56 protein-coding genes (2 of these 56 only partly in view) are annotated in these 55,570 nt (G+C 69.4%); 32 read left to right on the forward strand and 24 right to left on the reverse strand.

What is annotated here, in order from left to right; genetic code table 11:
• Together AB0I03_RS20190 and AB0I03_RS20195 are read left to right on the forward strand one after the other, a co-directional pair.
• Positions 1–163: the 3' end of an alpha-galactosidase gene (locus AB0I03_RS20190; RefSeq protein ID WP_360415020.1), read on the forward strand. Its footprint begins 1,958 nt before the window's first position; 163 of the gene's 2,121 nt are visible here — the last part of the coding sequence; its start codon lies beyond the left edge, outside the window; it ends in the stop codon at positions 161–163.
• Positions 164–350: 187 nt separating this feature from the next.
• Positions 351–779 (forward strand): hypothetical protein, encoded by a 429-nt coding sequence (locus tag AB0I03_RS20195; protein WP_360415022.1) that lies wholly within the window; start codon positions 351–353, stop codon positions 777–779.
• A gap of 55 nt (positions 780–834) precedes the next feature.
• Here AB0I03_RS20195 and nucS read toward each other — a convergent pair whose 3' ends face one another.
• Positions 835–1,500: an endonuclease NucS gene (nucS, locus tag AB0I03_RS20200; protein ID WP_360415024.1), complete on the reverse strand. Its 666-nt coding sequence runs from the start codon at positions 1,498–1,500 to the stop codon at positions 835–837.
• Positions 1,501–1,866: 366 nt separating this feature from the next.
• Here nucS and AB0I03_RS20205 point away from each other — a divergent pair, with 366 nt between their 5' ends.
• The 4 genes from AB0I03_RS20205 to AB0I03_RS20220 all read left to right on the forward strand — a co-directional run bounded on the left by AB0I03_RS20205 (position 1,867) and on the right by AB0I03_RS20220 (position 4,796).
• Positions 1,867–3,168 carry a hypothetical protein gene (locus AB0I03_RS20205; RefSeq protein ID WP_360415026.1) on the forward strand — a complete coding sequence of 434 codons (1,302 nt, stop codon included), beginning with the start codon at positions 1,867–1,869 and terminating at the stop codon, positions 3,166–3,168.
• 171 nt (positions 3,169–3,339) lie between these two features.
• Positions 3,340–3,852 (forward strand): hypothetical protein, encoded by a 513-nt coding sequence (locus AB0I03_RS20210; RefSeq protein ID WP_360415028.1) that lies wholly within the window; start codon positions 3,340–3,342, stop codon positions 3,850–3,852.
• Positions 3,853–4,009: 157 nt separating this feature from the next.
• Positions 4,010–4,294, forward strand: a complete 285-nt coding sequence (locus tag AB0I03_RS20215; RefSeq protein WP_360415030.1) for a hypothetical protein — start codon at positions 4,010–4,012, stop codon at positions 4,292–4,294.
• Positions 4,295–4,361: 67 nt separating this feature from the next.
• A complete protein-coding gene (locus tag AB0I03_RS20220) occupies positions 4,362–4,796 on the forward strand; it encodes a hypothetical protein (protein WP_360415032.1) in 435 nt (144 codons plus the stop codon).
• Between the two features lie 43 nt (positions 4,797–4,839).
• On the opposite strand, the gene AB0I03_RS20225 is transcribed toward AB0I03_RS20220, so the two are convergent.
• The gene (locus AB0I03_RS20225) at positions 4,840–5,604 is read right to left on the reverse strand and encodes an NAD(P)H-dependent oxidoreductase (protein WP_360415034.1); all 765 of its coding nucleotides are present in this window, start codon (positions 5,602–5,604) and stop codon (positions 4,840–4,842) included.
• Between the two features lie 164 nt (positions 5,605–5,768).
• Here AB0I03_RS20225 and AB0I03_RS20230 point away from each other — a divergent pair, with 164 nt between their 5' ends.
• Positions 5,769–7,316 carry an Hsp70 family protein gene (locus AB0I03_RS20230; RefSeq protein WP_360415036.1) on the forward strand — a complete coding sequence of 516 codons (1,548 nt, stop codon included), beginning with the start codon at positions 5,769–5,771 and terminating at the stop codon, positions 7,314–7,316.
• Between the two features lie 48 nt (positions 7,317–7,364).
• Here the strand turns inward: AB0I03_RS20230 and AB0I03_RS20235 are convergent, their stop codons facing one another.
• A complete protein-coding gene (locus tag AB0I03_RS20235) occupies positions 7,365–8,207 on the reverse strand; it encodes an alpha/beta hydrolase (protein ID WP_360415038.1) in 843 nt (280 codons plus the stop codon).
• Between the two features lie 91 nt (positions 8,208–8,298).
• On the opposite strand from AB0I03_RS20235, the gene AB0I03_RS20240 reads away from it, so the two are divergent.
• On the forward strand, positions 8,299–8,859 hold the full coding sequence (locus tag AB0I03_RS20240; protein ID WP_360415040.1) for a TetR/AcrR family transcriptional regulator: 561 nt from the start codon (positions 8,299–8,301) through the stop codon (positions 8,857–8,859).
• Between the two features lie 41 nt (positions 8,860–8,900).
• A complete protein-coding gene (locus AB0I03_RS20245; RefSeq protein WP_360415042.1) occupies positions 8,901–12,164 on the forward strand; it encodes a DUF4132 domain-containing protein in 3,264 nt (1,087 codons plus the stop codon).
• A 157-nt stretch (positions 12,165–12,321) separates the two neighbouring features.
• Here AB0I03_RS20245 and AB0I03_RS20250 read toward each other — a convergent pair whose 3' ends face one another.
• Together AB0I03_RS20250 and AB0I03_RS20255 are read right to left on the reverse strand one after the other, a co-directional pair.
• Positions 12,322–13,251, reverse strand: coding sequence for an aldo/keto reductase (locus AB0I03_RS20250; protein WP_360415044.1), 930 nt, complete (start codon positions 13,249–13,251; stop codon positions 12,322–12,324).
• 2 nt (positions 13,252–13,253) lie between these two features.
• Positions 13,254–14,474, reverse strand: coding sequence for an ROK family transcriptional regulator (locus AB0I03_RS20255; protein ID WP_360415046.1), 1,221 nt, complete (start codon positions 14,472–14,474; stop codon positions 13,254–13,256).
• A 106-nt stretch (positions 14,475–14,580) separates the two neighbouring features.
• Here AB0I03_RS20255 and AB0I03_RS20260 point away from each other — a divergent pair, with 106 nt between their 5' ends.
• The 7 genes from AB0I03_RS20260 to AB0I03_RS20290 are packed head-to-tail and all read left to right on the forward strand — an operon-like array spanning position 14,581 to position 22,258.
• Positions 14,581–15,690, forward strand: a complete 1,110-nt coding sequence (locus AB0I03_RS20260) for a Gfo/Idh/MocA family oxidoreductase (protein ID WP_360415048.1) — start codon at positions 14,581–14,583, stop codon at positions 15,688–15,690.
• Positions 15,687–17,213 (forward strand): sugar ABC transporter ATP-binding protein, encoded by a 1,527-nt coding sequence (locus AB0I03_RS20265; protein WP_360415050.1) that lies wholly within the window; start codon positions 15,687–15,689, stop codon positions 17,211–17,213. Before AB0I03_RS20260 ends, AB0I03_RS20265 begins: the two co-directional genes overlap by 4 nt.
• Positions 17,210–18,211 (forward strand): ABC transporter permease, encoded by a 1,002-nt coding sequence (locus tag AB0I03_RS20270; protein WP_360415052.1) that lies wholly within the window; start codon positions 17,210–17,212, stop codon positions 18,209–18,211. The genes AB0I03_RS20265 and AB0I03_RS20270 overlap by 4 nt, the downstream gene beginning before the upstream one ends.
• Positions 18,208–19,203 (forward strand): ABC transporter permease, encoded by a 996-nt coding sequence (locus tag AB0I03_RS20275; protein ID WP_360415054.1) that lies wholly within the window; start codon positions 18,208–18,210, stop codon positions 19,201–19,203. The genes AB0I03_RS20270 and AB0I03_RS20275 overlap by 4 nt, the downstream gene beginning before the upstream one ends.
• Before the next feature lie 16 nt (positions 19,204–19,219).
• Entirely contained in the window at positions 19,220–20,422 is a 1,203-nt protein-coding gene (locus AB0I03_RS20280; RefSeq protein ID WP_360415056.1) for a substrate-binding domain-containing protein, read from the forward strand.
• A complete protein-coding gene (locus tag AB0I03_RS20285; protein ID WP_360415058.1) occupies positions 20,419–21,264 on the forward strand; it encodes a sugar phosphate isomerase/epimerase family protein in 846 nt (281 codons plus the stop codon). Before AB0I03_RS20280 ends, AB0I03_RS20285 begins: the two co-directional genes overlap by 4 nt.
• Positions 21,257–22,258 (forward strand): sugar phosphate isomerase/epimerase family protein, encoded by a 1,002-nt coding sequence (locus tag AB0I03_RS20290; protein WP_360415060.1) that lies wholly within the window; start codon positions 21,257–21,259, stop codon positions 22,256–22,258. Before AB0I03_RS20285 ends, AB0I03_RS20290 begins: the two co-directional genes overlap by 8 nt.
• On the opposite strand, the gene AB0I03_RS20295 is transcribed toward AB0I03_RS20290, so the two are convergent.
• From AB0I03_RS20295 to AB0I03_RS20305, 3 genes are all read right to left on the reverse strand, one after another.
• Complete coding sequence (locus tag AB0I03_RS20295; protein WP_360415062.1) at positions 22,255–22,509, reverse strand: hypothetical protein; 255 nt, start codon at positions 22,507–22,509, stop codon at positions 22,255–22,257. The two genes, AB0I03_RS20290 and AB0I03_RS20295, sit on opposite strands and share 4 nt — an antisense overlap.
• A 65-nt stretch (positions 22,510–22,574) precedes the next feature.
• Entirely contained in the window at positions 22,575–23,936 is a 1,362-nt protein-coding gene (locus AB0I03_RS20300) for a permease prefix domain 1-containing protein (RefSeq protein WP_360415064.1), read from the reverse strand.
• A 1-nt stretch (position 23,937) separates the two neighbouring features.
• Positions 23,938–24,306: a helix-turn-helix transcriptional regulator gene (locus AB0I03_RS20305; RefSeq protein ID WP_360415066.1), complete on the reverse strand. Its 369-nt coding sequence runs from the start codon at positions 24,304–24,306 to the stop codon at positions 23,938–23,940.
• A gap of 248 nt (positions 24,307–24,554) precedes the next feature.
• Between AB0I03_RS20305 and AB0I03_RS20310 the strand changes: the two genes are divergently transcribed.
• Positions 24,555–25,214, forward strand: a complete 660-nt coding sequence (locus AB0I03_RS20310) for a nucleoside/nucleotide kinase family protein (RefSeq protein ID WP_360415068.1) — start codon at positions 24,555–24,557, stop codon at positions 25,212–25,214.
• 287 nt (positions 25,215–25,501) lie between these two features.
• On the opposite strand, the gene AB0I03_RS20315 is transcribed toward AB0I03_RS20310, so the two are convergent.
• Positions 25,502–26,344 (reverse strand): MBL fold metallo-hydrolase, encoded by an 843-nt coding sequence (locus tag AB0I03_RS20315; RefSeq protein ID WP_360415359.1) that lies wholly within the window; start codon positions 26,342–26,344, stop codon positions 25,502–25,504.
• A 218-nt stretch (positions 26,345–26,562) separates the two neighbouring features.
• Between AB0I03_RS20315 and AB0I03_RS20320 the strand changes: the two genes are divergently transcribed.
• Positions 26,563–27,417, forward strand: coding sequence for an NAD(P)-dependent oxidoreductase (locus tag AB0I03_RS20320; protein ID WP_360415070.1), 855 nt, complete (start codon positions 26,563–26,565; stop codon positions 27,415–27,417).
• A gap of 192 nt (positions 27,418–27,609) precedes the next feature.
• Here AB0I03_RS20320 and AB0I03_RS20325 read toward each other — a convergent pair whose 3' ends face one another.
• The gene (locus AB0I03_RS20325) at positions 27,610–28,524 is read right to left on the reverse strand and encodes a hypothetical protein (protein WP_360415072.1); all 915 of its coding nucleotides are present in this window, start codon (positions 28,522–28,524) and stop codon (positions 27,610–27,612) included.
• A 162-nt stretch (positions 28,525–28,686) separates the two neighbouring features.
• Between AB0I03_RS20325 and AB0I03_RS20330 the strand changes: the two genes are divergently transcribed.
• Both AB0I03_RS20330 and AB0I03_RS20335 read left to right on the forward strand, forming a co-directional pair.
• Complete coding sequence (locus AB0I03_RS20330) at positions 28,687–29,817, forward strand: hypothetical protein (protein ID WP_360415074.1); 1,131 nt, start codon at positions 28,687–28,689, stop codon at positions 29,815–29,817.
• A 75-nt stretch (positions 29,818–29,892) separates the two neighbouring features.
• Positions 29,893–30,684 carry a class I SAM-dependent methyltransferase gene (locus AB0I03_RS20335; RefSeq protein ID WP_360415076.1) on the forward strand — a complete coding sequence of 264 codons (792 nt, stop codon included), beginning with the start codon at positions 29,893–29,895 and terminating at the stop codon, positions 30,682–30,684.
• A 104-nt stretch (positions 30,685–30,788) separates the two neighbouring features.
• Here AB0I03_RS20335 and AB0I03_RS20340 read toward each other — a convergent pair whose 3' ends face one another.
• The 4 genes from AB0I03_RS20340 to AB0I03_RS20355 form a co-directional block, all read right to left on the reverse strand.
• A complete protein-coding gene (locus AB0I03_RS20340) occupies positions 30,789–31,979 on the reverse strand; it encodes a hypothetical protein (protein WP_360415078.1) in 1,191 nt (396 codons plus the stop codon).
• A 243-nt stretch (positions 31,980–32,222) separates the two neighbouring features.
• Positions 32,223–32,681 carry a hypothetical protein gene (locus AB0I03_RS20345; protein ID WP_360415080.1) on the reverse strand — a complete coding sequence of 153 codons (459 nt, stop codon included), beginning with the start codon at positions 32,679–32,681 and terminating at the stop codon, positions 32,223–32,225.
• Complete coding sequence (locus AB0I03_RS20350; RefSeq protein WP_360415082.1) at positions 32,681–33,460, reverse strand: hypothetical protein; 780 nt, start codon at positions 33,458–33,460, stop codon at positions 32,681–32,683. Before AB0I03_RS20350 ends, AB0I03_RS20345 begins: the two co-directional genes overlap by 1 nt.
• A gap of 187 nt (positions 33,461–33,647) precedes the next feature.
• Positions 33,648–33,950, reverse strand: a complete 303-nt coding sequence (locus AB0I03_RS20355; protein ID WP_360415084.1) for a hypothetical protein — start codon at positions 33,948–33,950, stop codon at positions 33,648–33,650.
• A 288-nt stretch (positions 33,951–34,238) separates the two neighbouring features.
• Between AB0I03_RS20355 and AB0I03_RS20360 the strand changes: the two genes are divergently transcribed.
• Complete coding sequence (locus AB0I03_RS20360; protein WP_360415086.1) at positions 34,239–35,048, forward strand: Scr1 family TA system antitoxin-like transcriptional regulator; 810 nt, start codon at positions 34,239–34,241, stop codon at positions 35,046–35,048.
• Positions 35,041–35,292: a DUF397 domain-containing protein gene (locus AB0I03_RS20365; protein ID WP_360415088.1), complete on the forward strand. Its 252-nt coding sequence runs from the start codon at positions 35,041–35,043 to the stop codon at positions 35,290–35,292. Before AB0I03_RS20360 ends, AB0I03_RS20365 begins: the two co-directional genes overlap by 8 nt.
• Positions 35,293–35,437: 145 nt before the next feature.
• On the opposite strand, the gene AB0I03_RS20370 is transcribed toward AB0I03_RS20365, so the two are convergent.
• Both AB0I03_RS20370 and AB0I03_RS20375 read right to left on the reverse strand, forming a co-directional pair.
• Positions 35,438–35,902 (reverse strand): HIT family protein, encoded by a 465-nt coding sequence (locus tag AB0I03_RS20370; protein WP_360415090.1) that lies wholly within the window; start codon positions 35,900–35,902, stop codon positions 35,438–35,440.
• Between the two features lie 115 nt (positions 35,903–36,017).
• Positions 36,018–36,938 carry an alpha/beta hydrolase gene (locus tag AB0I03_RS20375; protein ID WP_360415092.1) on the reverse strand — a complete coding sequence of 307 codons (921 nt, stop codon included), beginning with the start codon at positions 36,936–36,938 and terminating at the stop codon, positions 36,018–36,020.
• Between the two features lie 89 nt (positions 36,939–37,027).
• Here AB0I03_RS20375 and AB0I03_RS20380 point away from each other — a divergent pair, with 89 nt between their 5' ends.
• A complete protein-coding gene (locus AB0I03_RS20380; RefSeq protein WP_360415094.1) occupies positions 37,028–37,501 on the forward strand; it encodes an ATP-binding protein in 474 nt (157 codons plus the stop codon).
• Between the two features lie 16 nt (positions 37,502–37,517).
• Here AB0I03_RS20380 and AB0I03_RS20385 read toward each other — a convergent pair whose 3' ends face one another.
• From AB0I03_RS20385 to AB0I03_RS20410, 6 genes are all read right to left on the reverse strand, one after another.
• Complete coding sequence (locus tag AB0I03_RS20385) at positions 37,518–37,991, reverse strand: diadenosine tetraphosphate hydrolase (protein WP_360415096.1); 474 nt, start codon at positions 37,989–37,991, stop codon at positions 37,518–37,520.
• Between the two features lie 112 nt (positions 37,992–38,103).
• A complete protein-coding gene (locus AB0I03_RS20390) occupies positions 38,104–38,889 on the reverse strand; it encodes an ABC transporter permease (protein WP_360415098.1) in 786 nt (261 codons plus the stop codon).
• 46 nt (positions 38,890–38,935) lie between these two features.
• Complete coding sequence (locus AB0I03_RS20395; protein WP_360415100.1) at positions 38,936–39,892, reverse strand: ATP-binding cassette domain-containing protein; 957 nt, start codon at positions 39,890–39,892, stop codon at positions 38,936–38,938.
• 401 nt (positions 39,893–40,293) lie between these two features.
• On the reverse strand, positions 40,294–40,812 hold the full coding sequence (locus tag AB0I03_RS20400; RefSeq protein ID WP_360415102.1) for an EXLDI protein: 519 nt from the start codon (positions 40,810–40,812) through the stop codon (positions 40,294–40,296).
• 164 nt (positions 40,813–40,976) lie between these two features.
• Positions 40,977–41,753: a sporulation protein gene (locus AB0I03_RS20405; protein WP_270115172.1), complete on the reverse strand. Its 777-nt coding sequence runs from the start codon at positions 41,751–41,753 to the stop codon at positions 40,977–40,979.
• A 99-nt stretch (positions 41,754–41,852) separates the two neighbouring features.
• Positions 41,853–43,148: a nicotinate phosphoribosyltransferase gene (locus tag AB0I03_RS20410; protein WP_360415104.1), complete on the reverse strand. Its 1,296-nt coding sequence runs from the start codon at positions 43,146–43,148 to the stop codon at positions 41,853–41,855.
• Positions 43,149–43,305: 157 nt separating this feature from the next.
• On the opposite strand from AB0I03_RS20410, the gene AB0I03_RS20415 reads away from it, so the two are divergent.
• The 8 genes from AB0I03_RS20415 (at position 43,306) to AB0I03_RS20450 (ending at position 50,895) form a co-directional block, all read left to right on the forward strand.
• Positions 43,306–43,788: a M67 family metallopeptidase gene (locus AB0I03_RS20415; protein ID WP_360415106.1), complete on the forward strand. Its 483-nt coding sequence runs from the start codon at positions 43,306–43,308 to the stop codon at positions 43,786–43,788.
• A gap of 106 nt (positions 43,789–43,894) precedes the next feature.
• Positions 43,895–44,173 carry a MoaD/ThiS family protein gene (locus AB0I03_RS20420; protein ID WP_360415108.1) on the forward strand — a complete coding sequence of 93 codons (279 nt, stop codon included), beginning with the start codon at positions 43,895–43,897 and terminating at the stop codon, positions 44,171–44,173.
• A gap of 19 nt (positions 44,174–44,192) precedes the next feature.
• Positions 44,193–45,143, forward strand: coding sequence for a cysteine synthase (locus AB0I03_RS20425; protein WP_360415110.1), 951 nt, complete (start codon positions 44,193–44,195; stop codon positions 45,141–45,143).
• 415 nt (positions 45,144–45,558) lie between these two features.
• The gene (locus AB0I03_RS20430; RefSeq protein WP_360415112.1) at positions 45,559–46,035 is read left to right on the forward strand and encodes a hypothetical protein; all 477 of its coding nucleotides are present in this window, start codon (positions 45,559–45,561) and stop codon (positions 46,033–46,035) included.
• Positions 46,036–46,170: 135 nt separating this feature from the next.
• Complete coding sequence (gene murI, locus AB0I03_RS20435) at positions 46,171–46,974, forward strand: glutamate racemase (RefSeq protein WP_270121045.1); 804 nt, start codon at positions 46,171–46,173, stop codon at positions 46,972–46,974.
• Positions 46,975–46,980: 6 nt separating this feature from the next.
• Positions 46,981–47,739 (forward strand): MBL fold metallo-hydrolase, encoded by a 759-nt coding sequence (locus AB0I03_RS20440; RefSeq protein ID WP_360415114.1) that lies wholly within the window; start codon positions 46,981–46,983, stop codon positions 47,737–47,739.
• Positions 47,740–47,808: 69 nt separating this feature from the next.
• Positions 47,809–49,614 (forward strand): hypothetical protein, encoded by a 1,806-nt coding sequence (locus AB0I03_RS20445; RefSeq protein WP_360415116.1) that lies wholly within the window; start codon positions 47,809–47,811, stop codon positions 49,612–49,614.
• Between the two features lie 93 nt (positions 49,615–49,707).
• Positions 49,708–50,895 carry a deoxyguanosinetriphosphate triphosphohydrolase gene (locus AB0I03_RS20450; protein WP_360415361.1) on the forward strand — a complete coding sequence of 396 codons (1,188 nt, stop codon included), beginning with the start codon at positions 49,708–49,710 and terminating at the stop codon, positions 50,893–50,895.
• Between the two features lie 103 nt (positions 50,896–50,998).
• Here AB0I03_RS20450 and trmB read toward each other — a convergent pair whose 3' ends face one another.
• Positions 50,999–51,688 (reverse strand): tRNA (guanosine(46)-N7)-methyltransferase TrmB, encoded by a 690-nt coding sequence (gene trmB / locus AB0I03_RS20455; RefSeq protein ID WP_360415118.1) that lies wholly within the window; start codon positions 51,686–51,688, stop codon positions 50,999–51,001.
• A gap of 56 nt (positions 51,689–51,744) precedes the next feature.
• Positions 51,745–52,572, reverse strand: a complete 828-nt coding sequence (locus AB0I03_RS20460; protein WP_360415119.1) for a hypothetical protein — start codon at positions 52,570–52,572, stop codon at positions 51,745–51,747.
• Between the two features lie 379 nt (positions 52,573–52,951).
• On the opposite strand from AB0I03_RS20460, the gene AB0I03_RS20465 reads away from it, so the two are divergent.
• A protein-coding gene (locus AB0I03_RS20465) for a sigma-70 family RNA polymerase sigma factor (RefSeq protein ID WP_360415121.1) crosses the window boundary here: on the forward strand, positions 52,952–55,570 show its 5' portion. It continues 141 nt past the right edge of the window; only the first 2,619 of its 2,760 coding nucleotides appear in the window; the start codon lies at positions 52,952–52,954; its stop codon lies off the right edge, out of view.

Here is a 55,570-nt window from a genome sequence, read left to right on the forward strand (position 1 = left end):
GCCGCCGCTGCGGCCCGAGGGGGTCGCGTCCGACTCGCGCTGGCTCGACGAGGACACCGGCGAAGTCCACTGGGGAGCGACACTGAACGTGCTCGGCCTGCCACTGCAATGGGGCGGCGTCGATTGGGACTCCGCCACTCTGCGACTGCGCAGAGTCGAGTAGCGGCTCCACGGTGTAATTGCTATTCGGACACACACGTTCGGTGATTGTCCTGTTCTGATCGGGCGCAGTGAGCGGAATCTCGGGAATGGGCGAGCTGTGCGCCCGGTGCCGATTTGCACCATTGCCTTAGACTGCATGCTGTTCCGCCCGAGCAACCCGATCGATCGACATCAATAGGAGTTATCCCGTGGCTTATCAGCCCGCCCCGGCGCCCATGCAGCAGCAGCCCGTCCCCGTCAAGCAGGGCAACGGCTTCGGCGTGACCGCGCTTGTGCTCGGCATCGTCGCGATCGCCGGCTTCTGGATCCCGCTGCTCAACATCGGCAGCATCATCATCGGCGTCATCGCGTTGATCTTCGCCATCATCGCCCTCGCCAAAGCGGGCTCGCGCGGCGGCAAGGGCAAAGGCACCGGCGGCACCGGCCTGGTCCTCGCCGTGCTCGCGATCGCCGGCTCGATCGTCTGGAACATCATCGTCGTCGACCTGCTCGAGGACGCGGGCGACACGATCAAGGAGGACTCGATCCAGGAGTGCGTCGAGGCAGGCGAAGGCCTCCTGACCGAAGCGGACTGCGAGGCCGAGTGGGATCGCCTCCAGGCCGAGCTCTCTGAGTAGTCCCTGAAACAGTAAGGGCCGCAACGCGAATGCGTTGCGGCCCTTACTCGTCGTCTCAGAACAACCTGGGCTGGCTCTCGTCGACCGCCCCGCGCAGGTCGTCGTAGTCCAGGACCACGCAGCGGATGCCGCGGTCCTCGGCGAGGACCCGGGCCTGGGGCTTGATGGCCTGGGCGGCGAAGACGCCGTCGACCGGGGCGAGGAGCGGGTCGCGGTTGAGCAGCTCGAGGTACCGGGTCAACTGCTCGACCCCGTCGATGCCGCCCTGCCGCTTGATCTCCACGGCGACGTGCTTCCCGTCGGAGTCGCGGCACATGAGGTCCACGGGCCCGATCGCGGTCGGGTACTCGCGGCGCACCAGCGACCAGCCCTTCCCGAGCGGCCCGGTGTCGGCGGCGAGCAGCTCCTGAAGGTGCGCCTCGACGCCGTCCTTCTGCAGCCCGGGATCGACGCCGAGCTCGTGGCTCGAGTCGTGGAAGACCTCCTCGATGGTGATCTTCAGTTGGTCGCCGGTCTTCTTCGAGGTCACCGTCCACTCCGCGGCGCCCTCGACCACGGTGCACGGCGGCGTCATCCAGTTGAGCGGCTTGTACGACCCCCCGTCGGCGTGCACCAGCACGCTCCCGTCCGCCTTCCAAATCAGCAGACGGGTGGCCATGGGCAAATGGGCAGAAAGCCGCCCCGTGTAATCAACCTGGCACCGTGCCACCAACAAACGCATGCCGAAAACCCTACCTGTGATGCCCCGACCCACGGGAACGACGGGGTTGGACCAGTGGACTGCTGGTTTGCTACCGCCCGGGTCGCTTCGGGTGCGATGAAAGTCCGGGTGTCGGACCACTGCGCTAGCTTTCTCGCACCTGCCCGACGCGGTTGTGAGACTACTGCCCTAATCTTCTAGCCCGCGCACCACCGACGAGTTGACGACGTACCGCATGACGTTCCTGTTTGGGCTAGTGTTCTGGGCGCCGGACTGTGCAGTTGGATCGACAACCCGATAACCCCCAAGCCGATGGCGTATCACCCCGAAGCGAGCGGATCTCCGTCGTGAGGCGCCGTTGGAATGAACTGGATAGTGAGCACTTCCATGAGACGCGTCTTCTTGAGCGCAAGCCTCCCGTTGTTGCTGGTGGCAGCCTGCCAATCGGGCTCCGAAACCGATGGTGGGGCCTCGGACGGCAGTTCTGTGATCGAGGCCGGCGAAGATCTCGATGTGTCGACGGTGGGGACGACGACCGAGCTGGCCTGGTCGGCCACGACCCTAGCGGGGATGGCGGCCGTCGTGGAGGACGTGGTCGTGTTCTACGAGCTGGACGAAAACAGTGACCTGGTCTTGACAGGAGCCGCTGTCGACAGCGGTGAGCTCCTCTGGCAGCTCGGGCAAGGGGAAGACGGGATCGACGGCACCGAGCTTCGTCGCTGGCTGGCGCCGAAGCCGACGAAGGTGGAAGTCGTCGACGTCGACGGGGTGCCCGCGGTGCTCGCTCGGGCGCTCGATGGCGATGTCAGTGACGCGTCACCGGAATGCGGCGAAGTGACAGCGCAGCACGCGATCGTAGCCGTCGAAGCCGCGACCGGCGAGATTCTCTGGACCGGCCACCCTGCGCCACCGCAGCCGGAGAACACTTGTGACCCGTATTTTGAGCATGACCTGGTCACCACCGCCGACATTGCGGTGGTGAACGGCTCAGGCAATGGGTCGAGAGGGGCGTACGGCAGCGTCGCTCTCGACTTGGACTCCGGAGAGGTCTTGTGGCAGCGCGACGGTATCGAAATGACCCGCTCGACCAGCAACGCGATCATCGGCGTTCGCAACGTCACCGACGAGGCAGATTGCGGCTTCGACCACGAGTACCTCTATGCCGGGATCGACCCCGGCAGCGGAGAGGCGTTGTGGGAACTCGACCCCTGCGAGAATCCCTCGATTCTCGGTTTGCTTGCAGAGCAGGTGCTGTTCGAGGTCGGCGAGGGCGACACCGCTGCGTTGCGTGCACTCGACGCAGTCACCGGTGAGGTCCTGGCTTCCTCTACTGGAGGGACACTGCCTGAGATCTGTCCGACTGACGGCCACAGCCTGATCGTGTGCTCCGTTGCGGCAGGCGGGGAAGAGGCTCTGCTGCTGTATGACGCGGCGGTTTCGGCGTTCACGGTGCTCGATTTCCAGACCGAACCGGATGCCGGGTTCACGTATCTGCTCTGGCGGGGACAGATGGCCTGCTACTCGATCGACGCGAACGTCACCACGCTCTACGACTTGGAGAACGGCGGAAAGACTGCCCAGTTCCCCGGCTGGTGGTCGGGCGGATCTGATTCGTACCGAATGTCAACGCCTCCCGAATACATGGCTGTAGCCGATTCACCACTCGAGGTCTACACCGTCTCTGACTGACCGAAGCTCGGAAGTGTCATGTTTATAGATGTTCGATCTGACGATGCGGCGCTCGGCCGGCTGACTCCGAGCGCGCGCAGCTTCGTCTACTCACATGGCGTCCGGACGGAGCCCCGGCTGCTGGACCAATATCGGGAAGACTGGATCGGTCACGGTATTCCGGTAGATGTAGTGGACCGTGCCGTTGCGATCCAGAGGCTCTGGGGCGGCCTCGTTTTGCCTCCGGGTCCGTTCTACGACGGCGGCGCCAGGTACTTCGATGTCGGCGGTTTCGAGCGCTCCGAGAGTGGTGAGTGGCTGTTCGAGATCGGGCCCTCGAGGACCGCCGTTCCGTACGGATTCATGATCGGGCCCGAGGGTGCGTTCGGGATCGCCACGACCCGGTGGGTGCCGTTGCACGGCACGATTGAGGGATGGATTGAATCGGTCTCCTTGGCGCACGACGCCTTCGTCTACGCCGAGCGGGTCACTCGCTATACCGGCACCCGTGTGGAGACCATCGACTTCACCGAACTCGAACCCATCGAGGTCATCGCGGGCATCACCGACAGATGGTGGCGGGGCGACGATGTGCTCGTCGCCCGCTCCTCGGGTGAGGCCGAGGCTTTCGATGCCCCACAGTCGCGCGTGGCACTGAGGTTCACGGGTGATCTCAATTGGCTGGCGAACCGTGGAGTGTCGTAAGCCGGCGACTCGTCTCAGGCGCTCGTGTGCGGCCTGACTCGGCTGGGCTGCCGTGGCTAGCCTGAGACCTGGGCATGAGCAGCGCCGGATTCGCGTGCGTGGCAGGTATATCGGCAGGCACGGGTCTGTCGGTTCGTTGAATGGGGAAACTGAGACCGTGGTGACGCTCCAAGAGGCGAGACAGGCGCTCGAGCGTCACTTCGCCGAGCATCCGCCGGCGATCATGGGCGACCTCTACATCGCTGAATGGTATGAGGACGAGCAGGATTTTCTTCCCGTCTGGGGTTCGCGGCAGTTCCTCGTCGAAGGGCGCGAGGCGTTCGGGCGATGGGACAATCTGGTGATCTTCATCGACAAGCGATCCGGCGACGTGCGTGAAGAGATCCACACGCTGAACTTTGAGAAGGTCCGCAAGATGACGCCGATTTCGGTCCCGGCGTGATTGCCGCCGGAGTGGCTGGATCGATGCCTCTTTCGTGGTCCCGCCGAGGCCGTGATACTGCTGCTGCATGACCGAGTTTCGCGATTTCAACTTCAAACTGATCGTCATCGACGAACTCATGTACCGGCAGCAGGTCCTCACCCCCGCCTTCGATCTCGATAAGAGCATGCTGGCGCGGGGTATCGACAACCCGGCGGTGTACGTGCTCGAGAACGAGTTGGACGATGTCGTCCTTGACGAGTCACGCACCTACTTCGAGGGGCTGGAGATCGGCGACGAGCTTCTGGCCTGCGTCGAGGAGCTGTGCTTCGACGCCGGCTTGGACATCTACTGGCACTGCGCGCCGGCCTGGGACGGTGAGGACGACCTCTTCGACGTCCGCTCGCTGGACGATCTCGTCCTGCTTCCCAACCTCAGGCGAGTAACTGCGGTGAACAGCGGCACCCTGACCGCACCTGACAAGAGGGAACTTCTCGCTGCCCGCGGCATTGCGGCGAGCTGAGCAGCGCCAGTTGAGCGGCGCATCCATGAGCTCATGGGTCGGGTCAGCGGGCGAGGTGGAGGTTGAAGCCGGTGGTGCCGGGGGTTTCGCGGCCCGGGGCGAGTTCTGCGGCGTCGGGGTGGGTGAGGGCGGTGTAGTCGCCGCCGGTTTCGGGGCGGTACGGGAGGGGCGCGGTGGTGAACGCGGTCGTGAGGCGCTGGCGGAAGCGTCCGGTGATGTCGTTGTAGGCGTCTTCGGTGAGGTGGACGGCGCTGTGGGCGACGAAGGGCGGGAGGACGTCGAAGCCGGTGAAGTAGAGGAGGCCGTGGTTGAGGGGGAAGAGCAGGTCCTCGATGGGGCCGTTGACGCCTCGCGGGGTGTAGTGGCCGGCGCGGCCGCCGGTGAGGGTGGCGAGCATGGCGCGCTTGCCGGCGAGGGGGCCGTCGCCGTAGCGGGGGATCGAGGCGCCGTAGGCGAAGTTGTAGGTGAACACGCGGTCGATCCATCCTTTGAGGATCGCCGGGACGGTGAACCACCAGAGCGGGAAGAGCAGGACGACGAGGTCGGCGTCGAGCAGCTTCTGCTGCTCGGCCTGGATGTCGGGGGCGAGGCGGCCGGTCTCGTAGGCGGTGCCGGAGGCGTGCATGAAGTCGGGGCCGGTGATGCCGTCGAAGTCCGTGAAGTCGGCCGCGGACTGCCATTTCATAGCGTACAGGTCGGAGACCGCGACCTCGTGACCGCCGGCCTCCAGTGTGCTCACGGCGAGGTCTTTCAGTGAGGCGGTCAGGGAGTTCGGGTCGGGGTGCGCGGAGACGATGAGTGCTTTCATGCCGGCAAGCCTCGCCCGGAACGCCGGGGCGCACCAGAGTCCACTTTTCCTGGGACCGGCAGGGCCACCTTCGCTGCGGAAATCGCAGGGCCGCAAGAGGATGCGAAACTGTGACCGACCCCACCCATTGAATCGGTTCGATTCCACCCAATAGACTCAGGCGCATGCAACCCTCACCCCGAGCCGTCGCCGTGGGGGTCGACCTCGGGTCTTCGACCACGACCGTGTCGACCCGTCGCCTCGATCATCGGGCCGAGTCCGAGGAGGCCGAGCCCGCCGAGGCGGCATCCGGTACGTCCCGTTTCGTGGCGGCGCCTGCCGATGGCGCGGCCCTGCCGGGTCTGCCCGGCGACGAATCCGCGCTCGTCGTCCTCGCCGTGCCCGCCACCTGGACCTCGACCCGCCGCCGGGCGCACGCCGAGGCGGCCGCGAACGCCGGGTTCGAACCGTCCTTCCTCGTGTCCGAACCCGAGGCCGCCGCCCGCCAGTACGCCGAAGTCCAAGGGGACGAAGCGGAGTCGCACCCGCCGCTCGTGGTCTGCAACATCGGCGCGGGCTCGTGCCACATCGGCGTCGTGAGCCGCGAGAGCGACCACTACACGGTCGAGGCGGCCAAGAGCGCCGACGACATCGGCGGACGCGAGTTCGACCGGCTCCTGCTCGAGTACCTGGCCGGCCGGCACCGCCAAGCCGACCCCGAGTTCTGGGCCCGCGCAGGCGATCCGGCCGAGACCGCGCTGCGCGCCGAGGTGCTCGACGAGGTCAGGCGCGCCCGCGAGCACCTGAGCGACCACCCTTCCGTGGCCGTCTCGCTGCCGGGCCTCGCCCGCGACCTGCGACTGACCCGCGAAGACGCCGACCAGTGCCTGACCCCTGCGATCCTGCGCACCGTCGGCCTCGTCGAGGAGGCGCTGCGGGACTCAGGCGTTGAAGCCGACCAGCTCGCGGGCGTGCTGCTGGTGGGCGGGGTGAGCCGGATGCCGCTGGTCGCCACGGTCCTCGGCCATCATCTCGGCCTCGAGCCGGTCCGCCCGGACCTGCCCGACCTGGCGATCGCGGAGGGCGCGGCGCTGGCCGGGCTCGCCCGGATCCGAAGCGACAGCGGCGAACCGGTCGATGCGCCCGCGGGGTTCGCCCGGCTGCGCACCAGCCCTGACGTGCTCGTGACCGTGATGGTGATCGTCTTCGCGGTCGCCTCGTTCGCGGGCGTCGCGCTCCTCGCTCGCAGCGAGCTCTCCGACGAGATCGACGGCGACCTCGGCCTCGCGCCCACGCCAGGGGTCATCGACGAGACCACGGTCGAAGCCACCGAGCCCGCCCCGTCGGATGCCGCCTCCTCCGCCGAGCCGACCGCGACCGAGCAGGCCCAGTCCACAGAGGAGGTCGCCGTGTCGGAGGCCGGGTCGTCGCCCACGCCATCCGATGCTGCACCTGCCTCGAGCGCGACGCCGTTCGCCCCGTCCGCCTCGGAGCAGGGGGAGGACACCGCCGAAGTGCCCAATGTGGTGGGATCGAGCCTCGCCGAGGCGAAGCGGACGCTCGCCGAGGCCGGGTTCACGGTCGTTGCGGCCCAGGGCGAGCGTCGCGGTTCCGGGAGCCCTTCCCAAGACGACTGCGAAGTCACCGCGCAGACGCCGAGCGGCGGTTCGGACGCCGAGCAGGACGCGATGGTCACCCTGCAGTACGTGTACGTCGGCAACGACTCCTGTTGAACGGCGAAGCGCCCTTCCCGGTCGGGAGGGGCGCTTCGTCTGCGCCGCTTAGGAGCGGGCGAACTTCAGCAGGGCCTCGTTCACCTCTTCAGCGTGCGTCCACAGCAGACCGTGCGGTGCGCCCGCGATCTCGACGTACTCGGCCTCGGGGAACGCGGTGTGGAAGCGGCGGGCCGTGGCGTCGATCGGCAGGATGTTGTCCTTGTCGCCGTGGAGGATCAGCGAGGGCTTGCCCGCGGCGCGGACGGCGGCCACGTCCTCGCGGAAGTCCTCGATCCAGGCGGAGACCACGGCGTAGGCGGCGACGGGCGCCGAGGTCGTGGCGGTGTGCCAGTTGGCGGTGACGACTTCTTGGCTGATGCGGCTGCCGAGGTTCTCGTCCAGGTTGTAGAAGTCCTGGTAGAACTGGGTGAACCAGGCGTACCGGTCGCTCTTTGCGGTGGCGGCGATGCCGTCGAAGACCTCCTGCGGGACGCCCTCGGGGTTGTCGTCGCGCTGGACCAGGAACGGCTCGAGCGAGGCGAGGAAGGCGAGCTTGGCGACCCGCTCGTGGCCATGGTTCTTGACGTAGCGGGCGAGTTCGCCGGTGCCCATGGAGAAGCCGACGAGGATGACCTCGCGCAGGTCGAGGGTCTCGAGGACCTGGTTCAGGTCCGCGGCGAAGGTGTCGTAGTCGTATCCGGCGCCGACCTTGCTCGACTGGCCGAAGCCGCGGCGGTCGTAGGTGATGACGCGGTACCCGGCGGCGAGGAGCTCGCGGGTCTGGCGCTCCCAGCTGTGGCCGTTGAGCGGGTAGCCGTGGATGAGGACGACCGGCTGGCCGGAGCCCTGGTCCTCGTAGTAGAGCTCGACGGGGGTGCTGTTCTCGGTGCCGACGGTGATGGTGCCCATTGCAGCGGTCCTTTCATGTTGGAGAACGATCGTTCTCCGCTGATGTAGACTACGATAGAGAACGATCGTTCTCATGGCAAGGGGAGTTTCTATGATCGACGACACACTGGCCCGCGAACGGGTGGTGGAAGCCGCTGACCAGCTGTTCTACGCGCAAGGCGTGCAAGCGGTGGGCATGGACGCGGTCCGCGCCGCCGCCGGCGTCTCCCTCAAGCGCATCTACGCGCTCTTCCCGTCGAAGGACGCCCTCGTCGCGGCCGTGCTCGAGCAACGCCGCGCCCAGTGGAACGCCGGGATCGCCGCAGGCACCGCCGGTGCCGACACCGCGCGCGGCAAGATCCTCGCCGTCTTCGACTTCCTCGACGCCTGGTTCCGCGAGCCCGACTTCAACGGCTGCGCCTTCATCAACGCCTACGGCGAACTGCACGGCGGCAACCCCGCCGTGACCCGCACCGTGCGCGAGCAGAAGGCGTCCTTCCAGCGGTACATCGCCGACCTCGTGCGCGAGGCGGGCGGGCCCGAAACGCTCGCCGCGCAGATAGCGATCCTCGCCGAAGGCGCCCAGACGACCGCCGCGATCGCCGGCACCCCCGAGGCCGCCGCGCAGGCCCGCGCCGCCGCCGAGGTGCTGCTCGACGCCGCCCTCGCCTGAGCGCGTAGCCGGTGTCGTACCGGGTTCCTATGCTCTTCAACGTGAATGCAACTGATCCCTCATCCCCGGCGCTCCTCGACGAGGACCGCGTGGACTTCCCCGACGAGTGGCGTGAACACTGCCTCGACCGGCGCGGGCGCGGCACGCCCCGCTCTGTCGCCGTCGATCCCGATGCGCCGCAACGGGTCAAGGCGCTCTTCGCGGAGCAGGCCGGACTGCTCGACCCGCTCATCGACGCCCTCGACGTGCCCGCCTACGCGCCGACGATCCGGGCCGGGATCGCCGGCGAGGCCGATCCGCTCGGCGCCGCGCTCGCTCTCGCCGTGCTCGCCCGGGTGTCACCGGGCTCGTACCTCGACATCGAGGACCTCGGCCGGGACGCCTGGATCGGTGCGCACGGCCTCGCCTTCGCGTCCTGCGCCCTGGTCGAGATGCTCGGATACGAGGTCTACCACTGGGCCCGCAGCGGCAGCAGGTACGGGCGTGTGAGCATCGCGGAGCCCGACGGGCACCGGGTCGCGCTCATCAACGACCACGTGCGCCGGATCGCGCGGCTGCGGTCCCTCCTCGCGTCCCTTCCGGACGACGAGTACGCGGCCGTGCGCGACGCGGTCGCCGCGCACCGCACCTCCGACGCGAAGCGCTTCGGAGCGGCGCTGCTCATGCCCGACCAGGAGGACTGGGTCCGCGACGCCCTCGACCTCCACAATGGAGCACGCCTCCGCAGGTCCGGCTACGACCTCGTCTGGGCGATCGCCTCCACCCGCGAGGACGCCGAGCGCGCGGGCACCACCGGGCTCAGCATCTACGGCGACGTCCCCGAGCGGATCGCCCTGCTCCTCGACGCCCTCGGTGTCGACGCGTTCCCCGTGCTCGTGAACACCATCGAAGGCGAGGACCGGTCGAGCGTCGAAGTGCGCGGACTCCTCTACGACGCCATCGGCCGCCTGCCCTCCGAAGCGGCGCTCACCTACCTGCTCGTCGACCTCACGAACCCGCACGCCGCGGCCGCCGCCAAGCAGGCGGCCGCCCGCTTCCCGGTCCGCACCCTGCGGGCGGTCCTCGCGATCGCGCCGGGCGCACACGCCGCCACCAAGGTCCGCCTCGCCGGATTCGCCCGCGCGAACGGCCTGCTCGACGCGGCCGCAGCCCTGAGCGACGCCGAACGGGACCGCCTCGCGGAGCTGGTGTCCCGCCGCCACCCCGTCGCCGAGACCGTCCCCGAGGCCTTCACCACGCCGCCCTGGACCCCCTACGCGAAGCCCGCCTCCAAGCGGGCCGCCCTCGCGCTCACGCCCCCGGACCTCGACGAACTCCGGTGGACCCCAGGGCAGCAGGAGGACTGGCGCAAACTCTCGGGTTACGCCGTCACCTACTGGTCCGACCCCGCCCGCTGGGACCGCAGGGACGCCGAGCACCCGGACAACTGGGCGTTCAACCACCTCATCGCCTACGCCCCCGACGAACGCACCCGGCCGCTGCTCCCGAAGTGGGACGGCACCTCGGAATCGCTCACCATCGCCACCCTCAAGCCGATCCTCGCCCGCTACGGCGACGAGGTCAAAGCGCACACGATGACGGTGCTCAAGCGCAAGTCCTCGTTCCGGGAGGCCCTGGAGCCCTTCGTGAGCCTCGACGCCGCGCGCCTGGCCGCGGGCTGGCTCTCCCGCTCCCGCAACGAGCGCGCCACCGCCCGGTCCTGGTTCGACACGTACCCGGCCGACGCCGCCGCGTTCCTCATCCCGGACGCCGTGGGCAAGGACGCCAAGCTCCGCAAGGCCGCCATGGACGCACTCCGGTACCTCGACCGGTCCATTGTGGACGAACGGGCGGCGTCGTACGGCGAAGAGGCCGCAGCGGCCGTCGCGGCGCTGCTCGACGCCGACCCGTTCGACCCCCAGCTGCCGCGCATCCCCAAGCCCGGTGCGTGGGCCGACCCCGGGGCCCTCCCGCAGGTGCTGCTCGCGGACGGCTCCGCGGCCCTGCCGGATGCGGCCGTCCGCACCCTGATGACCGCGCTGGCGATGGACGGCTCGGAGCGCCCGTATCCGGGCGTCGACGTGCTGGCCGCCGAGTGCGACCCGGAGTCGCTCGCGGCGTTCTCGTGGGGCCTGTTCGAGCTGTGGCTCTCGGCGGGGTCGCCGTCGAAGGACGCGTGGGCGATGGACCAGCTGCAGCGGTTCGCCGACGACTACGCGGTGCGGCACCTGACTGCGCGCATCCGCGAATGGCCGGGCCAGAGTCAGAACCGCAAGGCGGTCCGCGGCCTGGAGGTGCTGGGCGGGGTCGGCTCGGAGGCGGCCCTGCGCGCCGTGCACGGCATCGCGCAGAAGGCGAAGTTCAAGGCGCTCAAGAAGACCGCGACCGAGCAGATCGAGGTCATCGCCGAGCGGCTGGAGCTGACGCTCGACCAGCTGGGGGACCGGCTCGTGCCGGACTTCGGGCTGGCCGACGACTCGCTGGTGCTCGACTACGGGCCGCGTTCCTTCACGATCAAGTTCGACGAGGCGCTGAAGCCGTACGTGATCGACGACCAGGGCAAGCGCAAGGCGAGCGCGCCGAAGCCGAACGCGAAGGACGACCCGGATCTCGCCCAGCCCGCGTACGAGCGGTTCGCCGCGCTGCGCCGCGAGCTCAAAGCCACCGCGGCCGAGCAGGTCAAGCGCCTCGAAGGGGCGATGGCGGCCGGCCGCACCTGGACCCGCTCCGAGTTCCAGGAGTTCCTGGTCGACCACCCGCTCATGTGGCAGCTCTCGAGCCGCCTCGTGTGGCAGGCCGGGGACACGGCGTTCCGGCTCGCCGAGGACCGGACCCTGGCCGACGCCGAGGACGAGCCGTTCGCACTGCCCGAGGACGCGGTGGTGCGGCTGGCGCACCCGCTCACCCTGGGGGACGAGGTCGAGACGTGGGCTTCGGTGTTCGCGGACTACGAGATCCTGCAGCCGTTCGACCAGCTGGCCCGGCCCGCGTTCCAACTGTCCGAAGAGGAGCGAGAGAGCGGGAGCCTGTCCCGGTTCGTGGGGGCGAAGGCGGGCGGCGGCCCGCTCATCGGCCTGCTCAACCGCGGCTGGAAGTTCGGCGGCCCGCAGGGCCGCGGCGGCTACGGCCTGTACCGCGAGCTCCCCGGGTGCGGGTACGTGTACGTCGAGTCGAGCCCCGGCGTGCACCCGGGCTACGGGTACGACAACAGCGTCGAGCAGACGCTGGACACGGTCGAACTGAAGCTGCCCGCGGGCGTGGCCGTCGATCCGGTCGCGATCTCCGAGGTCATGCTGGTGATCGCGCGGCTGAGCCGCTCCGCGTAAGGGCCTGCTCCGTGCAGGGGCCCGCTCCGCGCGAGGGCCCGCTCCGCGTAAGGGCTCCGCGCGGGGGCTCGCTCCGCGCGAGGCGCGCTCGCGAGTAAGGGCTTAGCTCGGCCAGATCCAATACCATATATCCTATAGGATCTGGCCGAGGCCGAGCTTAGATGCCGGCGTCGGGAGCGAGCGCCTCAAGCTCCTCCCACAGGGATTCGGGAATCTCGACGTCGAGCAGTGCGATGGTCTCGGCGGCCCGCTCGGGCCGGGAGATGCCGACCACTGTGGAGTCGACCAGCGGGGAGCGGGTCGAGAACTGGAGGGCCGCCGCGATGAGCGGCACCCCGGCCCGCTCGCACGCCGCGCTCATCGCGAACGCGGCCGCGGCGATCGCCTCGTCGCGTTCGCCGTAGCAGTACTTCGGCTGCTGCGCAGGGCCCTTGGCGAGCATCCCGCCGCCGTACGGGGCGGCGTTGAGGACGCCGAGGCCCCCGGCGCGGGCCTTGGTGAACAGCTCCTCGGCCTCGCGGTTGAGCAGCGTGTACCGGTTGTGGTTGAGCACGATGTCGAACTCGCCGGTGTCGAGGTACCGCTGGCTCAGGCGCACGTCGCCCGAGGCCACCGCGAGGTGGTCGGCCACGCCCGACTCCCGGATCTCGACGAGCGCTTCAAGGGCCCCGCCGGGGGCGAAGCCGTCCTGCTTCATGAACTCGGGGTCGTGCAGGGCGAGGATCGGCAGGTGGTCGACGCCGAGGCGCTCCAGGCTCTCCTCGAGCGAGCGCCGCACCCGGTCGCCGGAGTAGTCGCCCGTCTCCGGGTCGGCATCCACTTTGGTCTGCAGGACGAAGCCCTCGGGCAGGCCGCCGCGGCGGCGGATGGCCTCGCCGATGCGCCGCTCGGACAGGCCGTCCTTGCCGTAGTTGTTGCCGGTGTCGAGGTAGTTGACCTCGCTGTCGAAGACCGCGAGGATCGTCTGGACCGCCCGCTCATCGTCCACTTCGTACCCGTACACCGAGTCGAACCCGGCGAGCGTGCTGGTGCCGATGCACAGCGGGGTCACTTGGAGTCCGGTCTGGCCGAGGGTGTTGCGCTGCATGATCATCCGTTCGTCTTGAGTTCGGTGCTTGCGTCGAGCCGGTCGGGGTGCAGGGCGTGCTCGATGACCATGACCCCCGCGCCGATCGCGCCGCTGCTCTCGCCGGTGCGGGCGGCCGCGATGCGCAGGTGCCTGGTGGCCAACGGGAGCGAGCGCTGGTAGATGACCTCGCGGACGCCCGCGATGAGATGGTCGCCGGCCAGCGCGAGGGAGCCGCCGATGACGATGATCGAGGGGTTGAAGAAGTTGACGGCCCCGGCGAGGACCTCGCCGATGTCCCTGCCGGCCTGGCGCACGAGGCGCAGGGCCGGGACGGAGCCGGAGCGGGCGAGTTCGACGACGTCGAGGGAGCCGCCGGCGGGGACGCCCTGCGCGGTGAGGTTCCGGGCGATGGCGGCGCCGCTGGCGACGGCTTCGAGGCAGCCGGTGTTGCCGCAGCGGCAGTGGACGTCGTCGGCGCGGGCGACGCGGATGTGCCCCATGTCGCCGGCGGCGCCTTGCGCGCCGCGGTAGACCTGGCCTGCGGCGATGATGCCGCAGCCGATGCCGGTGGCGGCCTTGATGAAGAGCAGGTGCTGGTATTCGGGCCAGGCGGTGAAGTGCTCGCCGAGGGCCATGATGTTGACGTCGTTGTCGACCATGACGGGCACGGGGATGCGTTCGCGCACGTACGCGGGGACGTCGAAGCCGTCCCAGCCGGGCATGATCGGCGGGTTGACGGCGCGGCCGGTGTCGTGTTCGACGGGGCCGGGGAGGCCGATGCCGATGCCGAGGAGGTCGGTCGCGGGGCGGCCGACCTCGGCGAGGAGTGCGAGGCCGTGTTCGACGGTCCAGTCGAGGACGGCCTTGGGGCCCAAGGCGATGTCGAGGTCGGCGTTGGTGACGGCGAGGACGTTCCCGGCGAGGTCGGTGACGGCGAGGCGGGCGTGGGTGGCGCCGAGGTCGGCGCCGAGGGCGATGCGCGCGGCGGGGTTGAACGCGAAGGTGGCGGGCGGCCTGCCGCCGGTGGAGGCGGTCTCGCCGGTGGGGGCGATGAGTCCGGCGGCGAGGAGGGCGTCGATGCGGCCGGTGACGGTGGAGCGGGCGAGGCCGGTGAGCGCGGCGAGTTCGGAGCGGGTGCGGGGGGTGCCGTCGCGCAGGAGCTGGAGCAGCGCACCGGCGCCGACCGAGGCCCCGGGGGCGCCGCGGCGGGGCGCGGAAGGCGCTGCCGAACCATCTGTCACTCGACTAGTGAACCACACGGGTTTGGACGGGGTCATGACGTAACTGTTTCATAACGCCGACAACTTTTGCTTGTGCTCTGTCATAAGTCTGCCCTACGGTCGTCATATGGCTCACGTCACGATCACTCGGCAGGACTACCGCGCGGCCGTCATCGGCACCGGCTTCATGGGGCGCGTCCACGCCCGCGCCATCGCCGTGGCCGGCGGGTCGCTCGCCGGGATCGCGGGGTCCACTCCGGAGCGGGCCCGCGAGGCTGCCGCGGACCTCCGCGCCGCGACCGTGTTCGACGACCTCGACGCGGCGTTCGACGCCGCTGACGTCGTGCACGTCTGCGTCCCCAACCACCTCCACGCCCCGATCGCCTTGGCCGCCATAGCGGCCGGGAAGCACGTCGTCTGCGAGAAGCCCCTGGCCACGGACGCCGAGACCGCCCGCGTGATGACCGAGGCCGCGCAGGACGCGGGCGTGGTCGCCACCGTGCCGTTCGTCTACCGCTTCCACCCGATGGTCCGCGAGGCCCGCGCCCGGGTCGCGAGTGGACGGATCGGGCGCCTCACCCTCGCGCACGGCTCCTATCTCCAGGACTGGCTCCTGCGCCCCGGCGACGACAACTGGCGGGTGGACGCCGACAAGGGCGGCGCGCTGCGGGCCTTCGGCGACATCGGCTCCCACTGGTGCGACCTCCTCGAGTTCGTCTCAGGCGACTCCATCACCGCCGTCAACGCCCAGCTCGCCACCGCCAACCGGCAGCGCTCGGGCCGGGACGTCTCCACAGAGGACATCGTGACGCTGCAGTTCGCGACCGCCGGAGGGATGGTCGGCTCCACGGTGATCAGCCAGGTCTCCGCGGGGCGCAAGAACCGGCTCCTGCTGGAGATCTCCGGCACCGAGTCGACCATCGCCTTCGACCAGGAGCAGCCCGAGACCTTGTGGCTCGGCGGGCGCGACCAGAACGCGATCCTCATGCGCGACCCCGAGCATTTGAGCCCCGACGCCGCCCGCCTGGCCCGCGTCCCGGCCGGGCACGCCCAGGGCTACCAGGACTGCTTCGACGCCTTCGTGGCCGACACCCGCGCCGCGATCGGCGCTCTTGCAAAAGGCACCGACGCTCCCGAGGGGCTGCCGACGTTCGCGGACGGCCTGCGCGCCGCGCGCATCGCCGAGGCCGTCTTCGCCTCCGGCCGCGCCCGCGACTGGGCGGAGGTGCCGCGATGAGCGCACTGCTGGCCATGCGCGGCATCGGCAAGGCGTTCCTCGGCGTTCCCGTGCTCTCCGCAGTGGACCTCACAGTGAACCGGGGCGAGGTCCACGCCCTGGTGGGGGAGAACGGCGCCGGCAAGTCCACCTTGATGAAGATCCTCGCGGGCGTCCACACCGCCGACGCCGGCACGGTTGAACTGAACACAGGCGAGTTGGGCAGCCGCATAGTCTCCTTCACCCACCCCGCCGCCGCCCAGAAGGCCGGGGTCGCCTCGGTCTTCCAGGAGTTCAACCTCCTGCCCGAGCTCACCGTCGCCGAGAACGTCCACCTCGGACACGAGCCGCGCCGCCGTGGGGCCATCGACCGCAAGGCGATGAACGAGGCCGCCGCGGCGGCCCTCGCGGACCTCGGCGTCGAGGACCTCGCCCCGACTGCGAAAGTCGGCACGCTCTCGGTCGCCCACCAGCAGATCACCGAGATCGCGAAGGCCCTCTCGCAGGGCGCGGACCTCATCTGCATGGACGAGCCGACTGCCGCCCTGGCGGACGCGGAGGTCGCCCTGCTGTACCGCCTCGTCGCGCGCCTGCGCGAGCGCGGCGTCGCCGTCCTGTATGTCTCCCACCGGCTCCGCGAGATCTTCGACCTGTGCGACCGGATCACCATCCTCAAGGACGGCCGCCTCGTCGACAGCGTCGCCACCGCCGACATCACCCCGGACGAGCTGGTCACCCGCATGGTCGGCCGCCGCATCGAGGCCCAGTTCCCGCCGCGCCTGCCCGGCACCGAGACAGGCGAGGTCCGGCTGCGGATCGACGGCGGCGGCAACGACTACGTGGACGGCATCGACCTCGAGGTGCGCGCGGGCGAGATCGTCGGCCTAGCCGGACTTCAGGGCTCGGGCCGCACCGAGATCGCCGAGGCGGTCTTCGGCATCACCCCGTTCACCCGCGGCACGGTCGCCGTCGACGGCCGTCCGGTGCGGATCTCCCGCCCCCGCAAGGCCATCGCCGCCGGGATCGCGCTCGTCACCGAGGACCGCAAGGCCCAGGGGCTCGCGCTGCACCAGTCGGTGAAGGCCAACGCGCGCATGGTGCTCGACGCGAACGCCCGCGTCCACTCCCGGCAGCGCCTGGGCCGGATCGAAGGGCTCCTCGCGAGCCTCGACCTCGTCGCCCGCGGCGACGACCAGGAGGTCCAGTTCCTCTCGGGCGGCAACCAGCAGAAGGTGGTCGTCGCGAAATGGCTCGCGGCCGAGCCGGGCGTGATCGTGCTCGACGAGCCGACGCGCGGCATCGACGTGGGCGCCAAGCACAAGCTGTACTCCGTGATCCGCTCCCTCGCCGCCGAAGGCCTCGCGGTGCTGCTCATCGCCTCCGAGCTCATCGAGGTCATCGGACTCGCCGACCGGATCGCGGTCCTCCATGACGGCCGCATCGCCGGGGAGCTGCCCGGCGGCGCCACCGAGCAGGAGGTCATGGCCTACGCCACCGGGCGGCGCCACGACCGGCCCGATCCTGAAGGGAGCGAACCGGAATGATCGCCCCGACCCCTCGCCGCCTCGGCACGACCGCCCTCATCTACCTCGCCCTCGCGGGCGTCCTCGCGCTCGGCGCCGCCGCCGTCGCGGTGGACGGCGGGAACCTCTTCGCGACCGCGAACCTCGTCGACATGCTCACCCGCACCAGCCTCACCGGGTTCCTCGCCATCGGCATGACCCTGGTGATCCTCTGCCGGTCCCTGGACCTCTCGGTCGGGTACGTCGCGGCGCTCTCGAGCCTCGTCGCGGCGACCACCATGGACGGTCAGGCCGCGAACATCCCGCTCGCCGTCGGTCTGGTGCTGCTGGTCTCCGGCCTCATCGGGGCCGCGAACGGCGCGATCGTCGCCTTCCTCAAGGTGAACCCGTTCATCGCGACCCTCGGCACCGGCCTGATCCTCAAGGGCTACCTGGACACCCAGTACAAGGGCCCGGCGGGCGACGTGCCGGCCGTGTTCCAGCAGTTCGGGTACACGCGCATCGCGTTCGTCCCGGTCTCGGCGCTCGTGATGCTCGCGGTGGCCGCCGCGGCGGTCTGGTACCTCAGGTCCACCCGCACCGGCCACCACATGTACGCCGTGGGCGGTGACGTCGAGGTCGCCCGCATGTCCGGCATCCGCACCACCCGCGTGCTGCTCACCGCCCACGTCCTGTGCGCGATGTGCGCGGGGCTCGCCGGGCTGCTGCTCGCGGCCCGGTTCGGCACCGGCTCGGCCGAGGCCTACACGAACCTGTACGAGCTGGACGCGATCGCCGCGGTCGTGCTCGGCGGCACCCTGCTCCTCGGCGGCAAGGGCGGCGTGGCGGGCACGGTCGCCGGCGTGGCGATCCTGGCCGTGCTCGACACCGTGTTCAACGTGATGCAGATCGACCCGTTCGCGAAGGACGTGCTGCGCGGAGCGGTGATCATCACCGCCGTCGCCCTGTACGCCCGCCGCCAGCTCGACCGCACCGCCCGCAGACCCCGCTTCGCCTCGGTGCAAGGGAGGCCGTCATGACCCGCGCCCGCAGGCTCGGCACCGCCCTCCTCGGCGGCGGCACCGGCACGGTGTTCCTCCTGCTCGTGCTCATCTTCGCCGGCATCCTCGCGATGAACCCGGGGTTCTTCGAGGGCCCGTCGCTCATGGCGTTCCTGAAGCAGGCCGCGCCGCTGGTGATCCTCGCGGCCGGGCAGTACTTCGTGATCGTCTCGGGGAACTTCGACCTCTCCGTGGGCGCGCTCGTGGGCGCGCAGGTGGTGATCGCCGCGCGGCTCATCGACGGCGAGGAGTCCCGCACGGTCCCCGTCATGCTCGTGATGCTGGCCTTCGGCATCGGTGTGGGCCTGGTGAACGGACTCATCACCACCGTCCTCAAAGTCCAGTCGTTCATCACGACGCTCGGGATGCTCCTGGTCCTGTACGGCGCGATCCGGCTCTGGACCGGCGGCGCCCCCACCGGCAGCCTCTCGGAGGCGTTCCGCACGCCCGGGCGGCTCGGCATCACCGGTGTGCCGGTGGTGGGCCAGATCCCGTGGGCGCTGCTCATCATGCTCGCCCTCGGTGCGGGCGCGATCCTCTTGATGCGCACCAGGTTCGGCCGCATCCTCATGGCCTCGGGCGACAACGAGCTCGCCGCGAAGCTCTCCGGCGCCCGCGTCGACGCCGCCCGCACGGCCGCGTTCGTCCTCTCCGGCATCTCGGCCACCGTGGCGGGCATCCTCATCGGCGGGTTCGCGGGGGTGAGCGCCCAGGTCGGCGAAGGCCTGGAGTTCACCGTGATCACCGCCGTGGTCCTCGGCGGCGTCGCGCTCGGCGGCGGGCGCGGCACGGCGCTCGCCGCCATGGCCGGCGCGCTCGCGATCGAGGCCCTGTTCACGCTCTTCAACCAGATGGCGCTCCCTGCGACGCTCCGGCCCGCCGTGCAGGGCGTCATCATCATCGCCGCCGTGGCCTACGCCGCCCGGCGGCGGACCCGACCCGCCTTGCAATCCACCGCCAGTCCCTCATGAAAAGAAGGTCCGCATCATGCAGACGACACGTCTAGCCTTCGCCGCAGCGGCCGCCCTCGGGCTGCTCCTCGCGACCGGCTGCACCACCGACACGCCCGCCGACGACGCCGCCACCGACGAGTCCGCCCCCGCGGCCGACTCCGGCGAGTGGTTCGTCCAGGCCGAGTACGACGAGCAGCTCGCCCAGCGCGACATCGAACCCGAAGGCGACCCGAACACGCCCTGGCTGCAGGCGATCGAGCCCGAATGGGTCGACACGACCGAGTTCAAGCGCGAGGGCGGGGACGCCACCGTGTGCTTCTCGAACGCCTCGGTCTCCAACCCGTGGCGCGTCACCGGCTGGATCACCATGCAGGAGCAGGTGAAGGTCCTCCAGGAGGCGGGCGCGATCGGCGAGTTCCGCACCTCGGACGCCGGTGACGACGACGACCAGCAGATCTCCGACATCCAGGCGTTCGTCGACTCCGGCGAGTGCGACGCGCTCATCGTCTCGCCCTCGACGACCGCGACCCTCACGCCCGCGGTCGAGACCGCTTGCGCCTCGGGCATTCCGGTGATCGTGTTCGACCGCGGTGTGAACACCGACTGCGCGACCACGTTCATCCACCCGATCGGCGGCTACGCCTACGGCGCTGACGCCGCCGAGTTCCTGGTCGAGAACCTCGAACCGGGCTCGACGGTGCTGGCGCTGCGCATCCTCCCGGGCGTTGACGTGCTCGAGCACCGCTGGGCCGCGGCGCAGCAGATCTTCGGCGACTCCGAGATCGAAGTGCTCGGCAACGAGTTCACCGGCGGCGACGCCGCCGAGATCAAGAACATCGTGAGCCAGTACCTGCAGCGCGGCGACGTGGACGGCATCTGGATGGACGCCGGCGACGGCGCAGTGGCCGCGATCGAGGCGTTCGAGGACGCCGGGAAGCCGTACCCGGTCATGGCCGGGGAGGACGAGCTCTCGTTCATGCGCAAGTGGGAGGAGACCGGGATGACCGCGATCGCCCCGGTGTACTCGAACTTCCAGTGGCGCACCCCGGTGCTCGCTGCCACAATGATCCTCAACGGCGAGCAGGTGCCGGCCGAGTGGGTGCTCCCGCAGGAGCCGATCACCGCCGCCGACCGCGACGAGTACCTGGAACGGAACGCCGACATGCCCGCACTGCACTACGCGAAGTTCGGCGGCGAGGACCTGCCGGGCTTCCCCGACGCCTGGCGCGACCGTTGACCCGAAAGATCGGCGTCAACACCTGGGTCTGGGCCTCGCCGCTCGATGACGGGGCCCTGGCCCGGCTCGCCGTCCGCGTGCGCGACTGGGGGTTCGACACGATCGAGCTCCCGGTCGAGTCGCCCGGCGACTGGGACCCGCAGCGCGCGAACGAACTCCTCAATGGACTCGGACTCGACGCCACCGTGGTCCTCGTGATGGGCCCCGGCCGCGAACTCGTGGACGCCCCGCGGGCCGTGGTCGCCGAGACCCAGGCGTACCTGCGGCGCGTCGTCGACGCCGCTGTCGCGGTGGGCTCCAAGGTGATCGCCGGCCCCGCGTACGCCTCGGTCGGGCGCACCTGGCGCCTCGCGGACCGGCCCGCGGCCTACCGCGAACTGCGCGAGCACCTGGCGCCCGTGGCCGACTACGCGGCCGAACGCGGCGTCACGATCGCCGTGGAGCCCTTGAACCGCTACGAGACCAGCCTGGTCAACACCGTCGACCAGGCACTGGACGCACTCGATGGTCTGCCCGGAACCGCACTGGCCCTTGACATCTACCACATGAACATCGAGGAGACCGACATCCCGGCGGCGATCTGCCGCGTGGGGGACCGCATCGGGCACGTCCAGGTGAGCGCCAACGACCGCGGCTCGCCCGGCCGCGACCACCTCCCGTGGAGCGAGATCCTGCACGCGCTCGACCTCGCCGGATACGCCGGGCCCCTTGTCATCGAGTCGTTCACCGCGCACAATGCGACTATCGCGACGGCCGCCTCCATCTGGCGGGCGCTCGCGCCGACCCAAGACGCCCTCGCCGTCGACGGACTGACCTATCTGAGGAGTCTCACCGATGCCTAGACCGATCACCCTGTTCACCGGCCAGTGGGCCGACCTGCCGTTCGAGGAGGTGTGCCGGCTCGCCGCGGGCTGGGGCTACGACGGGCTCGAAGTGGCCTGCTGGGGCGACCACCTCGACGTGGTGCGGGCCGCCGAGGACGACGACTACGTGGCCGAGCGCAAGGCGATCCTCGAATCCCACGGCCTGGGATTGTGGACGATCTCCAACCACCTTGTGGGCCAAGCGGTCTGCGACGACCCGATCGACGAGCGGCACAAGGCCATCCTGCCCTCGCGCGTGTGGGGCGACGGTGAGCCCGAAGGGGTGCGGGGGCGCGCGGCCGAGGAGATGAAGGCGACCGCGAAGGCCGCCGCGAAACTCGGCGTCGACACGGTCGTGGGCTTCACCGGCTCCGCGGTCTGGAAGTACGTGGCGATGTTCCCGCCCGTCTCCGAAGCGGTGATCGAGGCCGGCTACGACGACTTCGCCGAGCGCTGGAACCCGATCCTCGACGTGTTCGACGAGGCCGGCGTCCGCTTCGCCCACGAGGTGCACCCCTCCGAGATCGCCTACGACTACTGGTCGACCCACCGCGCGCTCGAAGCGGTCGGCCACCGGACCGCGTTCGGCCTCAACTGGGACCCGAGCCACATGGTGTGGCAGGACATCGACCCGGCCGCGTTCCTCTGGGACTTCCGCGAGCGGATCTACCACGTGGACTGCAAGGACACCCGCAAGCGCCTCGACGGCCGCAACGGCCGCCTCGGCTCGCACCTGGCCTGGGGCGACCCGCGGCGCGGCTGGGACTTCGTGTCCACCGGCCACGGCGACGTGCCCTGGGAGGACTGCTTCCGCGTGCTCAACGCCATCGGCTACGCGGGCCCGATCTCGATCGAGTGGGAGGACGCCGGCATGGACCGCCTCCGCGGCGCCCCCGAAGCGCTCGAGTACGTGCGGAACCTGAACTTCGACCGGCCCACGGCCTCGTTCGACGCCGCGTTCAGCTCCGACTAGGACAGGCCCTCAGGCCCCGACAGGACGAGGGGGAGCCGGTCCGCGGCGATCTCGTAGACGATCTCCAGACCGTCCTCCTCGTCCCACTGCCAGTCCTGGCCCGCGAAGTACGCGGAGACGGGCACGGGGCTTGCGCGGTTCGCCGCCGCCAGGTCGCCTGCGGCGAGGGCGGCGAAGGCCGCCAGGTCGAGGTGCACGATGCGCACTTCGGGCCGGGGCGCGGATGCGGCGGAGCGCTCTGGGTGGTTCACCGTGCAAGGCTCTCACCCGTGCCGGAGCAGCGCGAAGCCCCGGGCCGCGACCCGGGGCATCGCCACTATGCGAACGCGAAGACCGGCGGGAAGACCAGCACCACGACCCACACCCACGCCGCGTACACCGGCACGTAGTCCGTCTGCCAGCGCTCCAGCAGCGCGAACCGCTTGCGGCCCTTCACGATCCCCCAGTACAGCCAGGCCGTCCAGGCGAGGTTCACGAACAGGATCAGGTTCTCGCCGAGCGCCGCGCTCTTGTTCGGCGTGAACCCGAACTCGGTGATCCGGCCCAGGATCGCGATGAGCACGAGCACGTCGATGAGCAGGGCGCTCACCACGAGCGCGAGCTGCATCCAGTCGAACAGCCCGGCCGGAGCGACCGGGTCGCGCGCCGAGATCGAGTACAGGACGAGGCCGAGCACGACCACCAGCAGCAGGTCGAACAGGATCAGCATGTCCCGCTCCACATCGATCGCGTTGGTGGTCAACCCGATCGCGACGAGCACCGCCACGAGCGTCACCGCGAACAGCGGCGTGAACACGCGGGTGAGCACCGGCGCCATGTTCTCGATGACGCTCTGCTTCGCCTCCACCAGCCAGGCCGCGACGACCACGGCCGCCGCGACACCGCAGGGCAGCAGCCATTCGCTGATGAACGTCTCGGCGTCGATCCCGATGGCGCTGAACGTGCCCAGCGTGATCGCGGTGAGCACGCCCCCGCCGAGACCGATGAGCACCAGGTAGATGAACCACTCGCCGCTGAAGCGGATGAAGTCCATGCGCCGCTGGCCCGAACGCCAGTCGCCTGCCGCGTAGGCCACCCCGACGACGAGCCACAGCGCCAGCGGCAGGTGGATCGCAGTGAGCACTATGGACTGCGAGTCGTCCTCGACCGGGTAGGCGTTGGCGCCGACGGCGCCGAGCGCGAACAGGCCGAGCAGCGCGAGCGCGGTGCCCCGGCTCACCTTGCGGCGCCACGCGAAGTACACCGCGAGCGGCGCGAGCACGAGCAGGCCCGCGTTGCGCCCGTAGAACTCCATGCTGTCGTCGAACCCGAAGCCGAACAGCGCCGGGAGTTTCACGGCCAGCACGCCGAGGGCCGCGCACACGACCATGACGAGCAGGCCGCGGCGCTGCTCGGCCTCGGCGGGCGCGTCCTCGTCGGTGAGCACGAGCTGCTTCCACAGCCGGTCGGAGTGCTCGCGGGCGAACTCGCGGGAGAGCTCGTCCATGCGGCCCATGCGCTTGACGGCGATGAGGAACGCCTCGTCGGGGCGCAGGCCCGTCTCGGTGAGGTCGGCGACCCGCTCGCGGAGGTGGTCCTCGAGCTCGTCGACGTCGGCGCTGGCGACGGCGCGGCGGCGCAGCATGTAGGAGCGCCATTCGGCGATCTGCGTTTCGAGTTCGGTCTCGTTCTCGGTCATGTCACCCCTCCAGTACGGGGCCAGGCGTCGGGACGATCGACCGCGTGGCTTTCCAGATGTCTTGCAGCGCTTCGGTGACGGCGTCCCACTGCTTGCGCTGCTCGGCCAGTTCCTTGAGGCCTTCGGGGGTGATGGCGTAGTACTTGCGGCGCCGGCCGCCTTCGGGGGTGCGCCAGTGGGCGTCGACGTAGCCAAGCCGTTCGAGGCGGTGGAGGAGCGGGTAGAGCAGGCCTTCGGTCCATTCGAGGCGGCCGCCGGAGCGTTCACTGATCGCTTTGAGGATCGCGTAGCCGTAGCTCTCCTCTTCGGCGAGGATGCCGAGGACCAGGGGTGTCGCCGAGGCGGCGACGAGGTCTTTGGCGATGTGCATGAGGGGGTGCCTCCTAACCCTAGTAGTTCTATGCCTTGTGGTTCTATGCATCGTAGCGCTAGGGTTCGCGTTTGCGCAAGACACCAGGTCAGGAGGTTGTGGCGGGACCGAGCGGGCGCGCCACCCTCCGGGATCGCCTTTCAGCCGACCGGCTCGACCGGCTCCCCGCGGCCCGGGCGGGCCGCTCGAAGGCCCGAATCCGGACCGCCGGAAGTCCGTGCGCGCGGGCGGTCGGCTAGGTTCGGCGCGTGGACATCGCAGACGACCCCCAGGCGCTGTTGGCGCGCGCGAAGGCCCTCACCGCGCAGGGCCGCGTGCTCATCGGCATCGCCGGCTGCCCGGGCGCGGGCAAATCGACCGCCGCCGCGTGGCTGGCCCGCGCGCTCGACCAGGCGGGCCGCCCGGCCGTGCAGGTCCCGATGGACGGGTTCCACTTGGCGAACGCCGAACTCGTGCGCCTCGGCCGGCGCGAACGCAAGGGCGCGATCGACACGTTCGACGGCCACGGCTACCGCGCGCTGCTGGAACGCGTTGCAGCCGAACGGGAAGCGGTCGTATACGCCCCCGAGTTCGATCGTCGGGTCGGCGAGCCCGTCGCCGGTTCGATCGCGGTCCCGTCCGAGGCCGAGGTCGTGGTCACCGAAGGGAACTACCTGCTGGACGAGGAGGGCCCGTGGCCCCGCGTGCGGGCCGCGCTCACCGAGGTCTGGTACTGCGAGACGCCCGAGCCGCTGCGGCTCGCACGGCTCGTGGCCCGCCACGAGCGGTTCGGGAAGTCGCCTGAGCGGGCCCGCTCATGGGTCGCCGACGTCGACGAGCGCAACGCCGAACGCATCCGCGCCGCGAGGCACCGCGCCGACCTGGTGATCGACTTCGATGCGCTGGGCATCGGGCGGCCTGACGCGTAGGGCGTGCCGTGACCGGCCGGCCTCGTGATCGAGTTCGAGGCGCCCTCCGATCGATGCGGCGCGCCGTATCCTTCGCGCCGCTTCGATCATCGGCGGCACGGCACGGCACGGCACGGCACGGCACGCACGGCACGGCCCGAGACCCGGCATCGGCCCGAGCCGCCCGGCGGGCCGGGGCGACCCGCGTTGGTGGCCATGCGTGACGCCGCGCTCGGCCGCGCATTGGCGGACCCGACGCGTCATGTCGCTCCTCGACCGGTCCCGCCGAGCGCGTCGAGCGCCCAGGCTCAGTCCGAGGCGGACGGCATCGCGACGAACGGCTCCGTGAGGTGCGAGGTGGCCAGGTACCGCTTCGCCGCCGGCTCGACCGCCAGCAGCCGTTCCCTTGAGCGCCTTGCCTCCTCGCGGTCGATCTCGTAGACGTAGGCGAGCTCCGGGTACAGCGCCTGGATCGCGTGGACCAGCAGGTCGCCGGTGATGAGCACCGACTCGCGGCCGTGAGCGACGAGCACGCTCTGGTGCCCGGGCGTGTGCCCCGGCGTGGCCACAACCCGGCCCGCGTCCCGGAGCGGCGCGTCGCCGTCGAGCAGCCGCAGTTGGTCGGACGCCTGGAGCGGGTCGATCAAGGTCTCGCGCAGCTGCGGGTTGAGCGTGTCGACGGCGTCGAACTCGGCCCGCTGGATGAGGTACGAGGCGTTGGGGAAGAAGGAGCCGAGGCCGGCGCCCGGCCCGTCGCCTTCGGCCACGACGGCCCAGCCGACGTGGTCGGTGTGGAGGTGCGTGAGCACCACAGTGTCCACTTCAGACGGTTCGATGCCCGCCGCCGCCAAGGACTCCGGGAGCTTGCCGGGCAGGGGAGCCCAGGTCGCGGGCGCGTCGGCCGGGCCGATCCCGGCGTCCACCACGGTGACGCCCTCGGGCCCGCGGATCGCGAACGCCCGGAAGTTGAGGGACCAGCGGCCCTCCGCGTCGACTGCCCCGGGGTCGAACCGGTCGACCGCCGCCCACTGTGCGGCATCGGCGTCCGGGAAGGCCTCCTCCCGGGAGGTGAACGGGAAAGGGCCCACGCCATCGGCGAGGGCGATGATCTCGGTCGAACCGATCCGGATTGCGGGAGTCACGGCCGCGATTCTGCCACGATCGGGTGACACCGCCGCCGCAGCCGGGCGATTCTGTCGTACCCGCGCGCAATGCTGGCGGGGAAGGTCCCCGGGTGGGTGGGGGCTAGGGATGGTATGCAACCGCAAGCACCCCATTGAGCAGGCCGTTTGGCATGGAGCGGACTCCAGGTCGTAGGCTTCGGGCGATACCGAGAGCGATACCGATCGAAGCAAACGGGGGAACATTGATGGCACGCGTGGCGGTGACCGGCGGCAGCGGCAAACTCGGACGAGCTTGCGTCCGCGACCTGGTGGAGCACGGATACGAGGTCGTCAACCTCGACCGCGTCCCTTCGCCTGACGGCCTCGCGCCGTTCCTCCAGATCGACCTCACCGACCACGGCCAGGTCGTCTCCGCCCTCACCGGCGTCGACGACCGCTACGACCGCCTCGACGCCGTCGTGCACCTCGCCGCGATCCCCGCCCCGGGCCTGCGCCCGAACTCGGCGGTGTTCCACGACAACATGCTCAGCACCTACAATGTCTTCGCCGCCGCCAAGACCGCCGGCATCGACAACATCGTCTGGGCCTCAAGCGAAACCGTCCTCGGTCTCCCCTTCGAGACCCCGCCGCCCTACCTCCCGGTCGACGAGGAGTACGAGCCGCGTCCCGAGTCCACCTACTCGCTCGTCAAGACCCTCGAGGAGACGATGGTCGCCCAGCTCTGCCGCTGGAACCCCGCGCTCAAGGCCACCGGACTGCGCTTCTCGAATGTCATGTACGTCGAGGACTACGCGGCCTTCCCCGCCTTCAACGAGGACCCGACCCTCCGCAACTGGAACCTCTGGTCCTACATCGACGCCCGCGACGGCGCGCTCGCGATCCGCCTCGGCCTCGAACGCGAAGGCACCGGCAGGGAGGTCTTCGTGATCGCCTCCCCTGACACGGTGATGACCACGACGACCCCGGAACTCGTGGCCGCCCACTACCCCGACCTCGAGCTCAAGCGACCCGTCGAGGGTCACGAGACGCTCCTGTCGATCGACAAGGCCCGCAGGCTCCTCGGCTTCGACCCGAAGCACACCTGGCGCGACCACGTCTGAGGCATGGCGGAAGGGCGGAACCGCGGTCCCGCCCTTCCGCTGTCCCGCAAGGGGACTAGCCCGCGATCAGCTCCTGCGCCTGCACGGTGTACTCGCGGATCTGCTCCTGCCGGCCCGGATCGTACACTATAAATCCTATACGATATTGCCGCAACGGGTCAGATCGTATACCATATATCCTATAGGATCTGGCTACTCGAGGCGTTTGCGCCATTCCAGGTCCGTGATCCTGATCCGAGTGCGTTCCGAACCGTCCCAAGCGGTCTGGAGCCCGTGCGCCTGGAGGGTCTTGACGATGTCGTGCCCCACCGCGATGGTCTCCTCGACCAGGTCGGACCGCGACCCGTAGGCGAGGTAGAGGACGCCCTCATGGGCGGACTCGGTGTCCTGCATGTGGAAGAAGACGTACCCGCGGTGCTCGGGACCGGCCTCGTCCCAGATCTCAGTGGTGCCGCAGCGCTGGCAGCAAGCGAAGTGCTCGCGCGCGACGATCCCGCTCCGGTCGAGTTCCGCGAACGCCTCCGTGAGCCGGTCGCAGTCCGTCACGCCCCAGCCCGCCTGCTCGGCGACCTTCTCGCGCCACATCGGGGCGAGGATCTCCCGCGCCTGGGCCCGCGTGATCGGCGGGTCCGATTCGGACATCTCCTCGAGGTCCTGCACCATTCGGTCGAACGACAGGTATCCCATCTGGAGGTACTTGGCGGCCAGGACAGTGGTCTCGGCGGCCGCTTCCGGGGAGGGCGCGGGCACCGGCTCCTCGTCCCACCACTCCGCGAGCTCCCACGGATGCCCGCCGTCCCAACCCGGTTCGTTGCGCGCCCAGGCCACGAACACCGCGGCCGCCGCCGCCACGTCGAGCGAGGTCTCCCTCCACGGCTCGTCGCCGACCCGGAACGACACGTCGACGGACCTCGAACCGGGCTCGCTCGCCGCCTGGATGGTGTCGTGCGGCAGGTCCGGAACCCGCTGCACGACGATCCACTCGAGGGCCCCTTCATCGAGCTGATGCACGCGTTCGCGGAGCGCGTCCGGGGTGAGGTGCGCGAACGTCCGGTTCCGGTCGTCGTAGCCGCGGATCGCCAGCGGCTCGTCAGGGGTCTGGCTCATCCGGCCACCCTACGAGACCGCCTCGAGCGGCCGGACCTCGTACCAGACGCGGGAGCCGTCGTACTCGGACCGGCCTCCGGCGGCGTGTCGCGGTCGAGCGCACTCGCTACAGTGTCGGGACAGTCCCGCACCAGCCTGAACCCTCGGAAGGCGGTCGCCGAGATGCGCCGTGCCGCAAGCACTTTGCTCGCCGGAGCCTTCGCGCTCACCGGATGCTCGGATCCGGAACCCGAGGTCACAGCCGAGGACGTCGCCGCCATCGAGGCCAGCATCGTGAACGGCTCCGCGCTGGCCTGGGAGCTCACCCAGGCCGAGACCCGGGTCGCGAGCATGTGCATGCAGGACGAGGGCTTCACCGTCCACGACACGAACCGCCTCCACGGCAGCATGATCCCGAACCGCTTCGAGGGCTTCAACGCCCCGTACGCGCGCATCCCCACGGTCGAGCAGGCGCAGAAGTTCGGTTTCGGCACCTGGGTCTGGGGCACCGATTCCGAAGAGGCCCTTGCGATGCGCGAGGACCTGGACTTCCTCGCCTTCACCGCTGAGGACCAGGGCTGGATCGATCCCGCCGAGGACGTCGCGTACGCGGAGTGGCAGGCGATGGACGAGGAGTACAAGGAGGCGTGGACCGTGGCGTTCGTCGGCCCGGAACGCGCCGCGTACGACAAGGCCGTGTCAGAGGCCTTCGAGGGGGCGGACTCCCCGGAGGAGGTCGAAGCGGTCGACCTGGAGGCGCTCGGCCAGGAGCCGCCTTTCGGCGGCTGCGAGCTGAAGACCATCGAGATCGTCTACGGCGAACCGTTCCACCAGGAGGTCGACGGTGAGGAGTACTGGAGCCGGCCCGACACGGAGAGCCCGCTCACCTGGATCGGCGACGGCGAGCTGTACGCCGAGCTCGCGAACGAGTACGCCGAGCAGGAGGAGGATTTCCTGCTCTGCGTGGGCGAACGCGGCTACGGCGAATGGGAGTTCGACGACTTCGGTTGGCTGCCGACCGGGACGTACCTCGGGCAGGTCAACGGCGACGACGTCACGTACGAAGGCATGGAGGAGGAGATCCCGCCGCTTCCCGACGACGCCGAGGACGCCGATCCCGTGGCGTTCGAGTTCGCGATGGCCCTCGATTTCGCCGAGTGCGCCGAGAGCAGCGGCCTGCGCGAGGGCTCGGATGAGGCCTGGGCCCGCATGAGTGTCGAGCAGGTCATCGACCGCGAGTCCGAGGTCTACGCCTGGGAGCAGCAGATCCAGGAGTACTTGAACAACGCCCAGGACCACATCGCCGGGAACTAGCCGCGTCTGACGTGACGCTCCCGGCCTGCGCCAAAACGGCTTGGTGCTTTGAGGACGGATCGATACGCTGCGGGCATGGACTGGGTCAAGGACTTCTACGAGGGCAGCGTCCGGTGGTGGGGCGAGGCCGAGTCGGTGATCGGCGACCGCGACCGCCGGCGTGTGGCCCTGTTCCACCGGCTGCTCGGCGACACCCCGAAGACGATCCTGGAACTGGGGTGCGGCTCGGCGACGACGGCCGCCGCGTTCGCGGAGGCCGGACATCGGGTCCTCGGCATCGAACTGGTCGACCGGTCCGACTTCACCGCTCCGCTCGTTGAGCGGTCCGCTCCCGGCTCCCTCAGGGTCCTTCAGGCCGACTTCTACGAGGTCGACCTCGATGAGCGGTTCGATGCGGTGACCTACTGGAACGGTTTCGGCATCGGCGACGACGCCGACCAGCGCCGCCTGCTGCGCCGCGTCGCCACCGAATGGCTGACCGATGGCGGCACCGCGCTGATCGACGTGTTCAACCCGCTGGTGTGGGCGTCATGGCACGGCGATCTCGAGCACCGGCCGGCGCTCCCCGAGGCGGGGTACCACCACGACCTCTTCGAGCGCAACGGGTTCGACCCGGTCGCCAACCGGGCCGAGCTGACGTGGACGGACGCCGCCGACTCCCGGGAGCGGTTCACGCAGCACCTGCGCTGCTACAGCCCGGCCGATCTGCGGCTGCTGCTCGAGCACACCGGTTTGCGCCTCGATCGGATTGTGGCCGGTGAGGAGTCGCTCGACCCGGCAGCCGTCCACACTGGCCATCTGCCATTGCTGAACGAGCACTACGAGTACACGGCGGTGCTCAAGCCGGCGGATCCTCTCGCCGACTGAAGGACGACGCGCTGAGCGGACGCTGCCGACCGAACGGCTCGCGCGGACGATCGCCGAACTGCAAGGTGAAGCAGTTCGGCGATCGTCCGCTCGCTCAGTCCGAGTCAGGCGGTCCTGACCGAGACGCCGAGTGCGTTGGGGAAGTACGCGACCGGCGTGAAGACGCTGTCTCCGGAGCAGCGGCCCACATGGCTTCCGTACGCCCGGTTGCCGTGGGACCAGCCGCCACCGGAGTCGCCGCCGGTGGTGACGTGCTTGTTCATCTGGACCAGGCGGTCGGTGCTGACGCCGTTGATCGTGCAGGTGAGGCTGGGCCGCAACACCAGAGCCGAGCAGTCGCGCTCATTGGTGCTCCGGCCGTAGACGCAGATCGATTCGCCGGTGGTGAGTCCGGCCGCCGGTTCGATGGAGGTCGTGGTGCGACGCGTGTTCGCATTGGCGTAGAACCGGGCAGGAGTGGCATTGCCGGGCACGCTGTGCCATTCGACGTCGCCCCACCGGCCGCGATGCTGCGCCCTGTAGTCCATGTCGTGCCAGCCGGTGCCCTCTTCGCGGATCTGGGTCATGCCGTCGCAGTGGCCGGCGGTGGTCACGCCTTGGGCGCCCCTGGGGGTGATGACGGTCCAACCGCTGGTGCACAACGATCCGCCGCCTCGGACCCTGGCGCCTCCGAAGGCGTATTCGAGCCCGGCTTCCAGTGAGTCGGTGAAGTTCAGTTCGACGCCCTCGTCGAACTCCTCGGACAGGGCGGCTCGAACGGTCGTCCTGCTGGTCGAGAACTCCTTGGTGGTCTCGATGTGGGCTTCGACGGTGCCGCTGGTGATGTCGACGGCCGTCATGAGGGTGTCGTATCCCATGCCGATGAGCTCGGCGTGCAGCTTGTCGTTGCGCTCTTGCAGTTCGACGAACGAATAGGGCTGGTCGTCGGCGATGTCGACGGCGACCTCGGCGGAGGCGGCGAGTGCGTTGATCGCCGGGTCGGCGGTGCCTTTGATGTAGAGCGTGGGGGCGCCGCCGGGCTCTGTGGACAGTGCGGACCCGACGAAGGCGTCAGGGTACGCCTTCGCGACCTGGGTTGCCAGGTCCCCGATCGCTTCGGTCGCCTTGTGCTGGGCGAGCGCCTCGGCGAAGGTCCAGCCTTGGGCCGCGGCGATGAGGGTGAGGTCTTGGGTGAGGGCTTCGTCGGCGGTCTGCAGGTAGGGATCTGCTTCGGGCGCTTCGGCATTCGCGGCTGCTGCGGGTAGGAGCAGGAGTGCGGATGAGGCGAGCGCGAAGAGCGCGCGTGTCTTGATCATGTTCCGTCCAGTCTCTCGGAGGGGAGTCGTCTCGGCGGCGACCTGTCCGATGGACAAAGGCCGGAAGCCGTGACTGGACCGTGGCGGCCGAGTCGGGAACCCGAGCGCGATCAGGTCTTGACGCCATTCTTTCGGTGGAGGGAGGGTAAATCGAGGCGGAATACCGGCGGGTGACCGGCAGCTGTCGGTGGCACCACGGCGGGCCGGGCATCCGCGGTCGATGGAATCAGTACCCGGAAGTGCTCAGTGCGTCTCCGGGAGCTGCGGGAGTTCCGGTGCGCCGCTTATGGGTTCGACGCTGCCGAGGACCTTGATCGCGCCGTCGTCGAGCTGGTCGTCGTCGAGTACGACCTTGCCGTGGCTGCCGTCGGCGGCGACCAGGGTCCAGCGGTAGTCCTCCGCCGTCTCCGGTCCGAAGACCGCCCGGTGCTTGAGCCTCGTGGCGAGCTCGACGGCCACATCGAGGAGTTCGGGGTCGCCCGTGTGGGAGGCGAACGCGTCGAAGCCGACGAACTCCGCATACGCGCCCGGCCCCGAACCGGCGGCGACCTGGGCGATGACCGGCTCGACCACGGGAGCGGCGAAGGTGCGGCCGTCCCACACCTCGATCTGCTCGCGGGGAATCGCGAAGGCGTCGGCGGCTTCGGCTGCAAGGACCCCGAGGTCCACCGGCTCTATGAACACGATCGTGTAGTCACGCATCAGGCCCGCTCCTGTCCCTGATTGAACACGTTTCGCGCAGTTTCCCACGTTTTATCCGTCATGTGGCGACTGAATCGGGCGATTTTCGGATCGCGTTCGGCCGCCGCCCGATCGCCGTTGTAGACCTTCAGGCCCTTGAGCGCGGTGTACTCGAGTTTGTCGAGCTCCACGAATCCCTTGCCGCGCACGGGATAGACGGTCCCCGTGGGCTTGACACCGTAAGTCCGGTCGTTGACCTTGTAAAGGTTGTCATGCAGGTAGGCGGCCCGACCGCTCCAGATCGCCGCAATGTCTGCATCGGTATCGACGCCGTGTAGCACGACCGTGTTCCGCTTTTTCGCCTCGCTCTTCATCTGGAGCTTCCCGAGGAAGTGCCGCTTGCTGATCCCCCTAGGCGAGACCGAAGCGGCCGGACCTTTGAGCGGCAGCGGCTCTTGCCCGGCGGCGCTTCCCGCCGCTGAAGCGGAACGCGATGCGCGGCCCCGAATCGAATTCCCGGCGCCGCTTCTGATGGCGCTTGCGAGTAAACCCTTGAGCGCATCGACTTGCTGCCGAAGGGAATCGAGGGCATCGGCCAAGGCATTGGCATGGCCCGCGAGTTCTTCGGCCCGGTCGCCTGCGACCTGCGTTTGTCTCGCCGTGGTCTCCACGCCGATGGCATCGAGTCGCGCCGCCAATGAATCCAGCAGGTCCTTCGAGGACGTGATGCTTCCGGCGAGTTCGCGCGCGCTCTCGGCATTCGTGGCGACTGACCCTGAAGCTTCTTCGATACTCGACACCGGAGCTCCTTCCGGGAGGGGGGTTTCATCAGTATGAATGCGCGACGGTGTGATCACAACCATGTGTGTCGTTGCGGCATGCCAACTTTCGGAAATGGGGCCGGCCGACCCCCACCAGGTCGACCGGCCCCCGCCGGGAGAGTTGAGTCTCTAAAATGCTCGCCGCTCGCATGCGCGGTTACTGCGCTCACCCATCGCAGTACCGGCTGTCCCACGGGCGCGTGGTGACCCTGTAGAAGACCTTGAACGCCGTGTCCTCCAGCCAGACCTTCCACTCGGGGGAGTAGGCGCGCCAGACTTCTCCCCAGGTCGCGTGCAGGTACCCGGAGTTGATCCCGGAGACGATCATGACGATGTCCGCCCGTTCGCCGGGTACATAGACCTGGAACGAGTCGGGCGCGTCGACGCTTGAGGCGCGGACGCAGAACTCATTGCGGCCATCGGTGAATCGCCCGCGCAGCAGCGGATCGGAAGGTTCAGCGGTCTTCATTGCACTCACTCCACTTCGGATGTTGTCGGATATCCGACAGTTCACAGGCTTACTGCCGAGCCGGGATGCCTTCAACCTACGAAGCGAGCGAGCCGCTGAACAGGAGGTTCCGATCGTGAGTCGGGAGGGCGTTGCTTTGGACCCCTAGTAATTAGGGCCTGTTTTGTAGGGATGAATTTGTATGGCGTGCTTTTGAAGTGCCGGCTGTGACAGGTGTCCACCTTGTCGCCACGCAATGTCATCATTGGAGGCCAGCATGAATTCCGCTGAGGCAGGAGGCAACCCACCGTGCCGTCATCGAAGCTCGCAAAGTGGCTCCCGGGCAGGGAAATCCGAATCCGCCGACTCGAAAGGAAACTCAGTCAGTCAGCCGTCGGAAGGTTCGTCAAGCGAAGCGACCAGACCGTCTCCAAGTGGGAGCACGGCGAGAAGTGCCCCGATGTCGGCCAGATGTGGCCACTCGCGGAATACCTCGGCATGGACGATGAGCTGCGCGCGTACATGATCCAGATCGCCCGGAACGAGCACGAGCAGAACTTCCAGGCCGATCGCAGGTTCAACGCCCTATGTCTCAGCATGGCTGAGCGATCGAACGGCCTCATTCTGAAGTGGGAGACCTATTTCATCCCGGGCATCGCCCAAACCCGCGCCTACCACTTCGATTTCGTGAAGGTCGGCTCCAACGGCACGGATGAGCAGGCCAACCGAGGTTGGGCCTTTAAGAAGGAGCGGCAGAAGGCGCTCTTGGAGCGCACCGACAACCCGCAGGTCAAACTGCTCATCTCCGTGACCGCGATCGAAAGCTTGCGGCACATCAGCGAAGAGGCCCGTCAAGAGCAGATCGACAGGCTGTCGGAGCTCGACGCGCTCCGGAACTGGGAGATCCGCATCCTCGACACCATGTACCCGGAGGGTGCGCACGCCTTTTCGGTTTACAAGCCGGAGGGAGCCGAGTTCGGGAGCCCGCCCTTCGTCTACGCAGAGGTGTGGGATGCCAGTTGGTGCATCGAGGAGAGGGACAGGATCGCGCGTTACGATGAACTCTGGCAGCTTCTGTGGGGCAAATCGATACCGTTGAGGGAGTTCCTGAATGAATGACGTGACCGCCTGGCGCAAGAGCAGCCGAAGCGGGCCGGGCAACGACTCGAACTGCGTGGAACTTCGGCGAACCTGGCGCAAGAGCACTCGCAGTGGCGTTGACAACAACTCTGATTGCGTTGAGTTGGCCGCCTGCCCTGAGGGCGACGGCTTCCACGTCCGTGACTCCAAGCTTGGCGACGCCTCCCCGGTCTTCGACCTCACTCCCGCAGACCTGACGAGCCTCCTGGGCCACACCCGCTAATACGGCGGCGGGAATTCGAGATCCCATCACCGTTGGTGGCCACCGCGTCTCTGGTAGCGGGTGCGGCGTGCGGCGCAGCCGTCCTCAAGCTCGCGGCTGCGTTCTCAGGTCCGCGGCGGCTCGCGGCACCGCCTGGATCCTTGACCTACTGGGCGAAGTGCGTCCGCAGTCGATCGGCATAGATTTGGCGCTCTGCGGACGTGGCCCACCCGGGCCGGGGTTGCGACCGGTAGAGGTCGTCGCCCTCGTAGCGGGGGAACACGTGGATGTGCAGGTGCCAGACATCCTGGTTGCCAGCTGGCTCATTGTGTTGGCGGGTGGAGACGCCGTCGCATCCGTAGGTCTCGCGGATCGCGATGGCGACCTCGCGTACCAGGTCTCCCACCGCTCGATACGCCTCAGGGGGTATGGAGTACAGGTTCTCGTGATGTGCGGTCGGGACGACGAGTACATGTCCGAGGTTGTTCGGCCACCACCGCGGCGAGATGAAGGCCGCCGCGTCTTCGGTGCGTCGAACGATGTCCTCTGGACCGGAGACCTCGTCTGCCTTGCCTGCCAGGCGTTCGCAGAACGGGCACCGGTAGCCGGCCGGCTCGTGGGCGATTCCCATGGGGGTGACGATAGCTGAACGACACTGCGGCAGGATGCTGGTCCGACCCCTGGTTGGGACGGCCGGGCTCAGTTGTCAGAACCCGTAGTTCGGGGTGCAGTGCCCGGGTGCCGTCTCAGGCGGCCAGGAGGTCGCCGCAGAACGAAGCGATGGCGCGGTTGACGATTTGGGGCCGTTCCCAGGGCATGAAGTGCCCGGCGCCCTTGACCCAGAATGGCCCGACCGCGTCGGGGAAGGCGATGGCGCACTTCTCCTCGATATGGTCGCCGAGGGTCACCTGGTCGGTGCCGACGAGGACCAGGGTGCGTTGCGGGACAGGGCGGTCGGTCATCTCCGGAGCGGAGAGCTTCCTGGTGCCCATGACGACCTCGTAGTCGGCGAAGGAGGCGCGCAGCCGGGCGGCGTCCCCATAGGACTCGGTCAGGAAGGCCAGGTCGTCTTCGCCGAATGCGTCGGGCGGGCACCACATCCGGTGGCCGAAGAACTCGCCGATGTACCGGCGGCGCCGCTCGGGCGTGTCCAGTTCGGCGACCAGTTCCTCGGCGTGGAGTCCTTGGCGGCGTTGGTAGTCGTACACGGCGGGCTTGGGGCGTCCGGCGGGGATGCCGGCGGCGGTGAACGCGTCGTCGAGTTCGGGCATGGAGTCGTCGAGGATGACCAGGCGTTCGACCCGGTCGGGGTGGCGGGTCGCCATGTCGATGGCGACCATAGCGCCGAGGTCGTGCCCGGCCACGACGACCTTGTCCCACCCGAGGGCGTCGAACAGGCCGGTCAGGTCGGTGTTGAACGCGTTGAAGTCGTAGAACCCGTCGGGCGCGAAATCGGAGTCGCCGTAGCCGCGCAGGTCCGCTGCGACCACGTCGAATCCCACTTCCGCCAAGGGAATGATGTTGTGCGACCAGATCCGGCTGGTGCACGGGAACCCGTGGACGAGCAGTAGCGGCACCCCGCCGTGTCCGCGGCGGCGCACCGCCAGACGATGCCCCGGGCCGACTTCGACCACCTCGGGCGCGACCACTTCAGCAGGAAGAACCATGCCCCATGGTTACACCACACCAGCACCAGGCGACACCACCGCCCCGAAACCTGCGATGATCGCCGGAGGATTCGAGGGGGGCGGTGACCGTGAGCGACGGACGGCCGATCCTGGTGCTCATGTGCGGCCTGCCCGGGGCCGGGAAGACCACGTTGGCCAGGCGTTTGGAACGCGAGCTCCCCGCCGTGCGCCTGTGTCCCGATGAGCAGCTGGCGGCGGAGGGCGCCGACCTCTTCGACGAGGAGGCGCGGGCGGATGTCGAAGGGCGCCAATGGGACCGGGCCCAGGAACTGCTCGCCGCCGGGACCGGCGTGATCCTGGAGAACGGCTTCTGGGGGCGTTCGGAGCGGGACGAGAAGCGGCTCCGGGCGCGTGAGCTCGGCGCGCGGGTCGAGTTGCGTTACCTGGCGGTGCCGCTGGCCGAACTGGAGCGGCGCATCGCCGCCCGGAACCGTGAACCGGGTGCGCCGGTGCTGACCACCGCGATGCTCGGCGAGTGGCAGCGCCTGTTCGAGGCCCCGACACGGGCCGAGCTCGACCTGTACGACGAGCCGACACCGTAGTCCGGGCTCCGGCGCGTCAGGACGTGAGTCGCCCCAGTTCCTCGCTGATCGCCGCGCGCAGTTCACTGTGCTGCGGGCCGAGCGCGTACCGCTCGTCGCCCCAGCGCTCCTTCGGGTACAGCCACACCGGCCTGCCCACGATTTCGGCCGGCTCCCAGTCGTACCGGGGCCACACGTGCGCGTGGAGATAGGGATCGGTGTTCCCCAGGATCTCCAGGTTGACCCGGCGGAAGGCCGGATCGAGCCGCTTGCAGGCGCGCTCGACCGCCTCACCCAGTTTGTCCATACCGGACAGAAACGCCATGCGCCTTGCTGCGGAGAGATCCGAAAGCCGTTGCACCGCAGGATCATCAACGAGCAGCACCGAGTATCCCGGCAGGAACTGGACGTCCCCGATCACCGCGATCCCCGCTTCGAGTCTCCGGAGCGTCATTGGGTTTTCGCCGCGCAATGCGCTGCCGATCCGGTCCTGCTTCCAGTCGTCGCTCATATCGGCGATTCTAGGCAGCGGTGCTCGGCCGTGCCCAGTCGCGCGAACCCCGAAGGGCGGGCCGCGATCGCGGCCCGCCCTTCAGGGTGTTTCCAGTGGTGTCTCGATGCGCTTAGCGCTTGTTGAACTTCTTCTTCGCGACCACGTAACCCAGCAGGGCGAAGGCCAGCGACCAGGCGATGGTCAGGATCAGGTCCGTGCCGTCCACCGGGTTGGCGAACAGGAGACTGCGGACGACCTCGATGAACGGGGTGAAGGGCTGGTACTCGGCGAAGTACTGGACCACCTGGGGCATCGAGTCGGTGGGGACGAAGGCCGAACCGAGGAAGGGCAGGAGCATCAGCGGCATCGGCGAGTTGGAGGCTTCCTCGACGGTCTTGGCGGCCATGCCCAGGCCCACGGTGAGCCAGATGAGGCCGAAGGAGATCAGGGCGAGGACCCCGACGAGGCCGAGGTAGCCGAGCGGGCCCGCCTCGGGGCGGAAGCCGATCGCGACGGCGACGCCGAACGTGACGGCCATGCTCAGGAAGGCCTGGATCATCGAGCCGATCACGTGTCCGGTGAGGACGGAGACCCGGGCGATCGACATGGTGCGGAAGCGGTCGATGATGCCTTCGGTCATGTCCATCGCGACGCTGATCGCGGTGCCCTGCACGGCGGCGACGATCGCCATGAGCAGCATGCCCGGCGTCAGGTAGGTCAGGTAGGCCTCGCGTCCGCCGGTCGGGCCGCCGAGGCCGTCGCCGATCGTCCCGCCGAAGACGAAGACGAACAGGAGCAGGAAGACCACCGGCATGCCGACGAGCATGGCCGTGAGGGACGGGTAGCGGAGCATGTGCTTGAGCTGGCGGCGCAGCATCGTGGAAGTGTCGGAAACGGTGTAGGCGAGGGTGCTCATCGGAGTTCTCCTTGTGGGCGTTGCGAAAAGGTTCAGGGGGGGCGGGTTACGCGGAGGCCGCGGCTTCGATGTTCGTGGTGTGGCCGGTGAGGGTCAGGAAGACGTCGTCGAGGTCCGGCGTGTGGACGGTGAGCTCGTCGACCTCGATGCCCTCGCGGTCGATGGTGTCGAGGATCTTGCGCAGCGAGTCGACCGAGCCGTCCGAGGCGACCTGGACGCCGAGCGCGTCGGTGTCGGAGACCGTGGCGGCGAGGACCTGCACGGCCTTCGCGACCTGGTCGCCGCGGTGGAGGCGGAGCTTGACGTGGCCGCCGGGGACGAGCCGCTTGAGCTCTTCCGGCGTGCCCTCGGCGACGAGCTTCCCGCCGTCGAGGACCGCGATCCTGTCGGCCAGCTCGTCGGCCTCCTCGAGGTACTGCGTGGTCAGGAAGATCGTGGTGCCGCCCTTGACGAGTTCGCGGATGATCGACCAGACGACGCGCCGCCCGGCCGGGTCGAGGCCGGTGGTCGGCTCGTCCAGGAAGATCACCTTCGGGTCGCCCATGAGGCACATCGCGATGTCGAGGCGGCGCTTCATGCCGCCGGAGTAGGTGGCCGGGGCGCGCTTCGCGGCTTCGAGGAGGTCGAACCGTTCCAGCAGGTCCTCGGTGCGGCGCTTGGTCTCCGCCTTGCCCAGGTGGTGCAGGCGTCCCATGAGGTGCAGGTTCTCGCGGCCGGTGAGCAGGCTGTCGACGGCCGCGAACTGGCCGGTGACGCCGATGGTCCGGCGCACCGCGTCGGCGTCGCCCACGACGTGGTTGCCGTGGATGAACGCGTCGCCGCCGCTGGCGGGGATCAAGGTGGTGAGGATGTTGACCGTGGTGGTCTTGCCGGCGCCGTTGGGGCCGAGCAGGGAGAAGATGGTGCCTTCGGGGACGGAGATGTCGATGCCGCCGAGGACGGACTTCTCGCCGTAGGACTTGGTGAGGTTGCGGGCTTCGATGGCGATCGGCTTGGTGGTCATGATTCCTGCTTTCGGGGGTCTTCGTGGTCTGGTTCTGCGTCGTTGAGAGGATCGGCCGGTTCGGTTTCCCTCGCCGGGCATGTGAGTACTTTGGCCGGGGCCGCTGACACCGCGCTGACATCGACCTGACACGGCGTCAGGTCCGGTGACAGCCGGCGCGGCGGCGGATAGAGCGTGAGCACCATTCCAAGGTCGAACACGGTTTCACCTCGATGTTCAGGCACGATGACAGTGCAATGTGGACTGTCAATGGGCAGGGCTCCGCCTCGGGTCGGTCACAGGTCTGCGGGTGCGATCGTCCACCGGGACGTGCCCGGGACCGCGGATGTCAGTGCGCCGACTCAGTGCGCCGGGCGCGTTCGGCCGCCTCCTAGTGGTTGCGGCTCAGGTGTTGCGGCGGTTCAGATGTCGAGGTCCTGCACCGGCGGCGCCTCCGCCGTCGCGGCGACCATCTGGTACAGCTCGGCCGGGATCTTCGCCTTGAGCTCATCGAGGGTCTCGACCACTTCGAGGGCGGCGTCCCCGTAGTTCATGGCGTAGCTCTGCTCGCCGAAGCCGAGGAGCTTGCGCCAGCCCGTCTCATTCGTTTCGTGCACGAAGTCGGGCGTCTTCTCGGTGTGGATCACGAACTTGCCCGAGCGCGACCGGTAGACCCGGTAGATCTCGGCCTTGTTGTTGTCCGAGCGGACCCATTCGCCGAGCTTGACGCCGGTGAACCGCTGGCGCTGGCGCTTGCGGCCGGAGCCCGGGCCGACGGGGACCGTGATCTCCTCGTAGCCCTCGAGACGGCCCTCTTCGGCGTCGACGTAGCGCTTGAGCGCCGTCGAGATGGCCTTGGAGAGGTTGCCTCCCGCGAGTTCCTGCGCTCGGGTGTAGAGCGGCAGGTCCTTGTCGGCGACGTAGATCGTCTTGTTGGGCATGACGGCATCTTAACCTCCTTCCAGGGGCTGTCCTTCGTATACGTAGAGACTATACGTATACGTAGAACATACGCAAGCCCGGTCCCGGGTTTTTTCCGGCGGGCACGCGAAAGGGCGGCCCCGCGATCGCTCGCGGGGCCGCCCTCAGGCTCGTCTAGCTGGGCTTATGCGCCCTTCTGGGCCAGCAGCTGCGTCAGCTGCGCCTTCACGGTCTCCGTCACATCGCCCGGCTCGGCCGTCGGCAGCGAGAACCGGATCGTCGAGTTCAGGTCCGGAGCCAGCAGCTCCGCCGAGTTGTCCGCAGCGAACACCACATCCGTGCTCGCCTCACCGGACACGAACACGACCTCCAGCTCGCGCACCCGGCCGTGGAACTCGCCCTCGGTCGCCCAGAACTCGACCTCCTGGTAGAACGGCACCGTCGAACCCTGGATCGTGCCCAGCTCCAAGTCGGTCTCCTGGAACGCGAAGCCCAAGGCCTCCAGCGCCTCCCAGACCGCCCGGTGCACCGGCAGCGCCTCCACCGTCAGCCAGTCCAGGTCGCCCTTGTCCAGGGCCTGGTCCAGCGACAGGTGCGTCGAGACGCCCAGCTTCATGCCGCCCACGAGCGGGCGCTCCGCGACATTGTTGAACGGCGTCTCCCAAGGCACCTGCACCTCGAACGCGATCGGGTGGGCAGTGCCCTTCGCGAGGTCGAACTTGCCCGAGATCTCGGCCCGGAAGTAGTCGTGCACGACGCCGGCCGCGTCCTCGCCCTTGCTGTCGTCCTCGACCAGAGCGGTGAACTCGATCTCGACGCTCTCCACCGCGGCGTCCACCTCGGCACCGGAGATCCGCACTTCGCCCTTGAGGACACCGCCGGGGACGACGTGCTTCTCGTGCAGGAGCGTGTCGACTTGGATGCCACTACCGAGAATGGCCTTGAGCTTGCTGAACACCATTGGGGCGGTTCCTTTCGGGGAGGATCGCAGGTACTACGAAGGCACGGGGGGTGGGAACGCGGACAGGGGCCCCCGCATCGTATCCCGAAAGCGCCGCCGCTATTCGCCCCCGTGCAGCTGGACCACCGGAATCGCCGGATCGCCCGGGGAGAGTTTCAGCCCCTCCCAAGGGATCGAGATGAGCCGCTGGCGAAGCAGTTCACGCGACTCCTCAAGCGACGGCTGCCGCACGAGCTCGCCGCGGCGGAACAGCGGCGTCTGCAGCAGCTTGTCGCCCGGCATCGCCTCCGGCACGCCCTGGGAGACGATCACTTCCTCCGTCGCCGTGCCCGTCGGCTTGTGGCGGCGCACCGCCACCTTGCGACCCCCGTTGGTGCCCTTGTGCTCCGAGCGCTTCGCGACCGGCCGACCCTCCACTTCGACCAGTTTGTAGACCAGCTGCGCCGTGGGCGCGCCCGAGCCGACCACGACCGCGGTCCCCGCCCCGTAGATGTCCACAGGGGCTGCCGCCAGCGCCGCGATCGAGAACTCGTCCAGGTCACCGGAGACGACGATCTTCGTGTCGTGCGCGCCCAGCTCGTCGAGCAGCTCCCTGGCGCCGGTGGCCATCACATCGAGATCGCCCGAGTCGATGCGGATCGCGCGCAGGCGCGGCCCGGCCACCTCGATCGCGTTCCGGATGCCCTGCGTGATGTCGTACGTGTCCACCAGCAGCGTCGTGTCGGTGCCGAACGCGTCGATCTGCGCCTGGAACGCCTCGACCTCGGACTTGTGGAGCAGCGTGAACGCGTGCGCGCTCGTGCCCGAGGTCGGCACGTTGTACCGCCGCCCCGCCTCCAGGTTCGACGTCGCGACGAACCCGGCCAGGTACGCCGCCCGCGAAGCCGCGATCGCCGCGGCCTCATGCGTGCGGCGCGAACCCATCTCCAGGATCGGCCGGCCGCGGGCGGCCGTCACCATGCGGGCCGCGGCGCTGGCGATCGCGCTGTCGTGGTTGAGGATCGAGAGGGTGAGGGTCTCCAGGAGCACGCATTCGGCGAACGTCCCGGTGAGCGTGACGATGGGGGAGCCGGGGAAGTACAGCTCGCCCTCGGCGTAGATGTCGATGTCGCCCTTGAAGCGGTAGTCGGCGAGCCATTCGGCCGTCGACTGCTTGACGACCCCGCGGGAGGTGAGGTCCTCGAGGTCGCTGTCCTCGAAGCGGAATCGCGCGATGGCCTCGGAGAGGCGGCCGATGCCGGCGACCACGCCGTAGCGGCGGCCGGTGGGCAGGCGGCGGCCGAAGACCTCGAAGACGCACGGCGTCTCCGCGGTCCCGTCGCGGAGGGCCGCTTCGAGCATCGTGTACTCGTAGTGGTCGGTGTACAGGGGCGTGCGCGGCAGCGTGACGGACATAGTGGTGAGCGTAATGCACCTGCGGAAGACCGGGGCCCCGTGAGCGAGCGGTGTTCACACGCGTCCGTTTATTCCCTCCCCTCGCAGGTGGAGGGCCTTGTCTCACGCTCTGAGCGAGGGCTTCTGGCCCCGTCGCGCCGCGTGTACGCTTGCTTGCGTGTTGCGGATCGCGCATGAACTGGTCGAGGCGATGGTCGCGCACGCCCGGGCTGACCACCCCGACGAGGCGTGCGGCCTCATCGCGGGCCCCGAGGGCACGGGAGAGCCGAAGAGGCACATCCCGATGATCAACGCTGCCCGCTCCACCACCTTCTACGAGTTCGACTCGGAGGAGTGGAAGCAGGTCTACGACCAGATGTGGGACAACGACGAGGAAGTCGTCGTGGCCTACCACTCGCACACCCACACCGAGGCCTACCCTTCGCGCTCCGACGCGGGGATCGCCTCGCAGCTGGGGCTGCCGGGCGCGCACTACGTGCTGGTGACGACGAAGGACCCCGACATCGCGGAGGTCCGGTCGTTCCGCATCGCCGACGAGGTGATCACCGAGGAGCCCATCGAGGTCACCGGTGCACCGGAGGCGGTGCAGAGCTACAAGTTCGCGCACACCCCCGACTCGACGGTCTACGACTGTTCCTGAGTTCACGCCGGGTTCGCCCCCGGCGTTCGTCATGCAGTACCCGCTGCGCGTCAGACACATCAGACGGCCCCTGCCGGGCTGTTCCGAGAATCGAAGGAAATCCATCATGTCCGTAGAAGTCCGCGTCCCCACCATCCTCCGCACCCACACCGGCGGCCAGAAGCTCGTCTCCGGCGAGGGCGACACCCTGGCGAAGCTCTTCGACAGCCTCGACGCCCAGCACGCCGGCCTCAAGGGCCGCATCGTGACCGACGAGGGCACCCTGCACCGCTTCGTGAACGTCTACATCAACGACGAGGACGTGCGGTTCATCGGCGGCCTCGACGCGGCGCTCGCCGACGGCGACCAGGTCACCATCCTCCCCGCCGTCGCGGGCGGCATGTAGTTCGGAGAAGGGACTGGCCGTGGCACGCTTCACGGACATCACCGCGACGCTCGGCGACACGCCGCTCGTCGGACTCCCGCGGCTCTCGCCCTCGCCGGACATCCGGCTGTGGGTGAAGCTCGAGGGCGCCAACCCGACCGGCTCGGTCAAGGACCGGGTGGCCGCCAAGATGATCGAGGCCGCCGAAGACGACGGCCTGCTCAAGCCGGGCGCGACGATCCTCGAACCGACCTCGGGCAACACCGGCATCGCCGTGGCGATGCTGGCGCGGCGCAAGGGCTACAAGCTCATCGCCGTCATGCCCGAGAACACCTCGCTGGAGCGGCGGCAGCTGCTGACCGCGTTCGGCGCGGAGATCGTGTTCTCGCCGGCCGCGGGCGGCTCGAACGCGGCCGTCGCGAAAGCCCGGCTCATGGCGGCCGAGCGTCCTGACCTGGTGATGCTCAACCAGTACGCGAACCCGGCGAACGCCGCCGCGCACTACGAGGGCACCGGGCCCGAGCTGCTGCGCGACCTGCCCGAGATCACGCACTTCGTGGCCGGGCTCGGCACGACCGCGACGCTCATGGGCGTCGGCCGGTACCTGCGCGAGCGGGCGCCGGGTGTGCAGGTCGTCGCGGCCGAGCCGCGGTACGGCGAGCTCGTGTACGGGCTGCGCAACCTCGACGAGGGGTTCGTGCCGGAGCTGTACGACGAGAAGGTGCTCGACCGGCGGCTGTCGGTGGGCACCGAGGACGCGCTGCGCCGGACTCGCGAGATCCTGAGTGAGGAAGGCCTGTTCGTCGGCCTCTCGACTGGCGCGGTCCTGCACGCGGGGCTCGCGCTGGCACGCGAGGCCGCGAAGGCGGGGAGTACCGCGGACATCGCGATGCTCGTCGCCGACGGCGGCTGGAAGTACCTGTCGACGGGCGCGTACTCGGACGGACTGGACGACGCCGCGAACGCCCTCGACGGCCAGGTCTGGGCCTAGGGGCTGTCCCAGGGTTGTTCCAGCGAGACGGAGCAGCAACAAAGTGAACGAGGGCCGGACTCGCGCGAGAGCGCGGGTCCGGCCCTTCCGTTTGCGCTGGTCCGGTGGGACGGTCCGGCCCCCGGGGTCGGGTGTGTCGGACGCGAACGCCCCCAATGACAAGGGTCGCGCGCGGGTACGACATGACGCTCGGATGCTTCCCGGATCTGAGCTCGAGGCCACCGAAGGCGAGGGCGCTCGCGCTGATCCCGCTCCCGAGGTCGGGTGTTTCGGTCGTGAACGCCCCGATCACAGCGCGCGGGTACGACACTGCTCTCGGGCCGGCCTCGTGGCCCTGTTTCCGTTTTGCGAGGTCTGCGCCGCACCGCCGCGGTGCGATCCTGAGGCGTCCTCAGTGGCTTGCTAGCCTGGCCGCATGAGTCCCGCCGGCAAACTCAAGCTGCCTTCCGTCTCGATCCGCAAGCCGAGCGGCCCGCCACGGCAGGGCAAAGCTCCGGAAGGCGCGGCCTCGGACAACGCTTGGGGGAGCACCCCGGTGCCGCGCGTGCAGGCGTCCGCACTCGGCAGCATCCAAAGCGGCATCACAGCCGCGAAGGACCCCACGCCGCTGCGCCCCGAGAAGCCCGCAGTGCGCCTGCGCCGCCTCGCCGGCGTCGCCTCGTGGGCGCTCGTGCTGGTCCTCGCGGGGGTCGCGACCGCGGTCGTGGGCCTCTTCCGCATCTTCGGCGAGAGCCCCGCCTGGTTCACGCCCGCGTTCATCACCTGCGGCGTGATCGGCATGCTCCTGGCGATGATGGCCTTCGCGACGCTGCGCTTCAAGGGCGTGCCCTGGATGTTCATGGCCGCCTCCACGATCACCCTCTTCGCCGCGTTCGTGATGCTGCGCGCCTAGGACAGGCCTTAGCACTCCGGTTCTCGACACACGAGCGAACACCGTTCTTGTGGCGATCGCCACCCTGTCATTTTGGCGACATTCCCGTGACGAGCAGGGGCGTTCCAGGCCCGTTTGGACGTACGCTCGGAGCCCATGAACGACGCGCCCATCGGGATCTTCGACTCCGGTGTCGGAGGCCTGACCGTCGCCCGATCGATCAGCGAACTGCTGCCCGCCGAGCAACTGGTCTACGTCGGCGACACCGCCCACGTCCCGTACGGTCCCAGGCCCATCGCCGAGGTCCGCAAGCTGTCACTCGACGTCTGCGACCACCTGGTCGAACAGGAGGTCAAGGCGCTCGTGATCGCCTGCAACTCCGCATCGGCGGCGAGCCTGGCCGACATCCGCGACCGCTACGACATCCCTGTCGTCGAGGTCATCCGGCCCGCCGTCCGCCGCGCCGTCGCCACGACGCGCACCGGCCGGGTCGGGGTCATCGGGACGGTTTCGACGATCTCCTCGGGTGCGTACCTGGACGCGTTCAACGCCGTCCCGGACGTCAAGGCGACCGCGGTCGCCTGCCCGGCGTTCGTCGATTTCGTGGAACGCGGTGTGACAACCGGCCGACAGCTCCTGGGCCTCGCCCAGGGGTACCTTGAGCCGCTACAGCAGTCGGACGTCGACACGGTCGTGTTGGGCTGCACCCACTATCCGCTGCTGTCGGGACTCATAGGACTGGTGATGGGAGAGGACGTGACACTGGTGAACTCCGCGAGCGAGAGCGCGCGCGAACTCTACCGCGTGCTCACCGACCACGACCTCCTGGCCGCCCGCACCGACACCCCCGAGCACCGGTTCCTCGCGACCGGCGACCCGGAGGCCTTCACCAGGACCGCGCGGCGGTTCCTGGGGAACCTGTTCCCGAACGCGGCGGCGGCCGTACTGGACAAGGTGTGATCTGCCATGAAACTGACGGTTATCGGCTGCGCCGGCTCGTTCCCGGCACCCGACACCCCCTGCTCGGCCTACCTGGTCGAAGCGGGCGGCTACCGGCTGCTCATCGACTTCGGCACCGGTTCCCTAGGTGAGCTGCAGAAACACCTCGACCCGCACCTGATCGACGCGGTCATCGTCACCCACCTGCACGCCGACCACTTCTTCGACGCCTGCGCGTACGCCGTGATGCGCCGCTACGCCGCGAACGCGCCGAAGCACCCGCTGCCGCTCTACGGTCCCACCGGCGTCGCCGACCGCATCGTCGCCGCGTACGGCGGCCAGGGCGAGCTGTGCAGCCCGAACATGCGCGACGTCTACGACTTCCGCGAGCTCCAGTCCGGCACGTTCGACCTGGGCCCGCTCACCGTCACCGTCGACCGCGTCGCCCACCCCGTGGAGACCTACGGCCTCCGCGTGGAGCACGCCGGGTCCTCCCTCGCGTACACCTCCGACTCCGGCCCGTGCCAGGCGCTCGAGGCGCTCGCCACGCATTGCGACGTGCTCCTCGCCGAAGCCTCCTACCTGGAGGGCCGCGAGAACCCGAAGGACGTGCACCTCACTGGCAAGGAAGCGGGGGAGTACGCCACGAAGTCCGGGGCCGCCCGCCTGCTCCTCACCCACCTGGTCGAGCCCTGGAACTCCAAGGAGCAGACCCTCACCGAGGCCCGCGCCGCCTACACCGGACCCGTCGAGGTCGTCCGCCCCGGCCAGGTCTACGAGTTCTGACCGGCCACCGCATCGCATTTGGCACGTTCCCGGGATTCGGTTGTTGCACAGGGGCCGTAGCGTCGAAGGATGTCGAGCGATGCCAGCCCCCAGCCGTACCCCGGCGACCCCAACCAGCCGCCTCCGGGCAGCCCGTACGGCGCTGCCGGGCCGCCGCCGGGCGCGTACCAGCCCCCGCAGGGCGCCTACCCGCAGCAGCCTCAGCCCTATGTGGAGCAAGGCGTTCCGCAGCAGCAGCCCGGGGCGTACGTCCCGCCCGGCGCGTACACGCCGGTCCCCGTGCAGGGCGTCCGGAGCCCGCGCGGGCGCGGCCCCAAGGTCGCCGTCGCCGCGATCCTCTCCGTCGTGCTCCTCGCCGCCGTCGGCGCGGTCGTCCTCTTCAAGTTCGTCCTGAACCAGGGCCCCGACCCCGCCGAGAGCTTCCCCGCGACCGCGACCATGTACGTCGAGCTCAACCTCGACCCCTCCTTCGACCAGACCCCGAAGCTCCTCGAGCACCTCCAGAAGTTCGAGGACCTCGAGGACTACGACGACACGAACGAGCTCATCGACGGCTTCGTCGAGGAGTCCGGCATCGAAGGCGTCGACGCCGACGAGGACATCAACTCCTGGCTCGGGCGCCGCCACGGTCTCGCCACCTGGGAGCACGACGGCCAGACCTACGCCGTCCTGAGCCTCGCCAGCACCGACGCGGGCGCCGCCGAAGACGGCATGGCCCAGATCCGCGGCGCCGCGGGCGCCGAAGACGAGACGTTCGCCTACAGCGTCGAGGACGACCACGTCCTCGTCGTCATCGGCGAGACCGGCGCGGCCGACGCCCTCGCCGCCGCCGAGACCGAGGCCTCCGACCAGCCCCTCGCCGAATCCGACCAGTACAGCGAGGCCCGCAGCTGGCTCGACGAGGACCAGCTCCTCGTCCACTGGGTCGACATGGAAGCCGTCGGCGACCTCGCCGAGATGACCTACGGCACCGAGAGCGACGCCGTCAAGGACCTCTACTCCGGCCACGTCATCTACGGCTTCTCCGCCTTCGACCAGGGATTCCAGGTCACCTACCGGATGTTCGGCGACGCCGACCACCTCTGGTCCGGCACTGACGGACTCGTGGAGACCGCAGGCGACCTGCCCGCCTCCGACGTCGCCGTCACCGCCTACGTCCCCGAGAACATCGACGAGATCACCCAGGGCTGGCTCGGCTTCTTCGAGGAGTTCTACGGCGTCGACACCGCCGAGTCGGGACCGGTCGAAGCCCCGCTCACCGACGCCGAGTACACCGAGTACATGGAGCTCGACGCCCAGTACTGGGCCGACACCCTCGCCCCCGAGGACGAGGACCGCTACTACGAGCTCGACGCCCGCTACTGGGCCGCCGGCACCGAGGACGAACCGCACGCCGAGGAGACCTACGGCCCCGACTTCGGTGAGATGGAGACCGCCGTCGGCGACTTCGCCGGCCTCCTCGCCGGCGCCACCCTCAGCGGCGGCGGCAACTTCGGCGACGACGAGTTCGACGTCGAATCGCTCCACTTCGCCGCCCACCTCGCCGACGAGCGCGCCCAGGAACTCCAGGACCTCATCACGACCTGGAGCGAAGGCGAGCCCCTCCCCGACGGCGTCGAAGTGGACGGTTCCGAACTCAGCTACGCCGGCCCCGCCACCGCCGACGGCACCCTCGGCGAAGACGACCGCTTCAGCGACTTCGCCGCCAACACGCCCGCCAAGTGCTCCGTCGTCGCCTGGGTCGACCTGGCCCGCGCCGGCGAGGAGTACCCGAGCGACTTCGAAGGCCTCGAACCGCTCTCGGCCTTCGCCTGGGCCCACGGCGCCGAAGACGGCGACGGCACCGGCGTCATGCGCCTCTACCTGAAGGATTAACGCCCGTTGAACGGGATCGGCCGCGCTACGCTCGATGGCGTGACCGATCCCGTTCTCCGTACCCTCCAGGCGGGCTGGCCCGCCGAGGAGCGGCTGGTCGCGGAGCCGGACTCGTTCCGCACCCCGTTCCAGCGGGACCGCGCCCGCATCCTCCACTCGGCCGGGTTCCGCCGCCTCGCTGACAAGACCCAGGTCCACACGGCCGGCACCGACGACTTCCTGCGCACCCGCCTCACCCACTCCCTCGAGGTCGCCCAGATCTCCCGCGAGATGGGCCAGGCCCTCGGCTGCGATCCTGACGTCGTCGACGTGGCCGGCCTCGCCCACGACCTCGGCCACCCGCCCTTCGGGCACAACGGCGAAGACGCCCTCCACGAGGTCGCCGGGCCCTGCGGCGGTTTCGAGGGCAACGCCCAGACCCTCCGCGTCCTCGCCCGCCTCGAAGCGAAGGTGCTCGACGGCGACGGCCGCTCCGCGGGCCTCAACCTCACCCGCGCTTCGCTCGACGCGACCTGCAAGTACCCGTGGACCGCCCGCGAGGGCGTGCGGAAGTTCGGCGTCTACGAGGACGACCGGCACGTCTTCGAATGGCTCCGCGGCGGCGCCCCCGAAGGGGTCAAATGCCTTGAGGCCCAGGTCATGGACTGGTCCGACGACGTGGCGTACTCCGTGCACGACGTCGAGGACGGCCTCCACGGCGGCTACATCAACCTCGCGAAGCTCATGCACGACACCGATGAGCAGGCCCGGGTCTGCGAGGCCGTCGTCGGCCGCTACTCGGACGAATCCCCTGCGGTGCTGGGGGAAGCGCTCCGGGAGCTCCTGGCGGATCCCGTCCTGGCGGGCATCCACGACTACGACGGCTCGTTCGGCGCGATGGTCGCGGTCAAGAACTTCACCTCGACGATGGTGGGCCGCTTCGTGAACGCCGCGGCGAAGGCCACCAGGGACCAGTTCGGCGACGGCCGGTTCCAACGCTACGACGCCGACCTCGTGGTCCCCGAACGCGAACGCGTCCAGTGCGCGCTCCTCAAAGGCATCGCCTGGTGCTACGTGATGCGCCCCCGCAGCGACGAGGCCTGGTACACCCGCCAGCGCGAGATCCTCCACGACCTCGTGGCCCTGTTCTGCGACCGCGGTGCGGACGCCATGGAACCGATGTTCGCCGAACTCTGGCACCGGACATCGGACGACGCCGCAAGGCTCCGCGTCGCCATCGACCAGGTCGCGTCCCTCACCGACGCCTCAGCAGAAGCCTGGCACCAGCGCCTCACGGCCTGACCGCGAGCAAATTGTTCGACCTGGCGTTCCTCCCGCCCTGTCTGAACCGTGCCGTGCGCGCCTCGACGATCAAGAGCTGCGCGGCTTCTGTTGTTCTCGGACCCTAGCGCTTGCGGAAGACCAGGTCGAAGATGTCGCGGTCGGCCTTCACACCGCGGCGCTCGAACTTCGTGACGGGGCGGTGGTCGGGGCGCGGGGCGAAGCCTTCGGCGGTGTTCTCGTACGCCTCGTCTGCCGTGAGGACTTCGAGCATCTGCTCCGCGTAGTCGGCGATGTCCGTGGCGCAGTGCAGGACTCCGCCCGGGCGCAGGAGCCCCGCCATCGTCTTGACGTGCTCGGCCTGGATGATGCGGCGCTTGTGGTGGCGCTTCTTCGGCCACGGGTCGGGGAAGTACACCCGGATCTCGTCCAGCGACTCCGGTGCGATGCCCTTCCACAGCAGCGGCAGGGCGTCGCCCTGGTAGATGCGCAGGTTCGTGAGGCCGCGGGCTTCGGCGCGGTCCATGAGGTCGGCGATGCCCTGCGGGTAGACCTCGACGGCGAGGAGGTCGCGGTCCCGGTCGGCGTCGGCCATCGCGGCGGCGGCCTCGCCGTTGCCCGAGCCGATCTCGAGGATCACGGGGGCCGTGCGGCCGAAGAGCTCGGCGAAGTCCAGGCGGCCCTCGTCGGGCTTCCAGTCCAGGCCGTAGCGCGGCCACAGGCGCGCGAAGGCCTCGTCGTGGCGGGGCTTGTTGCGTCCTTGACGGAAGTTGAACGTCAGGATGTGGCGGTGCTGCGATTCCTCATCAGGCATAACCGGGCAAGTTTAGCCGCAAGCCGGATGTGCGCTGCTTCATGAACGGCGCGACCTCAGCGTTCGAGCTTCGCCGGCGCCTCGTAGGAGCGCCCGCGCACGCCCGCGGGGCCGTCAGGGCGGCGCGGGTCGGGACGCGGCGGCGGCGAGGCCTCCTCGCCGAGCGAGCCGTTCTCGAACAGGAACGACTCGCGGGGGCCGGGCTCCTCGTCGTCATCGTCGCCGTCGGGCTGCTCGGGCACGTAGGTGGGCGGGCCGACCTCGTCGTGCTCGGGTTCGGCCGTGATCATGGCCTTGGGCCGGCGGCCCGCGCGGCGCAGGCGCTTGGCTCGGTCGCGCAGGAAGTAGACGTAGCCGCCGAGTGCGGCGGCGGAGAGGCCCGCACCGATCCAGAAGCCGGGGCCGGCGATGGCGACGCCGGCGAGCTCGAGCACGGTGAGTGCGATGAGCACGTAGAGGATGCGGCGGTGGCGCCGCCGCCACCATTCGGCGCGCATCCGCCGAAGCCTGGCCTGCTCGTGCATCTCGGGGTCCTCGCCGGTGTACGACTCGTCGGTCTCCAACCGTACCGAGTCGCCGCGGCGCGTGCCGCGCCGCTCCCACCCGCGTGAGTTCGATTGCGCCGGAAGGCCTTGGCCGTCGAGGAGTTCGTCGAGGGAGTCGTCCTGTTCGGGTCGGCCCTCCGCGTGCTCCAGCTCCAGCTCGGCGGTGTCGTGGGAGGTGGGCCGGGTGGGTCGGTGGCCTTCGCGGTCGAGGACGCGGGCGTCGGACGAGGCCCGGTCGGCGATCATGCGCTCGTCGGGGTCGTACCGGCGCACCAGCGCCGGGGTGAGGGCGAGCAGGGCGGTGGCGGCGAGGAGTGCGAGTAGGACCGATGCGGGCATCGTTCACCTCCCTTGCGTCGAAGTCGGCCGGGAATGCGTTAGCAAACTGTACGCAATGGCCTGACGCATTTCCGACAGTTGCCGGGAACCATGACGGGAAGTCCCAATACGATCACACCTGGTCACAATCACATCACAATTCACGGCTATGGCGGGTTTTTGCCCTAAACTCGCTGCAATGTCCAGTTCGCCGGAAGCCTGCCCGAACGGCTGAACGGGCGCAACTCGAGACGTACTCGATCGTTAAGTCAAGGAAGGCTCGTGAAGGGGGACAACGAGTACACCTCCACTCGGCAGCGACAGTCCCCACCCGCGAGCAGACACCCGAGCCCCCCGATCGTACGAGCTCGGCGCAACCTGGAAGGAGCACCGGCGAACGATGCCCGAGACCGTCCCCGCCGGCGATCCCCGCCACCTGGACCCGGAACCCGGCGAGAACCCCGAGACCCGCTCCGATCCCGAACTCATCGCCGCCACCCGCGGCGGCGACACCACCGCCTACGCCGAGCTCTACGAGCGCCACGTCCACTCCGCGCGCCGCCTCGCCCGCATCCTCTCCCGCGACCCCGCCGGCGCCGACGACCTCGTCTCCGAGACCTTCGCGAAACTCCTCCACACCTTCCGCGAAGGCGGCGGCCCCGACCTGGCCTTCCGGCCCTACATGCTCCAGACGCTGCGCAACACCTTCTACGACCGGGTGCGCCGTGACAAGAAGGTCGAGTTCACCGACGACCTCACCGCGCACGACTCCGGCGAGATCTACGTCGACCCCGCCGTCGAGGGCCAGGAGCGCCGCTACGCCGCCCTCGCCTTCGGGAAGCTCCCCGAGCGCTGGCGGATGGTCCTGTGGCACACCGAGGTCGAGGAGGACTCTCCGGCCAAGATCGCCACCATGCTCGGCATGACCCCGAACGGGGTCTCCGCGCTCGCGTACCGCGCGCGCGAGAAGCTGCGCCAGAACTACCTGAGCGAGCACGCGGCGGACTCCCCGCGCGAGGAGTGCCGCTGGACCGTGGACCGGATCGGCGCGCGCGTGCGCGGCAAGCTCGGCGAGCGCGACGCCACTAAAGTGGACGACCACCTCGACTCGTGCGTCACCTGCAACCTGCTGTTCGCCGAGCTCACCGAGTTGAACTCGGGCCTGCGCGGCGTCATCGCCGTGATCTTCCTGGGCGGCGCGGCCGCGCCGTACCTGGCGGCGGGCGCGGTCTCGGCCGCGGGCATCGCGTTCGGTGGTGCGCTCGCGTACCTGTTCATGCCGTTCAAGGCGGTCGCGAACTGGATCCGCCGGATCGTGCAGCAGCTCGGCACGAAGGGCACGATCGCCACCAGCACCGCGGCGGCGGTGGTCGCCGTCGTCGCGATCGTCGTGCTCAGCGGTGAGGAGGAGCAGGAGCCGCAGGCCGCCCCCGAGGACCAGACCGTCGAAGTGACCCCGGATCCGGAACCCACCGCGCCCGGGCCGCAACCGCCCGACGAGGAGCCCGAGCCCGACCCGGAGGACCCGGACGACCCGGAGCCTGTACCCGAACCTGACGACGAAACCGCGCCGCCCGCTGCTGAGCCGGCCGCGTACGCGATCGAGCACGGCCTCGGCTCGAGCGGACTCGTGGCCGGCGGCGAGGCGATCCTCCCGATCCGACTCGCACCGCCCGGCGGCCGCGGCTACGCACCGGTCACCGAGCGGTCCCGGGACGGGCTCGAAGCGGACGGCAGTTCGACCGAAGCGTCTGGGGCGCAATCGGACATGGATACCGGCGAGCGACGCGGCGGCGGCTACGCGGCCCCCGTCGAGCGAAGCGAAGACGGTCTTACGGCAGAGTCCGAGCGAAGCGAAGACGGTCTGACGGCAGCGTTCGAGCGGGGCGATGAGGGTCGGGTGGCCGGCTCCGAGCGGAGCGACATTCGAGCCGCGTTCCTCGCGCGCGGAGAAGACGGTCAACACCGCCGAGCAGCGCTTTTCGCGCGCGACGACTACAGCGAGGCGGGTGCCGTGCGGCACGGGCAGGCCGCTGCCGAACGCGTCACGCTCGACATCACGATGCCCGCGGGCATCACGCTCGCCTCGGAGACCGCCGATCCGGGCTGGACGTGCGCGGAGGACGGCGCGGTCGTCCACTGCTCGATCGCGAGGATGCCGGACCCCGCTGAGGCCAACGTGCGGATCCTCATCGGCGAGGACGTGAGCGGCTATCAGACGTTCGAGGTCGCGGTGGAGGGCCCGGGCATCAGCGGCACCACCTCGCTGCAGGTGCCGATCGCGCCCGCGGGCAGCGAGGTCGGGTTCGCGAGCGTGGACGCCACGGGCGTCACCGCGGCCGGGAACACCTGGCTGACCTGCTCGGTCCCCGGCTGCCGGGAGGCGACGCGCGTCGGCGGCGGCGACCAGTGGCCGATGAAGGCGTACAAGAACGAGACCGCGCCCGCGGGGCGCGAAGGCGAGGCCGTCTCAGGGGCGGTGCTCGACGTGCCGGACGGCGCCGAAATTGCATGGGCCGGCCTGTACTGGGCCGGGGTCGAGGAGGGTCTGCCCGCGGAGGTCTCGCTCGCGGGGCCGGGCGGGTCCTGGACCGACCTCAGCGCCGCGGCGATGCGGGACATGAGCCAAGGGCAGCAGGCGTTCGTCGAGGTGACGGACCTGGTGTCGGGCGGCGGCCAGTACTGGGTCGCGACCGACAACCACCAGCTGCCGACCAGCGAATGCGACCACTGGCCGCTCGACCTCAGCGCCGAGTGCGCTGAACGGCGCTGGGCGGGCTGGTCGCTGACCGTGGTGTACGCCGAGCCGGGGGCGCCGGACACGGAGGTCGCGGTCTACGACGGGCCGCGCGCGGCGGACACCGAGATCGAGGTCGAGGACGGCGGCGAGATCCAGGTCGCGGCGACCCTCTGGGGCGGGTCCGGTTACCGCCGCGGCGACAATCTGAGCGCGGGCGGGCAGGGGCTCGGCGAGCCCGCGACCTGCCGCGCGCACGGAGCCGTCGAGAACCCGGACTGG

Source organism: Glycomyces sp. NPDC021274, from assembly GCF_040641195.1.
Lineage (GTDB): Bacteria > Actinomycetota > Actinomycetes > Mycobacteriales > Micromonosporaceae > Glycomyces.

Excerpts from the sequence above, each read along its gene's own strand:
- AB0I03_RS20390 (WP_360415098.1), bottom strand. The coding sequence starts at position 38,889 with ATGAGCACCCTCGCCTACACCGTTTCCGACACTTCCACGATGCTGCGC.
- AB0I03_RS20205 (WP_360415026.1), top strand. The coding sequence starts at position 1,867 with ATGAGACGCGTCTTCTTGAGCGCAAGCCTCCCGTTGTTGCTGGTGGCA.
- AB0I03_RS20410 (WP_360415104.1), bottom strand. The coding sequence starts at position 43,148 with ATGTCCGTCACGCTGCCGCGCACGCCCCTGTACACCGACCACTACGAG.
- AB0I03_RS20320 (WP_360415070.1), top strand. The coding sequence starts at position 26,563 with ATGGCACGCGTGGCGGTGACCGGCGGCAGCGGCAAACTCGGACGAGCT.
- AB0I03_RS20340 (WP_360415078.1), bottom strand. The coding sequence starts at position 31,979 with ATGATCAAGACACGCGCGCTCTTCGCGCTCGCCTCATCCGCACTCCTG.
- AB0I03_RS20440 (WP_360415114.1), top strand. The coding sequence starts at position 46,981 with ATGAAACTGACGGTTATCGGCTGCGCCGGCTCGTTCCCGGCACCCGAC.
- AB0I03_RS20445 (WP_360415116.1), top strand. The coding sequence starts at position 47,809 with ATGTCGAGCGATGCCAGCCCCCAGCCGTACCCCGGCGACCCCAACCAG.
- AB0I03_RS20280 (WP_360415056.1), top strand. The coding sequence starts at position 19,220 with ATGCAGACGACACGTCTAGCCTTCGCCGCAGCGGCCGCCCTCGGGCTG.
- murI (WP_270121045.1), top strand. The coding sequence starts at position 46,171 with ATGAACGACGCGCCCATCGGGATCTTCGACTCCGGTGTCGGAGGCCTG.
- AB0I03_RS20300 (WP_360415064.1), bottom strand. The coding sequence starts at position 23,936 with ATGACCGAGAACGAGACCGAACTCGAAACGCAGATCGCCGAATGGCGC.
- trmB (WP_360415118.1), bottom strand. The coding sequence starts at position 51,688 with ATGCCTGATGAGGAATCGCAGCACCGCCACATCCTGACGTTCAACTTC.
- nucS (WP_360415024.1), bottom strand. The coding sequence starts at position 1,500 with ATGCGTTTGTTGGTGGCACGGTGCCAGGTTGATTACACGGGGCGGCTT.
- AB0I03_RS20235 (WP_360415038.1), bottom strand. The coding sequence starts at position 8,207 with ATGGGCACCATCACCGTCGGCACCGAGAACAGCACCCCCGTCGAGCTC.
- AB0I03_RS20365 (WP_360415088.1), top strand. The coding sequence starts at position 35,041 with ATGAATGACGTGACCGCCTGGCGCAAGAGCAGCCGAAGCGGGCCGGGC.
- AB0I03_RS20265 (WP_360415050.1), top strand. The coding sequence starts at position 15,687 with ATGAGCGCACTGCTGGCCATGCGCGGCATCGGCAAGGCGTTCCTCGGC.
- AB0I03_RS20405 (WP_270115172.1), bottom strand. The coding sequence starts at position 41,753 with ATGGTGTTCAGCAAGCTCAAGGCCATTCTCGGTAGTGGCATCCAAGTC.
- AB0I03_RS20260 (WP_360415048.1), top strand. The coding sequence starts at position 14,581 with ATGGCTCACGTCACGATCACTCGGCAGGACTACCGCGCGGCCGTCATC.
- AB0I03_RS20225 (WP_360415034.1), bottom strand. The coding sequence starts at position 5,604 with ATGAAAGCACTCATCGTCTCCGCGCACCCCGACCCGAACTCCCTGACC.
- AB0I03_RS20220 (WP_360415032.1), top strand. The coding sequence starts at position 4,362 with ATGACCGAGTTTCGCGATTTCAACTTCAAACTGATCGTCATCGACGAA.
- AB0I03_RS20290 (WP_360415060.1), top strand. The coding sequence starts at position 21,257 with ATGCCTAGACCGATCACCCTGTTCACCGGCCAGTGGGCCGACCTGCCG.
- AB0I03_RS20270 (WP_360415052.1), top strand. The coding sequence starts at position 17,210 with ATGATCGCCCCGACCCCTCGCCGCCTCGGCACGACCGCCCTCATCTAC.
- AB0I03_RS20460 (WP_360415119.1), bottom strand. The coding sequence starts at position 52,572 with ATGCCCGCATCGGTCCTACTCGCACTCCTCGCCGCCACCGCCCTGCTC.
- AB0I03_RS20420 (WP_360415108.1), top strand. The coding sequence starts at position 43,895 with ATGTCCGTAGAAGTCCGCGTCCCCACCATCCTCCGCACCCACACCGGC.
- AB0I03_RS20230 (WP_360415036.1), top strand. The coding sequence starts at position 5,769 with ATGCAACCCTCACCCCGAGCCGTCGCCGTGGGGGTCGACCTCGGGTCT.
- AB0I03_RS20370 (WP_360415090.1), bottom strand. The coding sequence starts at position 35,902 with ATGGGAATCGCCCACGAGCCGGCCGGCTACCGGTGCCCGTTCTGCGAA.
- AB0I03_RS20335 (WP_360415076.1), top strand. The coding sequence starts at position 29,893 with ATGGACTGGGTCAAGGACTTCTACGAGGGCAGCGTCCGGTGGTGGGGC.
- AB0I03_RS20325 (WP_360415072.1), bottom strand. The coding sequence starts at position 28,524 with ATGAGCCAGACCCCTGACGAGCCGCTGGCGATCCGCGGCTACGACGAC.
- AB0I03_RS20375 (WP_360415092.1), bottom strand. The coding sequence starts at position 36,938 with ATGGTTCTTCCTGCTGAAGTGGTCGCGCCCGAGGTGGTCGAAGTCGGC.
- AB0I03_RS20345 (WP_360415080.1), bottom strand. The coding sequence starts at position 32,681 with ATGCGTGACTACACGATCGTGTTCATAGAGCCGGTGGACCTCGGGGTC.
- AB0I03_RS20400 (WP_360415102.1), bottom strand. The coding sequence starts at position 40,812 with ATGCCCAACAAGACGATCTACGTCGCCGACAAGGACCTGCCGCTCTAC.
- AB0I03_RS20430 (WP_360415112.1), top strand. The coding sequence starts at position 45,559 with ATGAGTCCCGCCGGCAAACTCAAGCTGCCTTCCGTCTCGATCCGCAAG.
- AB0I03_RS20250 (WP_360415044.1), bottom strand. The coding sequence starts at position 13,251 with ATGCAGCGCAACACCCTCGGCCAGACCGGACTCCAAGTGACCCCGCTG.
- AB0I03_RS20305 (WP_360415066.1), bottom strand. The coding sequence starts at position 24,306 with ATGCACATCGCCAAAGACCTCGTCGCCGCCTCGGCGACACCCCTGGTC.
- AB0I03_RS20330 (WP_360415074.1), top strand. The coding sequence starts at position 28,687 with ATGCGCCGTGCCGCAAGCACTTTGCTCGCCGGAGCCTTCGCGCTCACC.
- AB0I03_RS20240 (WP_360415040.1), top strand. The coding sequence starts at position 8,299 with ATGATCGACGACACACTGGCCCGCGAACGGGTGGTGGAAGCCGCTGAC.
- AB0I03_RS20385 (WP_360415096.1), bottom strand. The coding sequence starts at position 37,991 with ATGAGCGACGACTGGAAGCAGGACCGGATCGGCAGCGCATTGCGCGGC.
- AB0I03_RS20355 (WP_360415084.1), bottom strand. The coding sequence starts at position 33,950 with ATGAAGACCGCTGAACCTTCCGATCCGCTGCTGCGCGGGCGATTCACC.
- AB0I03_RS20395 (WP_360415100.1), bottom strand. The coding sequence starts at position 39,892 with ATGACCACCAAGCCGATCGCCATCGAAGCCCGCAACCTCACCAAGTCC.
- AB0I03_RS20275 (WP_360415054.1), top strand. The coding sequence starts at position 18,208 with ATGACCCGCGCCCGCAGGCTCGGCACCGCCCTCCTCGGCGGCGGCACC.